Consider the following 57,671-nt stretch of genomic DNA (forward strand, 5'->3'; position numbering starts at 1 on the left):
CTGATGCGCGCAGGCCATACCGACATCACAAGCATCACCCAGAGCTACCTGCAAAATCTCGATCAGGGCGATGAACATGCCAACATCTGGAAAAGCCTGAAAGCCGTCGATCAGGCGGTTCTCTGCTGTATGCTGGAGCCGGACTATCAAGGTCCCTACACACCGGAAGCCAACCGTTTTATGGCGGAGCGCCTCGGTCTCGACCAGCTGGATACCGCTACCATCCAGAATGCCCTGAATCGCCTGAAGAAGAACAACATCATTGCCAGTGTCGGTCATGGTCGTTACGAACTCGAAGATCCGAATCTGGCAGACTGGATACGGTATCAGCAAGACTCAGAAAGCTGAGCGGATAAACCGGCAGGTATTAGGCTTAATGCACGCAAGCGTTGGGCACGCCTGCGGCGTGCCCAATCTACGGTACAGATACAAGAGACGGCGTTGAGGAAAAATTACACCAGTCGCTGGCGATTCATCGGCACACAGGCATTACGCTGAAAGCCGATGCCTTCGATCTCACACTCCATCACATCCCCGGCCCGCAGGAAGCGGTTGTAGTGGGAGCCATTGCCCGCCGGTGAGCCGGTAATCAGCACATCACCGGGGTAAAGTTTCACGCGCTGGCTCAGGTACGCCAGCAAACGCGGGATGCGGAAAATCATGTCGGCGCTGGTTTCGTCCTGCATCACCTGGCCGTTCAGACGCAGTGTCATACGCAGGTTGTGTGGATCAGGCACCAGACGCGCCGGAATCAGGTATGGCCCCATTGGTGAATAACCCGGTTGGCCTTTGCCCATCACCCAGTCGCTGCCAATGGCGCGTAAATCACCGCGGTGCACCAGCGCGCGGTTGGTGATGTCATTCACCAGTGTGTAACCGGCGACTGCGTCCATAGCGTTGGCTTCATCCAGTTGCCAGGCTTCGCGGCCAATCACAACCGCCAGTTCCAGCTCCCAATCCGGTTGCAGGGATTCTTCGGCGACAGCGATGTTGTCGAACGGCCCACAGATCGACGACCAGGGTTTCGAGAACACATAGGGTTCCCCCTGAGCACGGCGATCCATCATTTCATGGGCATACGCCAGCCGCTGCTCGGGGCTGAGGCTGTTTTCGTATTCGTCGCGGTGCTGGTCGAGTACCAGATCAATCACGTGCTGGCGATAGTTGGCACCGGAACAGAAGAACTGGCGCGGATCAACCGGCGCGTGCACCTGCAGCAAGGCCACATCCACCGGCGTCACCTGCAGGCAGGCATGACGCCAATGATGCAATTGCAGACAGTCAGCCACCGCCGCCAGCGCCGGTTCATTACAGAACCAGCTGTCGAGAATCTGCCGGACGCTGCCGGTATCGCGTAATTCATAACCCAGATGACGAGCCAACGGCACCAGAGCATCAACCGCCACTACCCGGTTGTTCATGATCAGCCCGGCAAACGGGCGTGAACCGGCGATGGAAAAGGTGCCAAGACCATAATCCGCCAGCAAATGTGTTGTATTCATGCGTGTCCCCTGCTGCAGCCAGTCAGCCGCACATCCGATAAAACAGTGAACGCACTCCCTCGCTAAGCCGGATGTCTGCACGGTTGTTATCGTTATACCGCGACGTTTAACATCTGGCTGGAATCCCCAATTACCCGCTCCCGCTAGTCAATCACCCAGTAGCTTACGGGCTGGGCCAACAAAGAGGAATGCCTGTTCAGTGAACAATCCTGTCCGGTGGCATTCCTCAATGCCTTGCACGTCTTGCCACATGTACAGGCTCGCAACCTTCTGGTGATCAATGACGGGATTCATTGGCAAGACGGTGTTGTCTGGCAAACCAATTACCAGACAAGATGATGAGTGTACCCGCCACCTGCCCACAAAACAGGACATTTACCCGGATTTACCGAGAGTCCCGGTTCGGTTCTTTCACGAGGATTAACCGCAGAGCATGGGCTGATCAGGGCAGATAATCACTCAGCCACGCGCCTTGAGTGCCACCATGACGGGTTTCATCGTCATAGTCGCGGTTCTGCTGGCGCATATCGGCGATACGCTGTTGCGCCCACTGATTGGCATCAGCGGCGAGGTCGCTGCAGGTAGCAGCGCTAAAGGAAGGTAGTTGCAGTTCGATATCACGGGCGGCTTCCAGCGCGATATCGCGGTGCAACTCTTCGTGTTGCAGCAGCTGTGGATACCAGGCATGCCAGATATCCAGCACATCGCTGTTGTTGCTGCGCAGTCGTGGCATGGTGAAGGTTACCGTCACGTTCACTTCGACCTGGGTAATCTGGCAATACGACCCCTGATCCCGCCACCAGAAACGCCAGTCGACCCTGGAACCAGTGTGGCCGTGATACACATGATCATCTTCGGTGATTGGCGAACGCCGGTTGATCTCGGCCAGCAAGTCATTCACCCCGGATGGCTCAACATCGTAATACACAAAGGATTCCGACACGGCAGGCTCCGCCTGGACAGTCGTTATACCGACCATCCCTGCCCACAGAGTCATCAGACCCGCTATCAAAATCCGCCCTGCCTGCATCACAACCGACACCTGTTTATTCACTGCCCTGACTGAACTGCTTTTACTGAACTGCTTTTACTGAATTGCATTGATTCAACGGCCGCCCAACATTGAACGACCAAAATTGAACGCCCAACATTGAACAGCAGCCGATGATTCACCGGCCTCAAAGGTATCACAGGCGGTTGATCAAATAAGCAGCGGAGTCAGGCAGGTCAGCTGAGGGAGCGTCAGGAAGGGTCAGCGCCAAAACAAAAAGGAGATCGATGATCTAATGCTGATCAGTTAAGGACTTCTAAACAGCCTGATCATTGATTTACGAATTTTCCCAGCGCAGCTGGCTGCCCAATGCCCATCTGGGCGAGCCGGGATTCACCGCAACGGCCGACCCAGCCGGGGCATGGATGCCCCGCAAGGCCCCGTTTTCACCGATAGACAGGGCACAGGGATGTGCCATCGGGCCGGGGTCGAAACGCCGTTGTCGGTGAAAACCGGAAACACGAGCCCAGTCGGGCTAAGCAGGGGGAGGCCTGCCCGACCGGGGGACAAGGTCCCCCAAGAGGGCAAGCGGCCTGGCCAATTAACAAGCCGAGCAGATCGTGACCATCCGATGCGGTAACGAAGTGTAGGAATGCCGACGGGTGCTTAACCGATTGGCATTAGATCCGAAGATCTCCCTTGTTGTAGGCACTGCCGCCGTTAACCAACCGCTCACGCACAGGACGTGGCGGCTTCAATCAGGGTCTGGATGTCGGCGTCGTGCTTGTAGCCCACCGCCAATGCGGCGCTGGCGTCCATTGGAGGCTGGGTGGCGAAGCCCGCTTCCAGTTCGGCGTTGGGTTCGAAGCTCACCAGTTGCAGGCGGTCGGCACCGTAACGTTCGGCAAGGCCTGCAATCAGTTCTTTCATGGTCAGGCGCAATACCGGCAGGGTGAAGTCGCGGCGCGGTTTGACCACCGCTTCGTCCATGCTGGCGGCGTGGATGAGGTTATCCACACAGCATGGCACCGACATAAACCAGGCGACGCCGTTTTCGGATACCGGGCAGGTGAAGGCTTCACCGGCTTTGAGTTTCCAGAAAATATCACTGAGGAAGGCCGACAACAGGCCGGACGGTTGTGGCGGACGGGCAACAATACCCGGCAGACGCACGATCCGGCCGTCGATCCAGCCGCGACGGCTGTAGTCTTGCAGCAGCACTTCGGTGGCCAGCTTCTGGGCGCCGTAGCTCAGATGCGGACGCAGCGGTGTGAAGTCGTCAATAAAGTCCGGCAGTGGTGCGCCGTACACCGCGATGGTGCTGGTGAAGACCAGACGTGACGGTTTGGCAAATCCGCGCAGGGTTTCGAACAGGTTGATGGTGGCGGTGAGGTTAACATCACGACCCAGTTCGAAGTTACGTTCGGCGGCACCACCGGGAATACTGGCGAGGTGAAACACCAGTTCCGGTTCGTCGGCCAGCGCGCTGGCCAGTACTTCCGGGTCGGCAATGCTGCCTTCAACACAACGCAGACGAGCATCGTCGGGCAGACCGGCACAACTCATGTCGGCGACGGTCAGGCTGCTGATGGCCTCGCCATTAATACGGGTGTCAGCGTCCAGCAGACGCTGCACCAGAACGCGGCCAACAAATCCGTTGCCGCCGGTTACCATTACCTTCATCGGTTTTACTCCATCGCCCTCGCTGCACAGCCCGCCTCTTCAAGCTGTCTGAGGGCGTTTAACGGGCGAGTGTCAGCAAGGCGGCCCCGTTAAAGGCCGCCTGGTGATCGGGCTTGTCTGATTGGTTTACGAAAACGTGTGAGCGAAGGCGTTCAGCCCTTGCTGCACACAAAGGTCTGATCGATCTTGCCGAACAGCGAGCTGCCATCGTCAGCGAACATTTCGAACTGCAGGCTTTCACCAAACTGCATGAACGGTGTGGAGGCTTCGCCGCTGTCGATCACTTCCACCGCGCGACGTTCGGCCAGACAGGCAGAACCAACGGTGCGATAGCCTTCGTTGGAGAAGGTGCCAGTGCCCAGCACCGCGCCGGCGCGCAGGTTGCGGTTGTAGGCCCAGTGGGCGATCAGCTCACCAAAGCTGAAATCCATCTCACGGCCGTTCGGGTTGCCGAACCATTCGTTGTTGCGTTTGACGTGCAGGTCGAGGTTGACACGGCCATTGCTGAAGCTGTCACCCAGTTCATCCACGGTGCAGGCTACCGGTGCGAAGGTGGTCGCCGGTTTGGCGTTGATCAGGCCAAAGCCCATTTGCAATTCGCGGAACAGGTGCGCACGCATGGATACGTCGTTGATCAGCATAAACAGCTTGATGTGCTGTTCGGCGTCGGCCTTGCTGACACCGGCTGGCACGTCATCGAGGATAACGGCGATTTCACCTTCGAAGTCGCACTGGTCATCGACGGTCGGAAACTCGTAATTGGCCACGGCGCTGCGGAAATCGTCACCCTGACGCTGCACCAGAATCGGGATGCCCGGGGTTTTCTTGACGCTGAGGTTGTAGGCCTTTTCCATGATCTTGCCGTGGTTCAGGAACGACGAGGCATCGACAAACTGGTAGGCACGCGGCAGCGGTGCCATCAGTTTGGCGGCATCAAATTCGTCGGCGCTGCTCCAGCCCGCCTCGTTGAGCGCGCTGTTCTGGGCTTCCAGTTGTGGTGCCAGGCTGTCCCAGTTCTCGATCAGTTGCTGCATGGTCGTGGCGGCATCGGCGGCAACCATGCGGGTCAGGGCACGGTTAACCAGCAGCAGGCGGCCGTTACGGCTGCCGTCGTTGAGAGTGGCAAGTTTCATAGGAGTCTCCGGTTTTTATTGTTGGGAGCGAGGCCCGGCCTCGTTCCAGATCAGTCCCACAGATGCGGCAGTTCAATCATTTCGATGAGGTTGCCGCTGTTATCGCGCAAGAAGGTGGTCGGAGTGCCCTGAATCACCTTGGTAAACACGATGTCGGCGTCCTGTTCACGCAGGTGCACCAGCATCTGTTCCATGTCCTGCACCCCGAAACACATGTGTTTGTTGCCGTGAGTCGTGAGGTCGGTATTCGGTAAACGACGCTCTTCCGGCAGCGGTTTGGCCTGATCCAGCTGGAACAGCTCGATCCGGAAACTGCCGCGCTGGATAAAGGCGACATGCGCCGGAATGATGTCCAGGTAAACCCGGAACTGCAGTTCAAACCCCAGAACCCGCTGATACCACGCCAGCGAGGCGTCCATATCCGGCACGCTGATACCGAAGTGGTCGGGTTTGATGTCGGGAATATTCTTGTTGCTCATGGTTTCCTCGTTTGTTCGTCTGAAGTCGGACGCTGGACGTCTGACGCTTTTCGTCGGATGTCGGACGTCTGAAGCTGGACGCTTTTTATCGGTTTCTCGTTCCCACGCTCCGCGTGGGAATGCAACGGCGATGGCTACCACGCAGGAGCGTGGGAGCCAGATCGCGTCCCGCCTCAGACCTCAGAGGCTACGCGCCCCGCCTCAGACCTCAGACCTCAGACCTCAGACCTCAGACCTCAGACCTCAGACCTCAGACCTCAGACCTCAGACCTCAGACCTCAGACCTCAGACATATCAGCTGAGAGGCCGTCCGCCGTCCACCGGGATCACCACACCGGTGGTGAAGGTCAGGTGGGTGGCGGCGGCGATCACGGCGTCGGCGACTTCTTCCGGCATGGCCAGGCGCTTCAGCGGTGTACGGCTGGCCTGTTCGTCGCGCCAGCTCTGGTCGAGCTGTTTGACGAAGTCGGTGTCGGCCAGTCCCGGTGATACCGACAGCACCCGGATTTCCGGGGCCAGTGCGCGTGCCAGGGATTTGGTCATGTTGTCGACCGCAGCTTTGGAGGCGCAGTAGATCACGTTGCTGCCCATCGCCGTCACCGCGGCAATGGAGGAAATATTCACCACCAGTCCGGCACCGCTGGCTTTTAACAGCGGTTTGAACGCCCGTACGGAAGCAAAGGGCCCGCGTACGTTGGTGGCCAGAATCTGGTCGATCAGGGCGTCATCCAGACCATCAAGGTCGTCGTGAGCGCAATAACGGGTGGTACCGGCGCAGTTGACCAGCAGGTCACAACGGCCGTAACGGCTGCTCACTTCAGCAGCCAGGGTTTTCATGGCGTCGCTATTGGTCACCGGAGCGGCCAGTGCCACATGGGGCTGACTGGCGGCGGGCATCTGGCTGACCAGTTGTTCGGCCGGTTGTTGTGAGCTGTTGTAGCCCACTACCACGGTCGCACCGGCTTCAGCCAGACGTTGGCAGATGGCGGCACCAATGCCACCACTGCCTCCGGTTACCACCGCGACCTTGCCGGCCAGCGGCTTCAGGGTTGCGGTGGTCATGATCACTTGGCTCCCAGACGACGAACGCGAATGTCCGCCTGTTCCTTGTGGCCCATCATGTGTTCAGCGTTGCACAGACGTGAGCAGTATTCGCCCACCATTACCGATGCTTCGTCGGTCAGAACGCGCTGGTAGGTGTGAGTCTTGATGAACTTGCCGACCCACAGACCACCGGTGTAACGGCCAGCACCCTGGGTTGGCAGGGTGTGGTTGGTGCCAATCACCTTGTCACCGTAAGCCACGTTGGTGCGTTCGCCGAGGAACAGACCGCCGTAGTTGGTCATACGCTCGAGGAACCAGTCAGGGTTTTTGGTCATCACCTGAACGTGTTCGGAACACAGACGCTCGGATTCCTGCAGCATCTCTTCGTCGGTTTCACACAGGATGATCTCGCCGTAATCGCGCCATGAAACGGCCGCTACATCGCGGGTTTCCAGACGGGCCAGTACGGTTTCGATGGCGGCTGGCAGTTCTTCAGCAATTTTCTTGCTGGTAGTCAGGCAGTAAGCCGGAGAGGTTGGGCCGTGTTCGGCCTGACCCAGCAGGTCAACCGCGACCAGTTCAGCGTCAACGGTGTCATCACAGATCACCATGGTTTCGGTTGGGCCTGCGAACAGGTCGATACCCACACGGCCGAACAGCTGACGCTTGGCTTCGGCAACAAAGGCGTTACCTGGGCCTACGATCATGTCAACGCCCGGGATGGACTCAGTACCAATTGCCATGGCGGCAACGGCCTGAACACCACCGAAGCAGTAGATTTCATCGGCACCGGCCATGTGCATGGCGGCCACGATTTCAGGGCATGGAGCACCGTTGAATGGTGGCGCACAGGCGATCACACGTTTCACACCGGCAACCTTGGCGGTCAGCACTGACATGTGGGCAGAGGCGATCAGCGGGTATTTGCCGCCAGGAATGTAGCAACCCACGGAGTTAACCGGGATGTTCTTGTGGCCCAGCACAACGCCTGGCAGGGTTTCGATTTCAACGTCCTGCATGGTGCTTTTCTGGATCTGCGCAAAGCGACGGATCTGCGCCTGGGCGAACTTGATGTCTTCGATGGTGCTGGCTGGCACCTGGGCGATGGCTTCCTGGATCTGGGAAGCGCTCAGACGGAAAGACTCCGGGGACCACTTGTCGAACTTCTCGGAGTATTCGCGTACGGCAGCGTCACCACGGGCTTCGATGTCGGCCAGAATGCCTTCCACGATGCCACGCACCTGAGTGTTCATTTCCGCTTTGGTCTCTGCCGCAGCGCCTTTCTTGATGTACTGGATCATGAGTGCTCCTCACTGGACTAACGGTTGTTTCGTTTTGTTCGCCAGACGTCGAAGGTCGGACGTCTGCGCGGTTGTATTTCGGGTCGGGCGTCTGAAGCCGGACGCTTTTGGGGTCGGACGTCTGAAGCCAGACGTCGGACGCTTTTTTCATCTCGTTCCCACGCTCCCGCGTGGGAATGTCAGGGCCTTGCGGCTACCACGCAGGAGCGTGGGAGCCAGGTTTGTATTTCTCATCTCGTTCCCACGCTCCCGCGTGGGAATGTCGAGGCCTTGCGGCTACCACGCAGGAGCGTGGGAGCCAGATGCTTCCGACTTCCGACTTCAGACTTCCGACGTCAGGCCTCAGCCGTCTGGGTTTCCACCCCGATTCCCAGGCTGTTCACGACCCGGCTGACCATGTTGTAGGCGGCGATCAGGGCCACCAGCTCGACGGCCTGGCTGTCGCTGCCGAGTGCCGCACGCGCTGCCTGGACGCAGTCGTCGGTGGCCGTGGGCTTGTTGGTCATATCCAGCGCCAGATTCATCACGGCACGTTCGATCGGGTCGAACAGGTCGGCGTTGATCACTGCCTGTTCGAGGTTTTGCAGGGCTTCAAACTGGGCATGACTGCCACCGGCGCTGATAAACGGCTTGAGGTGGTGATGCAGTTCGTACGCGGTCTGGTTACGGGCCGACACCACCAGAATCGCCAGTTCGCGGTAACGCGGGGCCAGTTCCAGTTCGTTACGAACGGCTCCTAGGAAAGCCCCCCAACCACGCATCAACGGCAGGCTGTGCATCAGCATGCGGTCGATGTGCAGCAGGCGGCCGCCACGACGCTGGCGTACGCTCTGGATCAGATCAGTACCGGCAATATCAACGTCGGCGTGGTAAGGGATACGAGGCATGGTTGTCTCCTTACTGGGCCGCGGCGGCTTTGCGAGTGGCCACAACCGGAGCGGCGGCAGCAGGGTTATTCACCACCACCTGCGGGGTGCCAGCGCCCGGTTTGCGCACCTTGCCCTGCAGCAGGAAGTGACCCAGTGCAGGCAGCAGCACCATGGCGCCGACCATGTTCCACAGGAACATAAAGGCCAGCAGCACGCCCATATCGGCCTGGAACTTGATGATGGAGAACACCCAGGTAGACACACCGGCGGCCAGCGTCAGGCCAGTCATCAGTACTACCTTGCCGGTGAAGGCCAGTGCGTGCTGGTAAGCGTCGGAGAGGCTTTCACCTTGCTCCATCCGGCTCAGGGTCACGGACAGGATGTAGAGCGCGTAGTCGACACCGATACCCACACCCAGGGCGATTACCGGCAGGGTTGCCACTTTCACACCCATGCCCAGCATCACCATCAGGGCTTCGGCCAGAACCGAGGTCAGCATCAGTGGCAGGATCGCCACAATCACCGCACGCCATGAGCGGAAGGTGATGAAACACAGCAGAACCACCGCGCCGTACACCATAAACAGCATGTCGCGCCAGGCGTCTTTCACCACGATGTTGGTAGCGGCTTCGATACCGGCACTGCCCGCCGCCAGCTTGAACTGGATGTCAGCGGTGTTGTTGGCGGCAGCAAACTCTTCCACCTTGTTCACCACCGCAGTCAGGGTGTCGGCCTTGTGGTCCGCCAGGTACACATACAGGGTCAGCAGGTCACAGGCGTCGTTGTACAAACCGCGTGGCGCAGAAGCGGTCACGAAGTTGAGCATCGACTGGTTCTTGATCAGTTCAAACCACTTCGGATTGCCTTCGTTAAGGCCGGTCAGTACCTGACGGTTGAGCATGGCCAGCGAGTTGGTGGAGACCACACCGGGCAGCTGGCGCAGTTGCCATTCCAGCGCATCCACTCGACGCAGGGCTTCGTAGTTGGCGCAGCCACCGTTACCAGCGGTTTCCACCATCACGGCAAACACGTCACTGGAGGCACCGAAGTGTTCGGTCATAAAGGCGACGTCGCGGTTATAGGCGGAGTCCTGACGCAGTTCCGGTGCGCCCGGATCGAGATCACCAATCTTCAGCTGTTTGGAGCCCATGTAACCGGCACCAGCAATCACCACCGCCAGACCAATGGCCACCATGGCCGGGCCACGACGGGTAAACAGATCAAGGAAGTTCCACAGCGGTGCGCGGGCTTCGCTCTTTTCCTTGCGCAGGCTGCGTTTGGCGGCCTTGGCACTGACACCGGTGTACGACAGCAGGATCGGCAGCAGAATCAGGTTGGTGAAAATCAGTACACCCACACCCAGAGACGCCGCAATCGCCAGCTCCTGGATCACCCGGATATCAATCACCAGCAGCACCGCAAAGCCCACGGCATCCGCCAGCAACGCGGTCAGACCCGCCATAAACAGACGACGGAAGGTGTAGCGGGCGGCCACGTATTTATGCGCGCCGCGACCGATGTCCTGCATGATGCCGTTCATCTTCTGGGCGCCGTGGCTCATACCGATGGCAAACACCAGGAATGGCACCAGCATGGAGTACGGGTCGAGGTTGTAACCCAGTGCCGAAATCAGGCCGAGTTGCCATACCACCGCAATCAGGGAGCTGGTCACCACCAGCTTGGTGCTGATCACACAGCGGGTGTACAGGTAAACAATGGTGGTGACGATCAGGATCGAGATCACAAAGAAGGTCAGCACTTCGTACAGACCGTGGATCAGGTCACCCATGATCTTGGCAAAACCGGTAACGTGGATGCTCACCTGGCCTGCGGCTTCGTACTTGGCGCGGATATCTTCCAGCTGTTTGGACAGCACTTCGTAATCGAGGGTGGTGCCATCCGGCAGTTGCGACAGCAGCGGTACGTAGATAATGGTGGCTTTGCCATCCAGTGCCACCAGCTGGCCGATTTCACCAGAGCGCGCCACGTTGGCTTCGAGCTGGGCCAGACTGTCGGCGGAACCGTCGTAACCATCCGGAATCACCGGACCACCTTCCAGACCCTCTTCGGTCACGCCAATCCAGCGCACGTTTGGAGTCCACAGGGATTTCATACCGGCACGGTCAACACCTGGCAGCAGGAACACCTCGTCACTGATCTGACGCAGGGTATCCATGTAGGTGGCGTCGTACAGCGAGCCTTTCGGGTTCTCGACAGCAATACGCACAGCGTTACCCAGACCACGCAGTTCATCGCGGTGCTCGAGGAAGTTGGCGATATACGGATGGCTGGTCGGAATGGTTTTTTCGTAGTTGGCGTTGAGGCGCAACTGGCTGGCCTGCCAGCCCAGACCAATGGTCACCAGCACACAGATGACAATAATGGCCAGACGGTTGTTAAACAGCAGACGTTCCAGCAGGTTGCCGGAGTTGCGGTCGAACTGGTCGAGGCTGACCGGGGCAAGATCGAGGTTATTATCCGAGGTATGCATGATCAGTGTCCTGCAGCAGAAGCGGTCGCAGCGCCCTTGAGAGCCGCCGAATTAATACGAGACAGCCCTTGCAGGCTACCGAGCAGCAAGCCGCCATCGGCCAGTCGTACCATTGAAGAAGGTGCCATCACCGGCTGATTACCGAGGTTCTGAAGGTCGTACTGACCGGCATTGGCACTCAGCAACTGACCGGCCTGGTTCACCAGCAGCAATTCACCCTGGCTGCCCACTTCACTGGCAATAATCGAGGCTTCAGACGGCACACTCAGGGTTTCCCAGTTGGTACCGTTATCGGTGGACTCAAAGGCGTTACCACGCAGACCCGCGACCACTACCCGACCGGCCGCCGCACTGACGGTAAAAAAGCTACCGTCATAGGGAGTGGACAGGCGTTCGAACTGCAGTGGTTGTTGCTGATCCGCACGGAACAGCAGACCTTCTTCACCGGCCAGCCACAGCTGGTGATCGGCGCTGGCAATGCTGTACAGGTGACGCTCACCGGGGTTATCAATCTGGCTGTTCAAAGGCTTCCAGCTGATGCCACCATCGGTAGTGGCGAAAATCAGGCCGTATGCGCCTACCACCAGACCGTTCTGGCGATCACTGAAATAAATATCGAGGAAAGGTTTGTCGGGGCCGTCTTCAACCAGACGCTGGGCGTTGCCCACCGCGCGCAGCAGGCGTTGGTCGGAAGAACCGTCGGCGCGAGAACGCACATCATCCAGTACCAGCCTGGCGGCACGGCTGCCATCGAGCTGGACTTCCCAGTGTTGGCCGCCATCACGGGTTGCCAGCACCATGCCGTAGTGACCTGCAGCCCAGCCGAACTGGTCATCGACAAAACTCACCGACGTCAGGCTGACGCTGACCGGCACCTGAGCCTGTTTCCAGCTCTGGCCCTGGTCGTCCGACAGCATGATCAGACCACGCTCGCCAACCGCTACCAAACGTTTGCCTGCTGCCGCAACATCCAGCACGGCGGCGTGCTGGCCTTGTGCACTGGCCAGCGCCGGACGCTGGTCGGCTTCGGCCAGACCCGCTTTGGGTGGCTCAGCCACCGTTGCCACCGCGATACCGGCGGCCAGCAGCAGACCACATACCAGCAGACTGCGTTTGTTATTGAGAGCCTTCGCCACCATAACCACCTCCCTGTTCGCTCAGTAACCGACGGTAAAACGCTGGCGACTGTGACGCGGCTGTTCCAGCTCATCGAGCATGGCCACGGCAAAATCTTCCATCGAAATACGGCTCTGGCCGTCTTCGCCCACCAGCAGGTCTTCAAGGCCCAGACGGAACTGGCCGGTACGTTCGCCCGGCAAAATCAGCATGGATGGCGACAGGAATACCCACTCGAGATCGGCCACACCTTTCAGAACATTGAGGAAACGACGACCAGCTTCGGCCTCCGGACGCACATGGGCGGGAAAACCTTCGGTTTCCAGCAGTGGCACACCGGATGCCGTCATCAGGGTGCCAGCACCACCGGTACACAACAGACGAGGAATGGACGCTGCCCGCGCCAGAGTGACAAAACGCTCGGCACCAACATCGGTGAAGTGCACAGCGGTCAGCATGGCGTCGTGGCCAGCCAGCAGCGGCAGCAGGTCTTCACTGTTATCGAGATCGGCAGTCACCCATTGCACACCAGCAATGGCGGCCTGTTGATCGGCCTGACGACTGAAGGCAGTCACCTGATGGCCACGGGCGGCGGCTTCGCGCAGCAGGCGCGAGCCAACACGGCCAGTGGCTCCAAAGAGGGCAAGTTTCATAGGCATTCTCGTTGTTGTTATTGGATAGCCGCGGTTCGAACGGGCCGCGTGCGCTGGGTAATTCAAAAAACCCGGTCGCCCTCTGGATCGGGGCAGACCGGGGAAAGGTCCGGTTCCCAAAACCGGACCACCTATCCCGATCGAGCATCAGGCATAAATTCGGTCAGAACTGGGTACCGCCATCGACGTTCAACGCCTGGCCAGTGATAAAGCCGGCTTCTTCGGAAGTCAGGAATGCCAGCACACCCACGAGGTCTTCCGGCACTTCGGTACGTTTGATCAGCTGCAGGTCTTTCACCGCATCAAACAGCGCCTGTGGCAGGTGCTTGCGGGAGCTTTCGGTGGCGGTCAGGCCTGGGTGGATAGCGTTAACGGTGATACCGCTGTTGCCAAATTCGGCGGCCAGCGCGCGCACCAGGCCAATACCGGCCATCTTGGTGGTGATGTAGGCCGCAAAGCCCGGACGTGGGTCGCCAGTGGTAGAAGAGCCAATCTGCACGATGCGACCGTAACCACGCTCTTTCATCACCGGGCTCAGGGTCTGTGCCAGCACCAGAGCGGACTCAACGTTGATGGCTTCAAAACGGCGGAATTCTTCGAGGGTCAGTTCAGCGAACGGCACCAGCGGCATATAAGCGGCGTTGTTCACCAGAATGTCGCAGTGACCGAAGTGGTTCAGCACACCTTCCGCAAAACGGCGCACCGCATTGGCATCGGCCAGATCAACGGCGTCGGCGTAAACACGCACACCGGTGTGGGTCAGGGATTCGATGGTTTCTTCGGGGATACGGATGTCGGTCAGCGCCAGATCACAACCGGCTTCGGCCAGACGGCGGGCAAAATGGGAACCCAGAGCACCGGCAGCACCAGTAATCAGGGCCACACGGCCAGCATGGGTTTTTGGATAGACTTTGCCTGTGGATTGGCTCATGAAAACTGCGCTCCTGTTATTCTTGTTATCCGCAACGATCCGGCAGGCCGGATGTGCTATTGGCGGTGGCAAGGCTGGTTGCCGGTTCCGCTCATCATGGAAAACAAGGTATCACCGAGCTAAAGCATCAAAAAAATCACTTGTTTTGATTTGATGTATCGAAATGGTCAATAGGTTGGACTGGCGGAGGTATCCGCCGGGTGAATCACCAAGAACGCTCTGAATAACCCGGTGCCCGCTCCCGAGGCGTTGAATGTATTTGGTGAAATCCTGATCTCGAATACTTTCCACTGAAGACGGAAAGACTCTAAGGACACTCTGCACAGCTCTGCGAGTGCTGCAGCGCGTGTGAGCAAGGCGGAGAACGCAGCGAAATGACAAACCTGTCCGGCCGAGTCCTTTCAAGTCGGGCAGCGCAGAGTCCCTAACGCAGCTATGTGAGACGTTAAACATCCAGAAGCCCAGGGACACCGGATATAGATGTCCCCTTCAGTGTTTCTGAAGCTCTGCGAGTACCTGAAAGCACGGATTTTGTATTTTTATTGCAGTGCCCTGATCAATATTATCGACCAGCGCAAAATGAACCATTTGCTGGTTATTGCTCGAAAAATACTTTCACTGCCTCAGGCAGCGTGGAATAAGAAAGACGCCAGATCTGACCATGGCCCGGCCAGACGCTCAGGATAAACCACATACCGTTCCCATGCAGGTAGCATGGGAACGGTATAACAGCAGCGTCACCAGTCTTATCGACTGGAATCCGCCACACTACTGGTCAGATGCAGATGATCCGCAGGCTTACCCGCCAGATCACTCACACCCGCCAGCCACTGATTCACCTGCATCGGATTTTTCTCCAGCCACATGCTCACCGCACGTTCAACCGGAATAAAACCGTTCAGCACCTGGTCCATGATGCTTTGCTCCATATCGACGGTGAAGGTCAGGTTGGACAGGAACTGACCGAGGTTCGGGCAGTCATCCATCAGCTTTTCACGGGTAGTGGTGTTCACCACAGCACGGCCATAGTTCGGACCGAAATAATCGTCAGCACCGGCCAGGTATTCAATCTTGAAGGTGGTGTTCATCGGGTGTGGTTCCCACGCCAGGAAGGCGATCCACTCACCGCGTTTCACACGACCTTTTACCTGCGCCAGCATCAGGCGTTCAGAGGTTTCGATCAGCTTGAAGTTTTTCAGGCCGAAGTCGTTACGGGTAATCATTTTCTGCACCAGCGCGTTACCGTCGTTGCCTTTTTCCAAGCCGTAGATACGGCTTTCAAAACGGTCGGCATGAGCAGCAATGTCGGCCACACTGCGAATGCCTTGCTGGTAAACATAATCCGGTACGGCGAGGGTGTAGCGGGCACCTTCGAGGTTGGTCTTGATAAATTTGACCGAACCTTTCTCCAGATAAGGGCCAACAGCACCGGAGTTGGATGGCATCCAGGTACCCAGGAACGCATCCAGCTTGTTATCCGCCAGTTGCTGGTAAATCGTATCAACGGTGTATTCAGACACATTCACCTGATAACCCAGCTTGGTCAGCAACTGTTCAGCAACAGCCGTGGTAACTCGAACATCAGTCCAGTCAACATAACCGAGACGTACCGTTTTACAAGATTGCCCATCAGCAAAGGCAATTCGTGGGGACACAATCAGAAATGAGCACAACGCCAACAGGGACAGGAATCGCATTGCTCTAGACCTCGTCATAACAGGAATAGGGTGAGGCAAACGGATGGGGAAGCCATCTGCCTCTGTCTACCAGCCACAACAGCACTGGAAGACGCGGGGAGTCGTAAACAATCCGGGGATGGAATTGCGGTCCGGCGACAACATTTCTGTACGAACCTTGATCCTTCTCAAGACTTTCCAGACTTGCAGTCTATTAGTGAAGTGGTTAACGAAATTAGCTGGGAGCGACACGAGCAGACCGAAAAACGCGCAGTGCGTTGACAATGTTGTCACCCTGTTAAAAAGCCTGCCGCCGACTTCCCGTCGTCTGGCGGCAGGGCTCTGACAGGGTGCAGAGCCATAGGCAGGGTTTTGAATCAGGACGGAGAATCGACAGCAATCACACCTTCGGCGACCAGCAGGTTCAGAATGGCCGAGGCTTTTTCGGCGGCGGTTTCCTTCACCAGCACCTGGCCCCCCTTGGACGCCGACTTAACAGTTGCCGCTTTGAAACGCTCGGCAGCCGTTGTGGCCTTGCGAGCAGCCGCAATACGTTTTGGACGTTTGCGAGCCGGGCTGAATTCGAGATCGTTGGCCGCCGGATCCGCTACCGAAGCAACGGCTACCGCTTGCAGCTGACCACGCTGGGCCGGACCAAACGCACTCTGACGAGCCTCTGCCGCCGCCGGGTCAACGGTGGCAACAAACGGGGTACGCACTTTCAGCAAACGGCGTTGACCACGCGGTAACGCCTGCAGCACTTCGTAGGTGCCATCAGAACCACGACTGATCGACACCACGGCAGGCACCAGCGGCCAGCCCAGCGCATTGGCGACCCGGTAAGGAGTCATGCCGGATGCTTCGCCGGTTTCGGCGCGAGTACCACACAACACCAGATCCGGGCTGTCGTTACGCAGGGCCTGAACCAGTGCCGGAACCACGTCAGCACTGGACGGTTGTTTCAGCACATCAATGGCTTTGACACCCATACCCAGGTATTCACGCAGGGCCGGTGATTCACTACCGGCATGCAGCAGACCAACGCTGAAACCGGGCATTCCCAGCGCCAGTTCAAGGGCGCGGGAGTCCTGATCAGCACGGCGTTCACGGCCGGATTTCGGGTGCTGGCCAACGGACACCAGCACACGAACCTTGAGGGATTTATCAAGCGACATGGTGACGTCCTCCTTCACTCGCAGCTGGCTGGCGCAGGGCTTTTACCTGCTCAATCAGGGCCGCCAGAATTTCCTGGCTGTCGCCAATAACACTGAGATCCGCGCGTTTGACCATGTCACAACCGGCGTCGGTGTTAATGGCAATCACCTTCTCACAGGCACCAATACCTTGCAGGTGCTGTACCGCACCGGAGATACCCACCGCTACGTACACACGAGCCGTTACCCAGGTACCGGTCGCACCCACCTGACGGAAACGTGGCATAAAGCCATCGTCCACCGCCACACGGCTGGCACCTTCGGTAGCACCGAGGACACGCGCCGCTTCGTGGAATTGCTCCCAGTCGTGGATACCATTACCTGCCGACAGGATAAATCCGGCTTCGGCCATGGCGATCTGGTTCGGGTCTACCGCAACGGCACCGGCATCCTGGATACGGGCCAGTACACCCGGCAGTTCCGGCAGCGCCATTGGCAGTACTTCATGACGGCTGTCATCCACCGGCATGGCACATTCGGCCAGCAGCGCCACCACTTTCGGCAGGCTGCGGGTCACATCGTTACGTTCACTACCAGCACGGCAGGTCACGCGGCCATCACGAATCTGCCAGGCATGCATGGCCGGACGTTCTTCGAGACGGGTCGCCAGACGCAGGGCGCGGTCGTTACCACTGAGATGGGTATCCGGGAACAACCAGTGTTGTGGCAACAGCTGACGGTGCACCGCCAGCATGGCCGCCAGTTCCTGCTCTGGGCAGTAACCGTTCCAGTCGTCACCGCTGAAATGCAGCAGACGGTCAACACCCGCCAGCGCCAGGCCGTTGGAATCGTCAGCAAGGTTTTCGCTGAGATCACCAAACACCAGCGCCACCACGGCACAGGCCGGGTTGGCAGCCGCCAGCTGACGAGCCTGACCCAGTACGTCGCGGTCATGGCTGGTCAGACGACCACCGGCGAGGTCTGGCACCACCACAATCCAGGATTCCGGATTGCTGATCTGCACCAGTGGCAGACGGGTATCCACCGCTTCACCGCGCTGGCCAGCGGCCACTACAGTGCCACTGCCACCCAGACGGTCGATGCGTTTGATACCGTTCGGGCCAATAAAGCCGATATTGTGCGGATTCTTGCGAATCAGGCCGCTCGGGCCACGCACAACAGCGTTGTTGCCAGCGCCCTCGGCGACCAGCATTTGCTGGTGCAGAGGGTGCAGGCGGTTACGCAGAATCCAGTTCTTGCGAGGGTCTTTACGGATAATGGAGCTCATCACGCCACCTCCCGTGCAGTAGCCGGTTCTGCCACGTCGACCAGTTGGGCAGCAACCATTTCAGCGATGTCCTGAACTTCCGGACGTGGTTCAACAACACCTTCGAGCATCGCGGTACATTGCTGGCAACCCACGGCGACCACTTCCGCGCCAGTGGCACGAATGTCGTCCATACGCATGTCAGCGATACGGCGTTCACCCGGAATGTCGGTGATTGGCGCACCACCACCACCACCGCAGCAGCGGGAGCGGAAACCGGAGCGTTCCATTTCGGCCAGCTGGATGCCCATGGCGTTCAGCACGGCACGTGGCGCATCGTATTCACCGTTGTAACGGCCCAGGTAACATGGATCGTGATAGGTCACGGTGCCACCGGTACGGGCGTTCAGTTGCAGACGTCCCTGCTCCACCAGCTCGTTGATAAAACGGGTGTGGTGCAGTACTTCATACGAGCCACCCAGATCCGGGTATTCGTTTTTCAGTACGTGGAACGCATGCGGGTCAGTGGTCACAATGCGTTTGAAACGGTATTTCTTCAGGACTTCGATGTTGCGACGAGCCAGGCTCTGGAAGGTGGCGTCATCACCCAGACGACGGGCGAGGTCACCACAGTCACGCTCTTCATCACCCAGTACTGCGAAGTTGACCTTGGCAGTCTTCATGATTTTCACGAAGGCGCGCAGGATGCGCTGGCTACGCATGTCGAAGGCACCGTCAGATACCCAGAACAGCACGTCGGCTTCTTTTACATCGGCCATCACCGGCAGGTTCTGGTCAGCAGCCCAGTAGGTGCGGCTGGCTGGATCATTACCGTGCGGGTTGTCGGTGGCGATCAGGTTTTGCAGGGTTTCGGAGCCCTTGCCTGGCGTGGTGCCTTTTTCCAGCGTCAGGAAACGACGCATATCAACGATGGCATCCACGTGTTCGATCATCATCGGACACTCTTCCACACAAGCGCGGCAGGTCGTACAGGCCCACAGGGTTTCCTGACTGACCAGACCTTCGGTAATCACCTCAATGGCGGAACCTTTGGCCTTGCCTACTTCCTTGCCAGGGTATGGAGAACCGGCGTAGTTGGCATCAGTGCCACCAGCCAGACCCACCACCATATCCTGAATCAGTTTTTTCGGGTTCAGCGGCTGACCAGCCGCAAACGCCGGACACATGGCTTCACAGCGACCACACTGCACACAGGCATCAAAGCCCAGCAGCTGGTTCCAGGTGAAGTCAGCCGGTTTGGCCACACCCAGGGTTTTATCCCCGGCAGTATCCAGATCCAGCAATTTCAGACCGGTAGAACGGCCGCCACCAAAACGCTCAGGGCGACGGTGGAAAGCCAGATGCAGGGCACCGGCGAACGCGTGTTTCATCGGACCCGCCCAGCCCATACCCAGCAGCATTTCACCAAGACCGGCAACAATGCCCGCCAGCAGTACAAACGCCAGGATACCGGAGCCAAAACCGTCCGGCAGAATACCGGCAGCAGGCAGGGTGACGATAAAGAAGGTGGCAGCAAAGACCAGCAGGCTCTTTGGCAGACGCATCCACGGGCCTTTTGACAGGCGTGACGGTGGATTCAGACGACGACGGAATACCAGAACGGCACCAGCAAACATCACCACCGTGGTGAGCAGCAAGGCACGCGCCAGCCAGACGTTATCAACGCCAAAACCATGCACCAGCAGGATCAGCGCCATCGAGGCCACGAAACCACCAGCGGTGGCAACGTGGGTATTGGACATCGCCTTGTCACGGTCAACCACATGGTGGAGGTCAACCAGGTAACGGCGCGGCATGGCCATCAGACCGGCAATCAGGTCGACCGGTGCTGGTCGACCTGCTCGCCAGAGGGAGATCCGGCGCACTGCGCCAGCTCCCAGTACAATCAGGAACCCGGCTAACAGCCAGGGCAGCGCGGCATTCAGCATGACTCTCCCCCCGCAGACGGATTACAGGTGCATACACAGACGCAGAGCGTCGTAGATAGCAGCATGGGTGTTACGTTGGGACACACAGTCACCCAGACGCCACAGGATCATGCCCTTGCCATCTTTGGTGTCTTCGCTCAGCACAGGTTGCGGTTTGATATCGAACAGGGTTTCGTTATCAATCTGACCCTTGTTGCGGGATTCCGCTTTCAGTTCGTAGTACAGCGCTTCGTTTGGACGAATGCCGTTTTCCACCACGATCTGGTCAACCACACGTTCTTCCTGCTGACCGGTGTATTCGTTTTCCAGAACCGCTACCAGTTTGTCGCCTTCGCGGTAAACCTTATGCAGCGCCAGGTCGGAAGTCATGATCACTTCTTTCTGGTACAGGCTGCGGTAGTAGGTCGGGAAGGTAGTACCACCGATACCCACACCCGGCTTGATGTCTTCCGTCACCAGTTCTACCAGAGAGCCTTTGGAGGCCAGGTAGTCAGCGGCAGACATACCGGAGAATTCACAGATACTGTCGAAAATCAGGACGCTCTTGCCCGGTTCAACCGTGCCGTTGAGGATATCCCAGGTAGACACAACCAGACCTTCCTTGGCGCCCCACTCAGGGTTCTGCTCCAGGAATGGAGTACCACCGGTAGCCAGGATACAAACATCCGGCTTCAGATCACGGATCATGGCAGCATTGGCACTGGTGCCCAGACGTACATCAACGCCCAGACGAGTCAGTTCCATTGCCAGCCAGCGGGTAATACCGGCCATCTGGTCGCGTTGTGGCGCCTTGGCAGCGATGGTGATCTGACCACCCAGCTCGTCAGCTTTTTCAACCAGAGTCACCTTGTGGCCACGTTCAGCAGCAACACGAGCGGCTTCCATACCACCTGGACCACCACCAATCACCACCACGTTGCGGATCACACCGGAGGTTTTTTCGATGATGTGTGGCAGACCCATGTATTCACGGGAAGTCGCGGCGTTCTGGATACACAGAACGTCCAGACCCATGTACTGACGGTCGATACAGTAGTTGGCACCCACACACTGACGAATCTGGTCAACCTGGTTCATCTTGATCTTGGCGATCAGATGCGGGTCGGCGATGTGGGCGCGGGTCATACCCACGAAATCCACGTAACCTTCTTCCAGAATACGTTTGGCCTGGTTAGGGTCCTTGATGTTCTGGGCGTGGATGACCGGCACGGTAACCACTTCCTTGATACCAGCCGCCAGATGCAGGAACGGCTCTGGTGGGTAACTCATGTTCGGAATAACGTTGGCCAGGGTGTTGTGAGTGTCACAACCGGAGCCAACCACGCCAAAGTAGTCCACCATACCGGTGTCGTTGTAGAACTTGGCGATCTGTTTCATATCGTCGTGGTTCAGACCATCCGGGTGGAATTCGTCACCGGTGATACGCATACCCACTACGAAGTCAGGACCAACAGCAGCACGAACGGCCTTCAGCACTTCCAGACCAAAACGCATGCGTTTTTCGAAGGTGCCGCCCCAGGCGTCGGTACGTTTGTTAACACGTGGAGACCAGAACTGGTCGATCATGTGCTGGTGCACAGCAGACAGTTCAACACCGTCCAGACCACCTTCTTTGGCACGAACAGCGGCCTTGGCGAAATCGCCAATCACACGCCAGATTTCTTCTTCCTCGATGGTTTTACAGGTAGCACGGTGTACCGGTTCACGGATGCCGGATGGCGACATCAGGTTTGGCCAGTTTTCACCGTCCCAACGGGAACGACGACCCATGTGGGTAATCTGGATCATGATCTTGCCGCCGTGCTTGTGCACAGCATTGGCCAGGTTCTGGAAGTGCGGAATGATGCGGTCAGTGGACAGGTTGACCGAACTCCACCAGCTTTGTGGGCTGTCGATGGCAACAACCGACGAACCACCACAAATACACAGACCACAGCCACCTTTGGCTTTTTCTTCGTAGTACTGAACGTAACGCTCGGTGGTCATACCACCGTCGGTGGCATACACCTCAGCGTGGGCGGTACTGACGATACGGTTACGAATGGTCAGCTTATTGATGTTCAGTGGCTGAAACAGGATATCAAACTGGGACATGGCTCTACCTGCAGGCTCAGGACGAGGGCCCGGCAAGGGGCCCGTCGGAGGTTGGCAATCAGGGTTTAATCAGGTTCTGGAATTCAACCGGCTATCAGCCCGGTTGCAGGAATTCCCACAGCTGCTGGCTGGCTTCGGTTACAGGACGCACTTCGAAAATGCCGACCTCACAACCTTCTTCAGAACCGCTCTGTACCTGTTCGGCGAGGGTACGAACCTCATAACCGAGGGACTTGGCGATCTGGTCCATGGCACCGGCAAACCAGCCAGTGAACATGTAATCAACCTTGCGGTTTACCTTGCCGTACTGGTACACAAACGCGGAGTTTTCCAGACGTACGCGGGCAGTACCGGCTTCCAGATCGAGGGATTCAGTGATGAACAGGCCCCAACCACGCTGGGACAGACGCTTCATGTAGTGCTCGAAAACGGCCTCGCCTTTCAGACCGTGACACTCGGCTTCTTTCTCACACCAGTAGTACGCAGACTTGTAACCGGCGCGGTACAGGATCTCGGCGTATTTGTCAGCGCCCAGTTCCTTCTCGATGCCCATATGGTTGTTCACAAAGAAATGACGCGGCACGTACAGCATTGGCAGTGCATCGGTAGTCCAGACGCCGGTTTCATCGTCAACCTGGATTGGCATTTCGGGGGCGTGATAACTCATGATCCTGATCTCACTCAAGTGTGTATGGAACCAGTCTATGGAGTTGCTGCATTCGGAAAGTAACTGGAAACGACGCGCGAGAAACTGAAAGCGCAGCCCTTGACCGGCACCGCTGGAAACTGTCGGAAGCGGACAATTTGCCCATTGGCAGGGGTTCAAAGCCTTGCAACCCATCCGGGAAATTCTGCCGCCTACCCCGCTGCAAGCCGCACAGGTATTGAATTTATCGATTTGCCCAATCCGACATTTAATTGATTTTTCAATTGAATTGATTTGAGCACAGAGGTATACCGGAAGCCTGTATTTCACTGCCGGATCCGTTACCCATGTCCACTCCGACTGCCTCTTCCTTGCCTGATCTCACCAGCGCACTGGCTGCCATTAATAACGGTGAGACCACCGCACTGGCGCTGATCAACCAGTATTTTGATCGTATCGATGCCCGTGAAGCGGATGTCGGTGCGTGGCAATTCCGCCTCAGTCGTGAGGAGTACCTGGCGCAGTACCAGCAACAGCGCGGTTTTTACGAAGCCAGCCTGTTAAAAGGTCTGCCTGTCGCCATCAAGGACATTATTGATACCGCCAGTATGCCGACGGAAATGGGGTCGCCGATTCACAAGGGCCGTATGCCCGCAGAAGACGCCACCTGTGTGGAATTGCTGAAACGCGCTGGCGCCATTGTACTTGGCAAAACCGTGACCACTGAATTTGCCTATTTCAAACCGGGCAAAACCCGTAATCCGGCGGATCTCAACCGCACGCCGGGTGGTTCTTCCAGTGGTTCTGCAGCGGCGGTAGCCGACGGTATGGTGCCGATGGCGCTGGGTTCACAAACCGCCGCATCGGTGATTCGTCCAGCCGCCTACTGCGGCACCCTTGGTTATGTGGGCAGTCGGGGCGAATATTCCCTGCGTGGTGGTCAGCCATTGGCGCAATCGCTGGATTCGCTTGGCCTGTTTGCGCGCCAGGTATCAGACCTGCAACTCATGCGTGCAGTGCTGCTGCGCTCGCCCGTGAGTGAGCTCACCAGCATCAAGCCGCGTCGTATTGTGGTGTGTCGTGGTGATCAGGTGGGTGAAACCGATCCCGCCATGGCAGCGGCCATCGAACGGGTGTGTGAGATCCTGCGTCAACAGGATATAGAAGTGGTAACACTGGATGACCAGCACCGCATCCAGCAACTGGTCACACATCATAGCCAGATCATGGCGTGGGAAGTGTGCCGCAACCTCGCCCGCGAATCCCGCTATACCGATCTGCTGAGCGCGCCACTGCAAGCCCTGATGGAAACCGGCCTCACCATGCCACGCGAGGAATACCTGCAGTCATTAGAAGCTGCTGATGCCAACCGCGACTGGTTGTGGCAAACCTGTGCCGAAGCCGATGCCATTCTGGCACCGGCCGCACCGGGTGTTGCACCACTGGGTCATGACAAGACCGGCGCTCCACACATGAGCCGTCCATGGCAAGCCATGGGGCTGCCGGTGATTACCCTGCCCGGCCAGACTGATGAAGCGGGTCTGCCGCTGGGTATCCAGCTGATTGGTCGGGCACGAGCCGACGACCGGTTACTGGCAGTAGCACGCTGGTTACAACCGCTTCTGTAACCTTGCTGTGACCAGACTGTAACCAGAATACCCACATTCAGAGCCAGACTATTTGCTCAGAATGTGGGTAACGCAGCGCGTTACCCGCTTTGCAGCCGGATCATCACCCGCCCCGCCAGGGGGATTTGCGCAGCAGCACAGCCGCCCCCTGCCGTTATCGGCGGCCAGATTCCCCCTCCGCCATGCGCTTTACCTGACTTACCAGCCTCACTTGCCAGGCAGTCGCATATTTACCCCATCGATATATCTTTTTGCGACAATAGCGCCTGCCAATTCTTTCCATTCGTCCCGATAAACGCTGCTTTATATATTGACAGACGTACTTCCGTTCAGCGAACCACGCCACAATTGTGATGGCAAACAGGGCTGGCGCAGGTGCACCACCACCGATATCCGATATATAAACCGGCTTTTACAGGCACCAGAACGTTACTCACCCGAGCGCCTTTTGCCGCCTGACGAAATACGCAAGTAACAGTATTTCCGGTATAAGTGTTACCGCTCTGGCCGCAATTGTCCTGTTTGGTAACACTCGCCGGATTTCATAAATCCGCTGTTACCGTTGTCACCACACCAGCCCGACACCAGCCAACAAAATCCTTATAAATCAAATAACTAACAGAGCCATCAAGAACACCTGAAAAACATCCATAACCTCAGGTTGGGGAAAGCGCCGACAAAAAATTGTTTGTTTCGGAAATTTCCAAATCACTACTATGAAAAGCAACAAAACCCGATATCCAAACCCGATTAACTCCCCCCAATAAGAGTGATGGCGACATGTTCTTCAACGGCATATATACCCCGGTAATTACCCCATTTGGCAGCGACGAGAAAATCGATTTCGACGCATATTCAAAACACGTTGGATATCTGCAGGAATCCGGTGTACATGGCCTGATGATCGGCGGCACCACCGGTGAATATTATGTGGAATCTCACGAAGAACGCGTTGAACTGCTGAAGGTTGCCCGCTCGGTTGTGGGTGCGGATATGCAGATCATTTTTGGTACCGGCTCCCTCGATCCGAATGCGTCTGTACGTCTGGCCGAAGCCGGTGCGCAGCACGGTGCTACTGCGCTGCTGGTTGGCACCCCGCCATATTCCCTGCCAACCCAGCAGGAACTGGCTGACACCGCCCTGACCATCGACAAGGCCGCTGACCTGCCAATCATGCTGTACAACTACCCGGCCCGTATGGGTGTGAACATGGAAACCGGTTTCTTCGACCGCGTGTTCAGCCACTCTTCCAACTTCAAGGGCATCAAGGAAAGTTCTGGCGACATCAACCGCCTGCACATGCTGGTGAACTCTTATCCAGAGCTGGAAGTTGCCTGCGGTATGGACGATCAGGCGCTGGAATTCTTCGCCTGGGGCGCGCAGAGCTGGGTATGTGCCGGTTCCAACTTCCTGCCACGTCAGCACGTTGCTCTCTACGAAGCCTGTGTAAAAGCCAACGACTTCAACAAGGCCCGTCGCATCATGGCCGCCATGATGCCGCTGATGCAGGTTCTGGAGCAGGGTGGCAAGTTCATCCAGAGCGTGAAATACGGCGTTGAGCTGAACGGTGGCCCGGTGGTGAACGTACGTCGCCCACTGCAAGGCCTGAGCGAGTCCGACAAGGAGCAGGTAGCGGCCGTAATCAGCCAGCTGCAAGCCAACATCGACCAGATTCTGGCCGCCCCGTCTGTTTAAACCACAGCACCGCTAACTGGAGACGACATCATGTCTGAACTGTTAACCCTGGATGACTACAAAACCCTGGCAGCCAAAATCCGTCTGCCGGAGCTGGCGTTTATCAACGGCGAATTCTGTGCCGCGGCCAGTGGCAAAACCTTCGCCACCACCAACCCGGCTACCGGTGAAGTGCTGGCCAATATCGCCGCTTGTGGTCCGGAAGATGTGGATCGTGCCGTTGTTGCTGCTCGTGACGCGTTCGAAGATGGCCGCTGGAGCAAGCTGCATCCGGAAAAACGCAAGGAAGTGCTGCTGAAGCTGTGCCAGCTGATTGAAGCCAACCGTCACGAACTGGCAGTGATGGAAAGCCTGGATTCCGGCAAGCCAATTGCCGACTGTGAAAACATCGACATCCCGGAATTTATCCACACCCTGTCCTGGCACGCGGAAACCATCGACAAGATTTATGACCAGACCGCACCGGTTGGTGAAGGTGCCATGGCCATGATCGTGCGTGAGCCTATTGGTGTGGTGGGTGCGGTGCTGCCGTGGAACTTCCCGCTGCTGATGCTGGCCTGGAAAATCTCCCCATGTCTGGCCGCCGGTTGCAGCATGGTGCTGAAACCTGCCGCTCAAACCACGCTGACCGCCCTGCGCATTGCCGAACTGGCCGCGGAAGCCGGTCTGCCAGCCGGTGTTCTGAACATGGTCACCGGTAGCGGTTCCCAGGTAGGCGAGCCAATCGGCCGCCACATGGATATCGACATGGTGACCTTCACCGGTTCTACCGCCACTGGCCGTCGTTTCCTGAATTACTCCGCTGAATCCAACCTCAAGAAAGTGGTACTGGAACTGGGTGGCAAGAACCCGTGCATCGTGCTGGATGACGCCGAAGACATCGAACGTGTTGCCCAACAGGTATGTGCCGCCGCGTTCTGGAACATGGGCGAAAACTGCTCCGCCGGTTCCCGTCTGATTGTGCAATCCGGCATCAAGCAACAGCTGCTGGAACGTGTGTGCCACTACGCCAAGGACTGGACTGTCGGTGATCCACTCGACCCGCAGAACGCTCTGGGCGCCATGATCGACAAGGGTCACTTCGCCAAGGTTGCCAGCTACCTCGACCTCGCCGCCGAGAAAGGTTACCAGGTGCTGACCGGTGGCAAGACCATCGACGGAATCTTCATCCAGCCAACCATCGTTGATGGCGTCAGCAATGAAGACACCATTGCCCGTGAAGAAATCTTTGGCCCGATCCTGTCGGTGATCACCGTCGACAGCTTCGAAGAAGCCATCAAGGTGGCCAACGATACCGAATACGGTCTGGCCGCTTCCGTGTTCACCTCCAACGCTCGCAAGTCCCTGATCGCTGCCCGCGCCATCCGCGCCGGTACCGTGACCGTGAACTGCTTCGGCGAAGGGGATGTGACCACGCCATTCGGTGGTTACAAACAATCCGGTTTTGGTGGTCGCGACAAGTCGATCCACGCCCACGACCAGTACACCGAACTCAAGACCATCTGGGTCGACCTTAATCAGCCAGCCTGATCCGGGTTTACCCCGCACCGTTCTGATCGGCGCGTCTGATCAACGGTGCGCTTGCAGGGTTCTTTTCCAACGGTTCTTTTCCAACGGTTGAACGAACGACACCGGTCCAGAGCTGGCGTCGTTCAAGCAGGGCTAACACGATGAATAACAAGACCATTCAGGCACGCCGTCTGCCCCGGGACCCAGGTCCCGCTGCCTGGAACAGCATTCTGCCCTCCCGCCCGAGCTACGCTCAGCAGGAAGGCGACATCGACCTCGATTGGGCCATTATTGGTGGTGGTTTTGCCGGTATGGCCGCTGCCCGCGAATTACACAAGCTGGTGAATGGCGAGTCCATTGGCATCATCGAAGCCTGTGGTCTGGCCGATGGTCCATCCGGCCGCAACAGCGGTTTTATGATCGACCTGCCGCACGAACTGAACGCCAAAAGCTATACCGGCTCCGGCGACCAGAACGCCGATCAGATCCATCTGAATCGTCTGGCGATTGAATACGCCTGCTCCATGGCTGACGAGTTCGGCTTTGCCAAAGGCACCGTGGCACGCACTGGTCGTGTTACCGCTGCCGCCACCGAGCATGGTCGCAAACACGTGATGGATTACCTCAAGCACCTGCAGCGTATCGGTGAACCCGGCACCCTGATGAGTGCAGACGACATGCGTGACTACACCGGTTCGGCGTTTTACCACACCGGTCTGTTCATGCCTGGCACTGTGATGATCCAGCCAGCGGCGTTTATCCGTCAGGCCGCCGATGGCCTGGCCAGTCTTGGCGTAAAAATCTTCGAAAACTCACCGGTGGTCGCCATTACCCCTGGTAATCCGCACGTACTGCAAACCCGCAAGGGCAAGGTGCGCGCCCGTAACCTGATTCTGGCCGTGAACGGTCATATCCAGTCGTTTGGATACTTCCCGTCCCGTCTGCTGCACGTATTCACCTACGCCTCCATGACTCGCAAGCTCACCAACGATGAAATCCGTCGTCTCGGTGGCACCGATGACTGGGGTGTGCTGCCTGCTGATCCGCTCGGCACCACCGTTCGCAAGGTCTCTGACTTTATGGGCTGTGGTCACCGCATCGTGATCCGCAACCACGCCAGCCTCAACCAGAGTCTGGAAGCCGGCCCGGCCAACATGGCACGCGCCCGCAAGCTGCAGCAAATCTCGTTCGATAACCGTTTCCCCATGCTCAAGGGTGTGGAAATGGAGCATCTGTGGGGCGGACGCCTGTGCCTGAGCATGAACTCGGTACACGCATTCGGAGAACTGGAGCAACGGGTATGGTCAGCCTGTTGCCAGAACGGCCTCGGCACCGTCAAAGGTACTCTGGCCGGCATCATGGCCGCACGACTGGCCACCGGCAGTCGTTCGGTCGACCTTGAGAAATTCCAGCAGCAGGCAGCACCGACCCGGTTAATGCCTGAGCCATTCCTGTCAATTGGCGCCAATGCGGTCATGCGATTCAAGGAATGGCAAGCCGGAATCGAGTTGTAAGGTGGATGATCCGGCCCGGAAACCCGTTATCGACAGCAGAGTATTACGCCATATGTATTGGCCATTCCGCGCGAATGGGTTTATACCCAATACGATGGTAGCAAGAATGCAACAACCATAACCTGTGGTTATCAACAGAAACCACCATATGTTATTGGATGTGTATTGCCCTGCAAACGTATACTCGGGGAGCCGCCAGCCGGAGCATCTGAATCGGATAATAAAAACGAAATCAGGACGACCTGATGTTGAATTGAACAGAAAACCAGTCTGTAGCAATCCAGCAAAACCAACAACGAACAGGTGATTACATGAGCATTGTTTCAAACAAATATACCGGCAAGGCAGCACTCCTGGCACTGATTACCATTACCGGCATGGGCCTTTCCGGTCAGGTATTGGCGAGCACTGACAAGCACAAGATCACTCTGGCACTGGAATCCGGTGACCGCACATCCGCTTCCGGTCAGTCGGTACAAATGCTGGCAGAGCTGGTGAAAAAGAATTCCAACGGTCGCATCGATATCAATATTTTCTACCAGGGCGAACTGGGTGGTCAGCAGGAAATGTTTGACCAGCTGGTACGCGGTAATATCGATATGATGCTGACCTGGCCACAGACTTCTTATGACGAACGTCTGGCCGTTAACTATATCCCTTACCTGACCCTCGGCTGGGAAGATGCCCTGAAAGCCTACTCGGATAACGGCTGGCTGAAGAATATTCTGGCTGAAGTATATGACGATATGCACCTGCACTATTTCGGTCCATATCCGGAAGGTTTCGGCGGTATTGCCACCAAAGGCAAATACGCCACCAACTTCGAAGCGGCCCAGGGTATCAACGTTCGTTCCCAGCCAGTATTCCCACTGCCACAAACCATGACCGCGATGGGCTTCCAGGCCACTCCGGTTGACTGGTCTGAAGTGTATACCGCGATCCAGACCGGTGTGGTGGATGGTGATTCCAGTAACGTTATCTACTACGACTACGAATACTTCCGCGACCAGATCCAGTACTACGTTCACAGCAAGCACAACTTCTCTTCCTACGCCCTGCTGATGAGCGGCGACACCTGGGAGAAGCTCGACAAGGAAGACCAGGACATCATCAGCAAGGCGGCTGAACAGGTCATCGAGAAGAAGTTTGGTGATGCCCGTGCTGAAGACGAGAAATGGATCGCCGCTGCCAAGGCCGCTGGTATCCAGTACATCGAGCCAACTCCTGCGGAAATGCAGGCCTGGGTAAAACGCGTCCGTGAACAGGTATGGCCAGAAGCTGAAAAGATGCTGGGCAAGGGCCTGATGGACAAGCTGCGCGCCAACGCCTCCAATCCGGAATAATTGCCAGGCAGCCCTGCTGCCGGCTTCAGGGATATCCGGCTACGGCCGGATATCATCAAATTCAAAAACAGGAGCCAAAGACATGTCAGTTCTTATGTCTTTCATATCCATACTGGACCGAATCATCAATTTCCTGGTTCGCCCGTTTGTTATTTTTGCCAGCCTTGCCATCGCCGTTATGGTCAGCTGGGGTGTATTCAGCCGCGCCGTGCTGGAAAAACCGGTATTCGGTGTTGAAGAGCTGATCCTGTTGTCAGCGGTTTGGCTGTATATGCTGGGTGCCACCCTCGCATCGCGGGAACGCTCACACCTGTCGGCAGACTTTGTAGCGGTATTATCGAAAAACCAGAAAGTCATTATCGGATTCCGCCTGCTGGCAACTGTGATATCACTGGTCATGGCCGTATTTTTTGTTACCTGGGCCCACAGTCTGCTGAGTTGGGGTCTGGCCAAGGGCCAGAGCACTACCGTGCTGCATATTCCGCTGTATTACTCCCAGGGCAGCCTTTTTGTTGGCAGTCTGTTACTCGTTTTTTATCTGATTCGCGACACCCTGCAGGACTTTTCAGACCTGCTGCGTGAATTCCACAACCATTAATAACTCTATACTGAAGGTCTGGTTATGGGAGCTTTATTAGCTATTGCAGCGGTGGTATTACTGATGATGATCGGTGTACCCGTTGTATTCTCGTTTGCTGCAATGACACTGATTCTGTCATTGATATATGACGTTGATATTTCCTCGTTGATGACCACCGGTTTCTGGTCCGTCAACTCCCTGATTTTGCTGGCCCTGCCATTATTCGTAATGACAGGTTATCTGATGCAGTCGGGCGGTATGGCAGCGCGTCTGGTGGCGGTGGTTGAATCCATTGTTGGCCGTTCCAAATCCGGCATGGGTGCTTCCATGGTGGTGGCCTGTGGTGTGTTTGGTGCGATTTCCGGTACGGCTTCTGCAGCGGTTGCCTCCATCGGCACTGTGATGATTGGCCCAATGGAGCGCCATGGTTACCCACGAGAATACACCAGCGCCCTGTTGGGAATTTCCTCCCTGCTGGGTCTGCTGATTCCACCAAGTATCACCATGATTCTGTACGCCGTGGTGACTCGTCAGTCGGTTGCTGCCTGTTTCCTCGCCACCATTGGCCCAGGCATCCTGCTGATCATCATGCTGTGTTTCCTTAACTGGCTGAAAATGCGTCATCACCGTGACGACGTTGAAGAACATCTGAGCTTCAGCCAGCGTATGGCCGATATCCGCACCAACAGCTGGAAAGCCCTGCCGGCCCTGATGCTGCCACTGATCATTCTGGGTGGTATCTACGGTGGTGTGTTTACCCCAACGGAAGCCGCGGCAATTGCGGTGGTGTATGCCATCCCGGTTGGTCTGTTTGTGTACCGTGAGCTGGACCTGAAGAAGATTTGCCGCGCCATGCTGGAAGCCGCTGCCACCACCGGTGTGATCATGATCATCCTGCTGTTCTCGTTTGTGGCCAGCCGAATCTTCACCCTGGAACGTGTACCGCAAGAACTCACCGACATGCTGCTGGAAATGTTCCACAACAAGTTTGTGATTCTGCTGATCGTCAACATCTTCCTGATCCTGCTCGGCATGATCATGGATGACGTCAGTATCGTGGCGATTATCAGCCCACTGCTGCTGCCGGTGATGGTGAATATCGGTGTTGACCCGGTGCATTTTGCCGCCATCGTTGGCACCAGCGTGGTGATCGGCTGTAACAGCCCACCAATGGCTCCAATTCTGTTTATGTCGTGCCGTATTGGCCAGGTTGGTATCACCAAGGTAATTGGTCCATCCATGTTTTTCATGGTGTTCGCAGCCTTGCCGGTGATGCTGGTAACGACCTACTGGGCGCCTCTGGCCCTGTATCTGCCACGCATGTTTGGCTACATCAACTAAGGACTGGTGGCTGGCTGGTCGCCCCCTACCAGCCACTTTTTCCACTCCCGCGTTAACCCTTGAGAAGCAGGTAAGCCCCCATGATGACCCGTCCTCCTGTCCAGTCTCTCAGCCCTGAATCCATCTGTTTTCCTGTGCCAGGCAGCCAGCCTTCGGCCCCTCTGCAATTGCGTCAGAAGGCCGTGTTTGTGCTGCTGGAAAATTTTTCGATGCTGTCGTTCACTGGCGCCGCCGACGTACTCGTCACGGCCAACCTGCTGCGCTCAAGTGCTATTTTTGATGTCGAGACCTGCAGCCTGCACGCAGGTAAGGTCCGCAGTGATCTTGGCGTCGACGTGGCGGTGGATACCACCCTCGCCCGTCTCGACCTCAACAACATCGGCCTGCTGATTATCTGCGGTGGCCTGCGTGCCCAGTTAAAAAGCAACGCCGCCCTGACCAGCCTGATCAAGAAGTGCCATGCCAATTCCGTGCGTATTGGAGGCCTCTGGAATGGCTCCTACTTCCTCGCCGATGCCGGTTTGCTGCAAGGCCTGGAGTGCACCATTCACCCCGACAGCCGTGGCCTGTTCAAGGAGCGTTTTCCGGGCGTCAGCCTGTCGGCACGCACCTATCTGATTCACGACCGGGTATTCACCTGCGCCAGCCCGGACTCGGCGATTCACGCCATGCTGGATACCCTCGAAGGTATGCACAGCCGTCAGCTCAAGCGTCAGGTAAACGAAATCCTGCTGGCCAACCTCGACCAGCCCGGCACCCTGCCACTGGCGCACAAACTCGAAAAACTGCCGGACAGCCTGATCGAAGTGATCACCCTGATGGAAAACAACATCGAGGAAGTGCTGGGTCTGGCCGAGATCAGCGCCTACACCGGCATGTCGCGCCGTCAGATCGAACGCCTGTTCAATCGTTACCTCGACATCAGCCCGGCCAAATATTATCTGGGCCTGCGCCTCGAACGCGCACGTCAGCTGGTACTCAAGACCCGTTACACCATGAGCGAGATTTCAGTCGCCACCGGTTTTGCCTGTACCACCCATTTCAGCCGCAGTTTCAAAACCTATTTTGACGTGTCGCCCAGCTACCTGCGTTGGCAATGGCGCGACAGCGATAACCTCGCTCAATAAACGTTCTGCACCCCGAACCGGATTATCTGCTTCACTGCAGTAATCCGGACTCCACACCTTTTCGTTAACCCCGACTCCGGTAACGGCCACGCCTCTGGTGAACATTTTGCATGCCAACCAGACAATAACCGTTAATATCAGGCTTTTTCGCAGTACCGGAGCACTCGTCATGGCACGACACGTGGAACCCGACAAGATATTCCTGAAAATGCCGTCACTGCGCGCCATCAAGGCGTTCACGGTGGCCGCCAAATACCAGAACTTCACCCGCGCTGCCGAAGCCCTGTGTGTCACCCAGGCGGCGATCAGCCGTCAGATCCGCGAACTGGAAACCCACCTCGGCGTGGCCCTGTTCAAACGCGAAGGACGCACCGTCGAACTGACCGAAGCCGGCAGTATTTTTTATGATGCCGCCTATCTGTCGTTTGTGAACATCGCCCAGTCGGCTGAACGTATCCAGAATATCGGCAGCAAAAAACGTCTGCTGACCATTTGCTGCACCCCGGCGTTTTCGTCCTTCTGGCTGACCCATCGCCTGCCCGGCTTTTTTGAGCAAAACCCGGATATTGATATCAACCTGATATCCACCGAAAACTTCCTGCAGCTCGAACCCGGCACGTATCCGGATGTATTTATCTACAAATCCGCCGACCCACGTGACGGTTATCACTCAGTGCCGTTATTCCACGATCTGGTATATCCGGTCTGCACTCCCCGTTATCTGGAAGAACATCCGGACATCGCCAACAATATTGAAAGGCTGTTCCACACCACCCGCCTGAATCTCAGCCCGTATGGCCGCGCCCAGGTTGCAGAACATCTCGACTGGCAGGTGTGGTTTTCATTTTTTGATATCAGCAGCCAGGACAAGGTCCATAACCCGCATATCTTTAATGCCAACGATTACAACACCCTGATGCGTATGGTACTCAACCACCAGGGCGTCGGCCTCGGCTGGCACCACCTCGTGGCACCACTCATCGCCACCGGCGAACTGGTCGTACCCGTACAGGAACGGGTCGAACTGAAAGAAAAACGTCACTTCATGACCCACCTGAACAGCAAAAGCAACGACGACACCTTCCAACGCTTCCGCGACTGGTTCCTGGCAGAAATCAGCCATGAAGTAACCCGCATACAGGAATAGATCGGGCCGGGCGCGATTTTTTGTGGGCATAAATGCCCACACTACAACAGAGCATCCATTCACACCGATTTCACCCAGCGCAGCTGGCCACCCAATGCCCATCTGGGCGAGCCGGGATTCACCGCAACGGCCGACCCGGCCGGGGCATGGATGCCCCGCCAGGCCAGTTGGTACAGGGATGTACCATCTGGTCGGGGTCGAAACGCCGTTGTCGGTGAAAACCGGAGTCACGAGCCCAGTCGGGCAAAAGCAGGGGGAGGCCCGCCCGGCCGGGGGACAAGGTCCCCCAAGAGGGCAAGCAACGTAGCAAGTTAACAAGCAGCGTAGCCGCAAAGCGCCAGACGCCAGACGCCAGACGCCAGACGCCAGACGCCAGACGCCAGATCCGATCGCGGCCCGGCCAGACGCCAGAGCATATTCGCTGCCAACAAGGCAAAAAAAAAGCTCACCCGAAGGTGAGCAAAAGCCGTGGATGAGACGGGCACCGATGAAGGTACAGAACAGAAATCAGAAACTCTGACGCATACTGACCAGCACAACGTGGGCATCGCCATCGCTGCCGTAATCAACCTGCTCATATTCGAAACGTACGTGACGGGATTCGCTCAGGTGGTAAATCGCCTGGGTGAAGAAGTTACCGTCCAGCTGACGAGCGCTGTCGTCTTCCGCTTCACCCTTGGCCACACCAGCGTGCAGGTCGAGGTTATCAACGCTGTACTGAACAGAACCGGTCAGGCTGTAACGCTTGCTGTCGACACCGGTATCGTTGTCAGACACACGGTAGGCCAGACCAAAGCCCAGTTGTTTGGAAGCCTGGTACTTGCCACCCAGAGTCCATACGTATGGTTCGGTAACGTCGACACCGGCCAGACGGGCAGCGTCGCTCTGCTTGGCAACGCTCTGGGCGTAAGCAGCGTTGATGGTGGCCGCGCCGAAGCTGCTGGCGGCACCCAGGGTGTAACCGGTGATACCACTGTCGTTCACCAGATCACCAGCGTCAGTCTTGCGGTTATCTTCAGCGATGTGCAGGGCTACGGTGCCGGTGAACGGGCTGTCGGCATATGGGCCGCTGCCGTAGGTGTAGGACATGGTGCTGTCGTTACGGAAACCGTACGCCATGGAACCTGGCAGCTGGTCGACCACGTAGTAGTAAGAGGCCAGACCATGGGCTTCACCCTGGTTGGTGTTCCAGGCGCTGTAACCAAACAGCGGCGACCACTGGGCACCAAATTTGAATTCATGGTCGCCCTTGCTCAGAGCAAGCCAGCCCTGACGGGTAGCCAGTGCATCACCACCGTTGTCGAGCACGTTGGCGGCAAATTCGAGGTTGTAGCTGCCGGTCCAGCCACTTTCGTGAGCTTCCTTGCCACGCACGCCGATGCGGGAGGTCACGTTGTTGCTCATGGCAACGGTCTGGTCGTTGGAGTTACCAGTCGGGGAATAACCACCCTGGAAAATATCCGCACCACCAACAGCACCACTTTCAGAGTACTGTTCCAGGCCCATATCCACAAAGCCGTAGATTTCTGCGTTTGGAACGGCCAACGCCGGCTGTGAACATACAGCTGCAACCGCAACTGCCAGCGAAAGTTTTTTATAATGCATATTACTCTCCGATGAATTCCCGTTTTCTGGCTCGTCAAACATCTGCATGAACCGGAACATATCCGCGCTCATATGTTGATCAGATTAGTAACAGGACCCCATCGTCATTCCACATGCTGCGACACAATATTGCATAACGACGACAGCTATTGTCGCCGCTGGCTACATCCGTCTGTCGACGACAAATACAAGGGAACTTCTGATTCATATATTCATTATACGATTGGCCGGAATTAAGGACACTCTGAATAACTCTGCACAGCTCTGCGCGAGTGCTGCAGCGTGTGTGAGCAAGGCGACGAACGCAGCGAAATGACGAGTCCTTTTCAAGTTCGTCAACACCGCTCAAATGCGCTGCAGCCCGCGCCCTTCGGGGCTTTCGGGATGGTGATGACTCTGTGTCGCCGGTTTTTGACGTAGCCCGCTATGCCATCAAACCGGCTTCGTGATTCATCACCATCCCGATAAGCCAGAGCGGGCACCGAGTTATTCAGAGGGTCCCTAGCACTTCGGCACTATATCGGCGATAAAAAACGGTTATCCGTCACAACAATCGAAATATAAAACGACAGGGATATATCGACATTTCTGACATTCGGAAATACCCCAGCGCCGAATCCGGCGCATAACCCGAAAACCCGTACCCTCAACAAGAAGAGCCAGAATCAACAGCAGAACCAGAATCAACAGCAGAACCAGAATCAACAGAAAGAGCCAGAATCAACAGGAGGCGCCTGAATCAACAGAAAGCATCAGCAGCAGCCAACGGCAGGAGCCTGACATAGCCAGCGCATAGACAGACGAACTTTTTTTATTCGCCACTGTAAGAAAACCCCAACGGGGCCGACTAATCATCCAGATGAACTACTATTTCGATCTTTGACGAGGATACCCCATGCCACTCAGTGCACCATGCCAGCCGATCAACTTCGATAGCCACGACGTCTACGGAAACCGCGTGCGACTGCAGGACTTTGTTGGCAAGAAAGTGTTACTGGCATTCTTCAGGGATGCCGCCTGTCCGTTTTGCAACCTGCGCCTGTACGAACTGACCCGCCAGTACGAACAACTGCAAGCCAATAATCTGCACATCATCGCGGTATTCAGCTCGCCCTCGGAAGATGTTCGGCGCTTCGTCGCTCGCCACCCTCGCCCGTTTACCTTGCTGAGCGACCCGAACCTGTATCTTTATGAGCGCTATGGCATCCAGCACTCCGGTTGGGCACTGGTGAAAGCCATCCTGTTTCGCATGCCCCGTATCATTGGCGGCATGATGAAAGGCGGCCATGGCGATATGAAAAACCCCTACGTCAAACTGGTGCCAGCGGACTTCCTGATTTCTGAACAGGGCGAAATTGTGCACACCTGGTATGGGCGCGACACCAGTGATCACATTCCGATGAAAAACATAGAGGCGTTCTCACGTGATGAGTGGCCCCATGCTGCCACATCTCGCAAGACCCGCCTGGCCTGAGCCAGCCCCGGCCCTATCACCAGCGCAGCGTGCGGAACCAGCAGGCGGTACGACAGCAGCGGCATCATCGAGATCGCGGAGCTTGTCTTCGGCAGTAGCCACATAACCGGATAACACCGGTTATGTTGCCAAGCGCCAGAATCAGGCTTGCAGACGGTCGCCGCAGAATGGGCAGAAGTTCACCTGAATCACGCTGTGGTAAGTCAGCTCACCTTCATATTCGGCATCGCCCAGTTCCACTTCTTCAGCATCAGCGAAATGCAGGTTGTGCAGCTGCCACTGGTCGGTTGGCTGGTCCTGAACCGCAACACAGTGCACCAGACGATCACAGTCCGGATAGGTGTTGGCAGCACACTGGTGCTCGGAGTCGTATTCACAATCGGTGTTTTCACCCAGTTCGATCAGGTTCATAAGTGCTCCACTCGCAAAGAGGTTTCAGGAAACAAAACAGCCGCGACGGTAATCCGCCACACCGGTAACTGCAAGCATCGGGCATCTGTCAGATCGCGCCTGACAGCTTCCGATGATCCCCATCAGGGTAACGGCTTGAACGGGGTTGGCCGGTAACTGCCGTAGATACTCAGGCGTTCGCGGCCAGCCACGGCATTACCACGGCAGTGGAATCCGCGCACGTCGGCCAGCACCAGGGTATTTTCCGGCACCGGATACGGTTTGAGTTCGGCACCGAACAGTTCTCGGATATCCTCTTCACTGATCCGGAAAGCACCACCGAGGTTGTTTCTGGCGGCGTGCAGGCTGCGCTGGTATTCCCACTGGCGACGCTGGCGGGTCATCCGATGGGTGCCAGCGGCATAACAGAACGGGCCGTCATCCAGGGTCACGTCTGACAGTGAAAACCACATTTTGATGCTGGAGTGGAAAGTGTCCTTGTGGGCCAGACGCTGGTTGTCCGGGTTATCACCTTCATCACCATGACGCAGGCGATACAAGCGAAAACGGTTGTCGAAACGATTGCCCGCACCAAGGCTGACGAGGCTGCGCAAGCGGGGTTCGTTGAGCCAGTGGGCAAAAATGCCCTGCTCCGGCATGTCATAAAAACGATTGAGACTGCCGCCGTCAAAACGGTCAAAACCGCCCTTGAACTGGCGTTTCGGGCCAAAACCGCGATCACCGTGATTGAGCACCGGATACTCGTTATCCACCTGCTCCATCAAGGCCAGCGATTGCTGTTTGAGTTGCTGGTAGATGTCGTCGGGCAGGAAGTTGTGGATCACCACAATGCCGTCTTTCTTGAGGGTTTGCAGATGCGCGCTGGACAGATTCAGCCCCAGTAAACGTCGACGCCCCGCGAGCATTCGGTCTGCCAGCCAGATGCGGCCCAGATGCAGGCCAAGACGATTGAGCCGGTAGTTTCCCACCACTGGATCCGCAAAGGATTTACGCCCACTGAAGATTTGCCACATACAAGAATCGAACTCCCGGTTGTCGGCGCCATTATGCCGGGTTCTGGCGCGTTGTTCTGCAAACAACCAGCAAAGTTTGAATGCACCAGAAACACCAACGCCGCGACAGAATCTGCAGCGGCGCTGGTGGTGAAACGGGTGTCAGGTAATAACCTGGCGGTATTCCGGCTCAGTTGTGTCCGGCAAATACCACAGTGCGGTTGCCGGTCAGGAACACCCGGTGTTCGGAGTGTAACTTGACGGCTTTGGCGAGGGTCAGACGTTCAATATCACGGCCCTTGTTGGCCAGTTTTTCCGGGGTAAAGCTGTGATCCACGGCTTCCACACCCTGACTGATAATCGGGCCTTCATCGAGATCTTCACTGACGTAGTGCGCGGTGGCCCCCACCAGCTTGACGCCTTTTTCCCAGGCCTGGTGATACGGGCGTGCACCCTTGAAACCGGGCAACAGGGAGTGGTGAATGTTGATGGCTTTACCATGCAGCTTGCTGCACATGTCTTCCGACAACACCTGCATGTAACGGGCGAGCACCACCAGTTCAGCACCGGTCTGTTCGATCAGATGCCATACCTGGGCTTCCTGACGGGCTTTGGTCTCGGCGCTGATCGGCAGGTGGTAATACGGAATACCATGCCAGGCCGCCAGACCTTGCAGGTCCGGGTGGTTGGAAACAATCGCGGCGATATCAATGTTGAGATGGCCGGTCTGGTATCGGTGCAACAGATCCTGCAGGCAGTGATCGTATTTGGACACCATGATCAGGCAACGGGTCGGACGACGGGAGTCGCGAATCTGCCAGGTCATGTCATAACGGCTGGCGGCTTCGGCAAATTCATTGCGCACCACTTCGATGTCGATGTCGTCCATCGGGCGGAATTCGGCGCGGATATAAAACTGCTTACCTTCGGTATCGTCGAAGGTCTGTAATTCGGTAACGTAACAACGGCGCTGAAACAGGAAGCCGGTTACCAGTTCGACGCTGCCCAGAACACTCGGGCAAGTGCCGGTCAGAACATAGAGGCGATCCTCAGTAGCGGTCGCCGGGGCATTGCTCGGGGTCATGATGATTATCCTTCCACAGTAGGGGGGTTGTCGTTCGCCCGCTCCATCTGAGCCCCCTCGGAACGGGCGAACGAACGCTGTGTGCGGTGTGATCAGCGGGCCGAAGCCCTGCGGATCACTTCACCGCAAATCCATACTCCTGGGCTGCATCCTGAATCCAGGCAGCCAGGTAATCCGCGAAACTGCGACGAATCACCAGTTCCCACTCCTGCTGGCCAGCGCGACGGATCACACACTGGGCCTTGGCGAAGGTAGTACCAACTACTTTGCCAACCGGGAAGTTGCGGTCGTGGACGTCGTAGTGGCAGCTCTTGCGCAGTACGTTAACGGCATCAGCGCCGCTCAGTACCAGCAGGGTCTGGCCACCGGATACGTTCACCAGTGAATAATGACCTGTCAGACGCTTGCGCAGGTTGGACTCGATGGCGAATGCCTGTTCACCCGGAACGGTGATCAGCCATTCGTCTGGCGCCAGCCAGCGCACTACCAGGTTACCCTTGGCGTTGCTCTTCAGAGTACCTGGCAGTTCAACGCCCAGTACCTCGGCGGCACCTTTTACGAAATCCGCGTTGGCAACGTTGCCACGCAGGATGAAGTGGCCCAGCAGGGCCAGTTCACGCGCAACCACACCGACGTTCTTGCCGCTGGAGCTTACCTGCCAGCGGAAACGGCTGAGTGGGCTTTCAGCGTTGCTCATGTCGGCAGGACGCTGATCCATCAGAGCGTATACAGGTTCGGCAGACGCCACAGTGCCTGCAGCGGACGCTTTTTTAGGTTCCAGTACTTCAGACATTCTGGCGGTCTCCTTTAGGATCGTAGAACACAGGGCTGCAGATTTCGGCTTCAATTACGGAACCGTCAGCCTGTGGGTAGTACACAGTTTCACCCATGCGGTCGAGGCCACCACGGATCAGACCCATGGCAATGCTGCGACCCAGCGTAGCGCTGTAGTAGCTGGAGGTGATGTGACCCAGCATGGTCATCGGAATTGGCTGGTTCGGGTTGGCAACCGCCTGGGAGCCTTCCGGAATCACCACATCCGGTTTCTTGGCCATCAGACCAACCAGCTGTTTACGATTCGGTTTAACTGCATCTTCACGAGCCATACCGCGCTTGCCGATGAAGCTGAACGGTTTGGTTGGAGCCACAGCCCAGCCCATGCCCAGATCGTACGGGGTCAGGGTGCTGTCAGTGTCCTGACCAACGATGATGAAGCCTTTTTCAGCACGCAGAACGTGCATGGTTTCGGTGCCGTACGGAGTAATGTCGTACTGCTTGCCGACTTCCATCAGCTTCTTCCATACCTGCAGACCGTGGTTGGCAGATACGTTGATCTCGTAGGAGAGTTCACCGGTAAAGGAAATACGGAACACACGAGCTGGCACACCGGCTACCGTACCTGGACGCCAGTCCATGAACTTGAAGGTGTCCTTGTCCAGATCGATGTCGTCAGTCAGTTGAGCCAGCAGCTTACGGCTGTTAGGACCAGAAATGGTCATGGTGGCCCAGTGGTCAGTCACAGAGGTCATGTAGACTTCCAGTTCTGGCCATTCAGTCTGGTGGTACAGTTCCAGCCATTCCAGAACCCGTGCCGCACCGCCAGTGGTGGTGGTCATCAGGAAGTGGTTTTCGGCCAGACAGGAAGTCACACCGTCGTCGAACACCATGCCGTCTTCTTTACACATCAGACCATAACGGCACTTGCCCACACCCAGTTTGGCCCAGGCGTTGGTGTACACACGCGCCAGGAACTCACGAGCGTCTTTACCCTGGATGTCGATCTTGCCGAGGGTAGAAGCGTCGAGGATACCTACGCTGTTACGGACAGCCAGCACTTCACGGTTCAGGGACTGCTGCATGGTTTCACCGGATTTCGGGAAATACCATGGACGCTTCCACTGGCCCACGTCTTCGAACAGGGCACCGTTTTCTTCGTGCCATGGCTGCATGGCGCTGTAACGTTTGGCGTCGAACAGCTCACCACAGTTACGACCGGCGATAGCACCGAACGTAATCGGGGTGTAGTTCGGACGGAACACGGTAGTACCGGTTTCAGCGATGCTCTTGCCCAGAACCTGAGCCGTAATCGCCATACCGTTGATGTTACCCAGCTTGCCCTGGTCAGTACCAAAGCCCATCGCGGTGTAACGTTTTACGTGTTCGATGGATTCAAAACCTTCGCGAGTCGCCAGTTCGATACCAGCGGAAGTCACGTCGTTCTGCAGGTCTACGAACTGTTTTGGCGCCTGGCTGATTGGCTTCAGGTGCGGTACCAGGAACAGCGGCATAGCCGGGCTGCGACGGATACGGGCCACCTTGTATTCAGGGCGTTTGCCAACCGGGCCGTAACCACTGCGTTCAGCCGCTACGTAACCACAGTTCATACCTTCGGTCAGGCAGTCCAGCAGGTCGTAGTGACCACGGATACCACCCGCAATCAGTTGTTTCTGCTGAGTCTCACCCGGTACAAAACCGATGATGTTGTCGTCCCATACCGGACGGCTGCCAGTGTGGCAAGACAGATGCACAACCGGGCTCCAGCCACCGGAACTGGCAATGGTATCGCAGCTCAGGGTTTCGCTCTTGCCAGTCAGTTTCTTGCCATCAGCGGTCAGGCCGGAGATACGCGCGGCTTTGACACGAGTGCCACCGTCAACGTCGTATACAGCAGAACCGAAAATCACACGGATACCCTTGTCGATCACCTGTTTCACCAGGTCACCGTCAGCCTTGGCACGGCTGTCCACCACTGCCACAACCTTGCGGCCAGTGCTGGCCCATGACAGGGCAGTCAGGTAAGCGTCGTCGTTGCTGGTCATCAGCACCAGTTCGTTACCTGGTACTACGCCGAAACGTTCGATGTAGGTGGTCACGGCAGATGCCAGCATCACACCTGGTACGTCGTTATGAGCGAATACCAGTGGACGTTCCTGGGCACCAGTCGCCAGTACAACCCAGTGAGCACGTACGCGGTGCATACGCTGACGGGTCATACCTACCGGCGCGCGGTCACCGATGTGATCAGCACGACGTTCGTGAATGGTCACGAAGTTGTGGTCGTGGTAACCGTTAACGGTGCTGCGTGGCAGCATCACAACGTCAGGGTTGGCAGACAGTTCGTCAACCACAGTACGTACCCAGTCAATCGCCGGTTTGCCGTTGATCAGCTCGCGGGAAGACAGCAGGGAGCCACCGAACATTTCCTGTTCGTCAGCAATGATCACACGTGCACCAGTAGCGGCAGCAGCGCGAGCAGCAGCCAGACCGGTAGGACCAGCACCCACAATCATCACGTCGCAGTGATGGTTCAGGGTGTCGTACTGGTCAGGGTCCTTCATGGTAGAAGAACGGCCCAGACCAGCGGCCTTACGAATGTATTTTTCGTAGGTTGGCCACATGGTTTGTGGCCACATGAAGGTCTTGTAGTAGAAGCCCGGTGGCATCATTTTGCCGCCGATCTTGCCTACGTAAGACATCACGTCGAAGTCCACATTTGGCCAGCCGTTGGTGGCAGAAGACACCAGACCTTCATACAGCGCTTGCTGGGTAGCACGCACGTTCGGGATCTGGGTAGCTTCGGAAGCACCAATCTGCATTACTGCGTTCGGCTCTTCAGCACCCGCGGCCACGATGCCACGTGGACGGCTGTACTTGAAGGAACGGCCGATAATGTCAACGCCGTTGGCCAGCAGGGCAGACGCCAGGGTGTCACCTTCGTAGCCCTGATACTGTTTGCCGTTGTACTGGAAACTCAGAGGTTTGCGACGGTCAATCAGACCACCGCTGGACAGACGATTGGTTTGGCTCATGACGCAGCCCCTTCAGTTTCAGGTTTGGTACCGACCAGGTAGACCTTTTCAATCTCGTAAGTCACGGTGTTGCGAATCACGTTGAAGTGCTTGCGACAACCGGTGGAGTGCACCCACAGTTCACGGTGCTGGCCACGAGTGTTCTGACGGAAGAACATGAAGTGACCCCACTCTTCGTCGGAGCAGGCTTCCGGATCCAGAGGGCGGGCAATGTGTGCCTGGCCCTTGCAACGGAACTCTTCTTCCTCACGGTATTCACCGCAGTGAGGACAAAAAATATGCAACATTTGGACAGCTCCTCCGGATTAGTGCGCTACAGCCGCAGCGCCGTGTTCGTCAATCAGGGCACCGCTGTGGAAGCGGAACATGCTGAACGGTTCGGCCAGTGGAGCCGCTTTGCCCAGCGCCAGGGTTTCAGCAAATACGTGGCCTGAACCTGGAGTTGCCTTGAAGCCACCAGTACCCCAACCGCAGTTGAAGAACAGGTTACGAACAGGAGTAGCCGTAATGATCGGGCAGGCGTCAGGGCATGTATCCACGATACCGCCCCATTGACGGTTCATACGGACACGGCTGACCGCCGGGAACATTTCCACAATCGCCTGAATCGTGTGTTCGATGATGGAGTAGGAACCGCGCTGGCCGTAACCAACCCAGCTGTCGATACCCGCACCGATTACCAGGTCGCCCTTGTCGGACTGGCTCATGTAACCGTGTACGTGGTTGGACATTACTACGGTATCGAGAACCGGTTTGATCGGTTCGGAAACCAGCGCTTGCAGTGGGTGCGACTCAACAGGCAGTTCAAAACCGGCCATTTTGGCCAGAACGCCGGAGTTACCAGCAGCCACACAACCTACGCGGTCAGCCTTGATAACGCCGTGCTGACGGGTCTTCACGCCAGTAATCGCGCCGTTTTCAATGACCATATCAACCACTTCACACTGCTGGATCAGATCCACACCCAGTGCGGCGGCAGCACGGGCATAACCCCAGGCTACGGCGTCGTGACGAGCGTTACCGGCACGACGCTGAACAGAAGCGCCCAGAACCGGGAAACGGGTATTACGGGAACAATCCAGCAGCGGAATTTCACGCTGCAGCTGCTCGGCATCAATCATCTCGTTGTCGATGCCATTGAGGCGGTTGGCCGACACCAGACGTTCGTTGTCGCGGATATCCTGCAGGGTGTGACACAGGTGATACACGCCACGCTGGGAGAACATCACGTTGTAGTTCAGGTCCTGAGACAGGCCTTCCCACAGTTTCAGAGCGTGTTCGTACAGACGTGCGGATTCATCCCACAGGTAGTTGGAACGCACGATGGTGGTGTTACGAGCGGTGTTACCGCCGCCCAGCCAACCTTTTTCCAGCACCGCCACGTTGGTGATGCCGTGGTTCTTGGCCAGGTAATAAGCGGTAGCCAGACCGTGACCGCCGCCGCCCACAATAATGATGTCGTACTTTTTCTTCGGGGTCGGGTTGTGCCACAACCTTGGCCAGTTTTCATGGTTGCTGAGAGAGTGCTTCAGCAAACCGAGCGCAGAATACTTTTCCATACGCGTGCCTCAAAAATGACTGTCTTTTCTGCCTGGGCCGCAACCCCGTTATTTGCTAACGGTTGCGAGGGGGGGCCGTAGGTGTATTTAGCCGCGTTCCTTGATGTCGCAGTTTGCAAAACACGACGTCCCGTTGCCTTTTTGGGCAAGGCGTGAAAATTCCTTCAATTGCACACCTGACTGTCCACTCTCGCTTCCCTCCCCAAATCGCCCCATTTGCCTGTGACCACCAGCCACCTGCACTGGATGCGCCAAACATCGCGATTGGTGCACTTTTGATGACAGTTCATTTCAGCCGGGCAGCCGTAAGAATGAGCCGGATCAAGCCTGCGCGTAATGGGCCGCCTTATGCTCGGAAAAGTCAGGAAACAGACGTTCTCATGCCGTTTCCGTCTGATGCACAGAGTCGGCCCAGCAGTGTGAGGCCGTGATTGAAGGAGTAAGTATGAAAGCCGGTGGTGTTGCCCTGATTCCTGCCCTGGTGGCAGCTGCAATCACGTTATTGATCTGGTTTGTTATTCCGGTGCCGGTCGGGGTTACCCCAAACGCCTGGCATCTGCTGGCACTGTTTGTTGGCACCATTGCCGCGATTATTGGCAAGGCCATGCCGATTGGCGCCGTCGCGCTGCTGTCGATAGGCTTGGTGGCGCTCACCGGTGTCACCAACGACAAACCGGCGCTCGCCATTGCCGATGCCCTCAGCGGCTTTTCCAACTCGCTGATCTGGCTGATTGGTATCGCCATCATGATTTCCCGAGGCCTGGCCAAAACCGGCCTGGGTAATCGTATCGGTTATCACTTTATTGCCTGGTTCGGCAAAAAGACCCTTGGAGTTGGTTACGCGCTGGCCCTGTCGGAACTGGTACTGGCACCGGTAACACCAAGCAATACCGCCCGTGGCGGCGGTATCATCCACCCCATCATGAAATCCATTGCCAGCAGTTTTGGCTCCTCGCCGGAACAAGGCACCGAACGCAAGATTGGCCACTACCTGTCGCTGGTGAACTACCACAGCAACCCGATCACCTCGGCCATGTTTATCACCGCCACCGCCCCTAACCCGCTTGTCGTCAAACTGATTGCCGACACCACCGGTGCCCAGATCAGCCTGAGCTGGAGCACCTGGGCGCTGGCGGCGCTGTTACCGGGCCTGATCTGTATGCTGCTGATGCCACTGGTGATCTACGCCGTCTACCCGCCTGAAATCAAAAGCACACCCAATGCCCGCCACTTCGCCCATGAACAACTGACCGCCATGGGGCCCATGAGCTATGGCGAAAAGGTCATGATCGGCGTATTCGGTCTGTTACTGCTGCTGTGGGCCGGCATCCCCGCCCTGCTGCTGGGCGCTGGCTGGGCCTTCGACACCACCGCTGTTGCCTTCCTCGGCCTGTCGATCCTGCTGGTCACCGGTGTCCTCAGCTGGGACGACGTCCTCAAGGAAAAATCCGCCTGGGACACCATCATGTGGTTCTCCGCGCTGGTGATGATGGCCACCTTCCTCAACAAACTCGGGCTGGTGCAATGGTTCTCGGGCCTGGTGGAAACCAACATCGCCGGTTTTGGCCTGATCTGGCAAGTATCCGTGCTGGTACTGGTTGGCGTGTACTTCTACGCCCACTACTTCTTCGCCAGCACCACCGCCCACATCACCGCCATGTTCGCCGCCTTCTTCGCCGCCGGACTGGCACTGGGCGCACCACCCATGTTCCTCGCCCTGCTGCTGGCCGGCGCGTCATCACTGATGATGTCCCTCACCCACTACGCCACCGGCACCTCACCGATTATCTTCGGCTCCGGTTATGTCTCCATGGAGAACTGGTGGGTCGCCGGGTTTGTGATGAGCATCGTCAACCTCGCCGTCTGGGCCGTCGTCGGTGGAATCTGGTGGAGCATGCTCGGGTATTGGTAAGCGGCCGGAGGGTGTCGGGCGTCGGGCGTCGGGCGTCGGGCGTCGGGCGTCGGGCGTCGGGCGTCGGGCGTCGGGCGTCGGGCGTCGGGCGTCGGGCGTCTGACGTCTGACGTCTGACGTCTGACGTCTGACGAACAGCATCCACCAGCACACCGACTTCGCCCACCGAAGGTGGCTACAAAATGCCCATCTGGGCGAGCCGGAATTCACCGCAACGGCCGACCCGGCCGGGGCATGGATGCCCCGCAAGGCCCGTTGGCACATGGACGTGCCATCGGGCCGGGGTCGAAACGCCGTTGTCGGTGAAAACCGGAGACATGAGCCCAGCCGGGCAAAAGCAGGGGGAGGCCCGCCCGGCCGGGGGACAAGGTCCCCCAAGAGGGCATGCAGCCAGGCCAATTAACAAGCCGAGTAGACGCCAGAAGTCGGACGTCGGACGTCGGGCGTCGGGCGTCGGGCGTCGGGCGTCGGGCGTCGGGCGTCGGGCGTCGGGCGTCGGGCGTCGGGCGTCGGGCGTCGGGCGTCGGGCGTCGGGCGTCGGGCGTCGGGCGTCGGGCGTCGGGCCAACAGTATCCATCAACAACGATTTCACCCAGCGCAGCTGGCTGCAGAATGCCCATCTGGGCGAGCCGGGATTCACCGCAACGGCCGACCCGGCCGGGGCATGGATGCCCCGCTAGCTCAGTTGGCACAGGGATGTGCCATCTGAGCGGGGTCGAAAAGCCGTTGTCGGTGAAAACCGGGTAAACGAGCCCAGTCGGGCTAAGCAGGGGGACGGCCGCCCGGCCGGGGGACAAGGTCCCCCAGGCAGGGCAATCAGCCAGGCCAATTAACAAGCCGAGTAGACGCCAGAAGTCGGGCGTCGGGCGTCGGGCGTCGGGCGTCGGGCGTCGGGCGTCGGGCGTCGGGCGTCGGGCCAACAGTATCCATCAACAACGATTTCACCCAGCGCAGCTGGCTGCAGAATGCCCATCTGGGCGAGCCGGGATTCACCGCAACGGCCGACCCGGCCGGGGCATGGATGCCCCGCCAGACCCGTTGGCACAGGGACGTGCCATCGGGTCGGGGTCGAACAGCCGTTGTCGGTGAATAACGGAGACACGAGCCCAGTCGGGCAAAAGCAGGGGGAGGCCCGCCCGGCCGGGGGACAAGGTCCCCCAAGAGGGCACACGGCCAGGCCAATTAACAAGCCGAGTAGACGCGATCTTCTGTGGGCATCAATGCCCAGACTACTGCCCCGCTTGCGGCGCTGCGGTTAACGTCATTCCCTCTGCCACCGTTCTGGCGGTGCGCTGGAACGTTGAACGCAGCCGTAACGCCATCCCTTCCACCAGCACCCGCTGGTTCTCCGGCATTCCGGCATCTTCCAGCGCCTGTAACAACTGGCTGCTGGCGCGGCTGAGATGGGGGCTTTCCTCGCCCCGGCTGGCGGCGAGATAACTGCTGGCGACCGCGTGTAACCATTGTTGATAACTCTGGCGGGCGTCGGTGGTTTCGGCATTACTGATCAGTCGTCGCAGTCGCAAGGCAACATGGCCAAGATTAAGGCCGGTCAGGCCAAGGTCGGTGATGTAACGATCGGCACTGGTGCGGTCGGATGCCGACAGCTTCAGCAAACGATCACCCATCCGGCCGTTGAACCAGTCTTCGTTGTGATCGGGTTCGGCAAGGCTGCGGAGGTCGCGGGCGGTGGCTTCGAGCCAGCGCCGTTGCATGGTCTGATTGGCGGGTGCGGTGATGATCTGGAACACCCAGTACAACACCCCAACGCCCACCATTACGCCCAGCGCAATGCTGAGGGCGGTGCCGACATCAAACGACATACCGTTGCCGGGGCGCACAATAATGGTCAGCGGAATCAGGAATCCCAGTCCCCACGGCAAGGTTGGGCGATTGGCCAGCAGCAACAGGCCGGGGAAATAAAACGCCCCCATCACCAGCACCAGAATTTCGGCATCACCACTGGATTGCGCCAGCAGGGCCAACACTACCAGCCCAGCAAGTGCCGCCGCCGCGGTGCCCTGCACCAGACGTTTCACCAGCACCGATACGGTGGCCAGCGGCAGGTGTGAAAACATGATGGAAAACACCACCGGCATCATCATCAGCATTTGTGCCGCCGGACTGGCGGTCGCGATCCACAGGGTGGTGCCAATGGCGAACATCAGCATGGTACGACTGGCATTGATCAGGGCTGGCAACCAGTCGCGCGTGGTCTGGATCGAGCTGGCCTTGAGCAGGGTGTCATCGGGCTGTTCCAGCGCCTGCCAGGCTTTCAGTGCCACCTGAAGGTCGGATAACAGCTCCACCATCATGTTGGCCATGCGGCTTTGCAGGGCGGAGTTGAACGACTGCTGACGGCTCTGCTCCTGCAGGCGGCGGCGTAACTCCTGCACCAGTTCCAGCGCTTCCGGGTAATCACGGGTAGTGGCGGCGGCTTGCAGCACCGCGCCGGTTTCGCGCATGGCCTGCTGATACCAGGGTTCAACCTGTAACGGGTAATAACGCTGAAAGCGCCCGAGAATCTGCACGGTGGCCATCAGCGACATCACCCGGTTGGCGAGCAGGCTGGCAGCCCGGGCGCGGCCCGGCCCCTGCGGTCCTTCAAACGCGACCGCACTGGTGTCGTCACTCATGGCCATCAGGCTGTCGAGAATACGGTCGGCGGCCTGATGACGCTGTTGGTGGGCACTGTCGGGGCTGGTTTCCAGCGCCATGTAACTGAGGGTTTCGTTCAACAGGGTACGACCATGCGCACGCAGGCCATCCTTGACACTTACCGGCCACAACAGCTGGCTGACCAGCACCGCACACAGTGAACCTAACACCAGTTCGGCCACCCGCGAGGTGGCGATGGCAAATACACTGGCGCTGCTGGTGGTACTGGCATCCGCCATGGTTAACATCACCACCAGCGCTGCTGACATACCAGCCATGGCAAAGCCATAGGTGTGATTGGGGCTGCGGACGGTTGACGCCAGTGCCGAGTTCAGACCAATCCACAGGCCAATACAGCAGAGTGCCAGTTCCGGATACGGCATCAGGAACGCCAGTACCAGAATCCCCACCAGCGAGCCGACCAGCGTGCCGCCTACCTGGTACATGCCTTTCTGGATCACCAGTCCGGTTTCCGGCCGTACCTGCAGGAACACCGCCGAGACCACCGCCCAGTACGGGCGATCAAGCCCCAGAGCCATCGCCAGCAACAGGGCCAGCGCCATCGAAATCACACCCTTGATGGCAAAAATCACTGCCTGACGGCGAGGTAACAGCAGGGTTTCCAGCAGCAGTTTCATAAACAGGCCTTACTGCGCAGCGGCAGCGTCAGACGGAGTTGCCACCGCTTGCAGGTGCACCGATGCACTCATGCCGGAACTCAGGTGCAGGTCGGCCGGAATGGCATCAAGACGGATGTCTACCGGAATGCGCTGGGCCAAGCGTACCCAGTTGAAGGTTTGTTGTACCTGCGGCAGCAGCTGGCCATCAGCGGTGGTGTTGGCGTTGGCGATACCACGGCCAATACCGATCACGGTGCCGGTCAGGGGTTGTGGATAACCCATCAGGGTAATGGTCGCCTGCTGGCCTTCGTGAATCTGCGCCAGTTTGGTTTCTTCAAAATAGCCAGTGACATAAAACGAGTTGGCCTTGACCAGCGACAGCACCGACTTGCCCTGGGATACCCAGCTGCCAGCGTTCAGACCCGGATTGATCAGGGTGCCATCGGCCGGTGCGGTTACACGGGTACGTTCAAGGTCGATACGATCGGCGGCCAGACGGGCACGCGCCAGAGTCAGGGCGGCACGGGCCGAATCGGTATGAATACGGAAAGTTTCGAGGTCTTCCTGACTGATGGCGTTGGTGCCATTCAGCTGCTGACGACGGCGAAACTGATGTTCGGCCAGTTCCAGTGCCGCTTTGGCCTCTTCCACCGTGGCTTCATCTTCCGCAATGGCCGCCTTGTAACGCTGGTCATCCATGGTGAACAACAGATCACCGGCTTTGACTTCACGGTTGTTGGCAGCATCCAGATGGGTGATCCAGCCCGACACATCGGGTGCCAGGGTAATGACTTCGGCCCGTACCCGGCCGTCGCGGGTCCAGGGTGAATACAGATAATGATTCCAGACCTGATACCCCACCAGCAGCGCGGCGGCGGCCACCAGCAAGGTGAATCCTGCGCGTAGAACGGTTTTCATATTGTCAGGCTCCCCATATCCAGACGACTAATCCCAGGTAACACACCAGCAGCGACAGATCGAACCAGGCGGGTTTCCACAACCAGCGCCGCAGGTTCAGACGCTGCATCAGCCATTGGGTAAGCCATAACATCAACAGGGCGAGTGGGACAAACACAACCAGTGGGCTGAACAGCACACCAAAAAGCGGTATTTCATGAAGCATGCAGCTGCTCCTCGTGCGGGCCATCCGCGAACCCTTGAGCAGGTATTCCGGATGTCTTCAGTAGAACATGCGGCAGCGGTTACGTTCTACGAGCAAACTGCATCAGACTGTTCCGAACCTATTTGTAAAATAGAATTGCGCGGGGAGTCAGACTTATCCGCTCAAGCAAATTACCGTCCAGAAAGTTTTTCGGAGAGTCCGCAATCAGGGAAGGGTAAAAGCAACAACCATTCAAACATGATCATTTGCTTTCAGAAATCAACATGACAAAGCAACCACAAAGCATAAGTAAACATAGCGCAGCTCGACCATTCAGAAACCAATTTAACCAACCATCTCCAGAACAAACTCCCCAAAAAAACCTGCCATTAAAAATTCACAAAACCCAAACTCGCGTTATGGAATCCGAAACTGAAATAGCCATCAGAAAAATCGTACATGACCATTGCCATCATCAAAAATATCGACGCAACCAGAATAGCTTTCAACAATCCAGCGTCAGCATCTATACAAAATTTCTCAGTGCTTGCCAGATTATTGATGAACTCCCAATAACAATAAAATCAGCACCCCTGTAAAAGCGCCATGCTAAAACCTGCAGCCAATTACGACTTGGCACTCTCAGAAAAACTCAATTCACTCAAGAAGTTTTGCGCTTGCGGAGAATTCGAGTACAAATAGAAATATCCACATCCGGTAACCAGAACTGCATACTCGAAATACAAAACACTTTTGTACCTGACTTCAATGAAATCATTGACAAGAACTTCTGTTTTTCTCTCCACCCACGGAAAGAAAATCATGTACTCCGAGAACAAAAATGCACCCTCAACTTTTTCTATAGATAAAACAATACTTCTGGGGCCCATAAGAACACTCAAAAAAAGAGGAAAAGCAACTAGTGACGCAGCACCCCAAGCACCCAGCTCAAAAAAATAAACACCAATAAAAAGCTGCAACAGCATCACAAAAAAATTCAAAAAACCACGACTTTTCAACACATATACAAATTGCCCCATAATCACACCTAAAAATACTCACGAAACCTTATAAAATATTAGAGACGCCACTTTCAAAAACACACCCACACGTACAACAACCGCAATATGCATCATTAAAAATCAGCAAATATCAGAGTAACATCCACAGCAACTTTGTTATTCGATATTTTTTCGCCAATAAAAAACGGATTATACATATCGCGCTCAAAATCCTCTGACAGATCAAACAACAATACTCGAATTCCAGGACCAGTGCTGTGGCTTGATGCTGGTTTTGAGCAGGCCATCACTCGATACGATTAAGCTCACCATACCGTCCGACGTGAAATCCGCTTGTTTTTGCAGGTTATTCGGGGCTCAGTGGCTGAATATCGTGCTGATACAACAGCCCCCCAATAGGAATATACCGGACCGGAAAAATCCTGTGCGATCAGTTTTGCCTGAGTGCTCTCAAGATCGCGTTTTAACTACCAGGAATTCTCTGAGTGTTACCGTAGCGCTGCAATCCTCTTCAAAATCCTGAAATTTTCCCATAAAAAAACCAGCCATCCGGTTTCCCGGAGGCTGGTTTTGTATTCGGTTGCGAATCAGGAGCTGATCAGCACTCGATCACGTTTACCGCAAGGCCACCACGTGAGGTTTCCTTGTATTTGTCGAGCATGTCGCGACCGGTATCACGCATGGTCTGGATCACCTTGTCGAGAGAAACAAAGTGCTCACCGTTACCACGCAGCGCCAGTGCCGCGGCGTTGATGGCTTTCAGTGACGCCATGGCGTTACGTTCGATACACGGAACCTGAACCAGACCACCAATCGGATCACAGGTCAGGCCGAGGTTGTGTTCCATACCGATTTCAGCGGCGTTCTCAACTTGCTCTGGAGTACCGCCGGTGGCTTCCGCCAGACCAGCCGCCGCCATGGCACAGGCAGAACCCACTTCACCCTGACAGCCTACTTCAGCACCGGAGATCGAGGCGTTTTCCTTGAACAGGATGCCTACGGCTGCGGCGGTCAGCAGGAATTTGATTACGCCCTCTTCGTCTGCGTTCGGGCAGAAGTTGAAGTAGTAATGCAGTACCGCAGGAATGATACCGGCAGCACCGTTGGTTGGTGCGGTAACCATACGACCACCGGCCGCGTTTTCCTCGTTCACCGCCAGGGCGTAGAGGTTAACCCAGTCCATGGCACCCAGAGACGGGGTGATCATGTCCATGCGGGTACGGTTTTTCAGGTCGCGGTACATGGAAGCCGCACGACGGCGAACTTTCAGGCCACCCGGCAGGATACCCTCGTTGCGAATACCGGCTTTGACGCAGTCTTGCATCACTTGCCAGATTTTCAGGATACCGGCACGGATTTCAGCTTCCGTACGCCAGGCTTTTTCGTTTTCCATCATCACTTCAGCAATCGACATGCCGTTGGCCTTGCAGATTGCCAGCAGTTCAGCGCCAGTACGGAAACGGAACGGCAGCTGGGTAGAGTCTTCGACAATACGGTCAGCACCGGTGGCGGTTTCATCCACCACGAAGCCACCGCCTACTGAGTAGTAGGTGGATTCTTTCAGCAGTTTGCCGTTGGCATCCCACACGTGAAAACGCATACCGTTGCTGTGGAACGGCAGGGTTTCAATGCGGTGATAAATCAGGTCGTTTTCGCTATAGGCGATGGTGTGTACTGGCAGGCCGTCAGCCTGACAGGCGTCCAGCAAACGCAGGGAGCCTTCTTCGGAGATAGCATCGGCGCGTGGGCGAACGATTTCCGGGTCAACCAGTTCCGGGCTGTGACCTTCCAGACCGAGCAATACTGCCGGGCCGGTGCCGTGGCCTTTACCAGTGGCGCCCAGGGAGCCGAACAACTGACACTGCAGACGAGCAACATTGCTGAGAATGCCCTCTTCGTGCAAGGCCAGCGCAAACATACGAGCCGCTTTCATCGGCCCGACGGTATGGGAACTGGAAGGACCAATACCGATTTTGAGCATATCAAACAGACTGATAGCCATGATTTCCGGACCTCAAAGGATAAGCTCCGGGGCGCTGCCCCGGAGCGGGGAAGCTTACTCGGCGTAGGCCGGGAACTTCTTGCACAGGCCTTCGACCTGTTCTTTAACCATAGCAATGATTCCGGCTTCATCCTTGGTGCCCAGTACGGACAGGATGTCAGAAATCCAGTTAGCCAGGTCGCGGCATTCGGCTTCTTTCAGACCACGGGTAGTCACCACCGGAGTACCAATACGCAGACCAGAGGTCACGAATGGAGACTGTGGATCGTTTGGAACCGCGTTCTTGTTAACGGTGATAGAGGCAGCGCCCAGAGCAGCGTCAGCCGCCTTGCCAGTCAGACCCTGTTTGATCAGGCTCAGCAGGAACAGGTGGTTGTCGGTACCGCCGGAAACCACGTCGAAACCACGCTCAACGAATACGTCGGCCATGGCTTTGGCGTTTTTCACAACCTGCTGCTGGTAAGCAGCAAATTCTGGTTGCAGGGCTTCCTTGAACGCAACCGCCTTGGCAGCGATTACGTGCATCAGAGGGCCACCCTGGCCACCCGGGAATACTGCAGAGTTCAGTTTCTTCTCCAGGTCGGCGTTAGCACGAGCCAGGATCAGACCACCGCGTGGGCCACGCAGGGTTTTGTGAGTAGTGGTGGTCACCACGTCGGCGTACTGCATCGGGTTTGGATAAACACCAGCAGCCACCAGACCGGCTACGTGAGCCATGTCGACGAACAGGTAAGCGCCAACAGAGTCAGCGATTTCACGCATACGAGCCCAGTCAACCACGCGGGAGTAGGCAGAGAAACCACCAATCACCATTTTTGGCTTGTGCTCGGCAGCCAGAGCGGCCATCTGTTCGTAATCGATCTCGCCTTCAGCGGTCAGACCGTACTGAACAGCCTTGTACATCTTGCCGGAGAAAGAAACGCTGGCACCGTGGGTCAGGTGACCACCGTGCGCCAGGCTCATGCCCAAAACGGTATCGCCCGGCTCACACAGAGCCATGTAAACAGCGGCGTTCGCCTGGGAACCGGAGTGCGGTTGAACGTTGGCGTAATCCGCGCCGAACAGTTCTTTGGCACGGTCGATGGCCAGCTGCTCAACCACGTCTACGTATTCACAGCCGCCGTAATAACGCTTGCCTGGGTAACCTTCAGCGTACTTGTTGGTGAGCTGGGAGCCCTGGGCTTCCATCACGCGTGGGCTGGTGTAGTTCTCGGAGGCGATCAGTTCGATGTGATCTTCCTGACGCGCCACTTCTTTCTGCATGGCTGCCCAGAGATCCGGATCAAAGCCTTCGATGCGATCTTGCTTGTTGAACATGAGTCGTACCCCTGAATTCATTATGGCCGTGCTTGCAGCCACGGATTGCACTGTGTCAGGGGCATACTAACGACGGGGGCATAGGCCGATATGTCCACTTACGGCCAGCGAATGACAAAAAGCGACGATGCCGAAAATGACGGCCAAATGGTTATTTACTCGCCACAACAGAACAGTCGCTAGACCAAGGTTTGTACGACCAACCTGCTCCACCGAGACCCTTGAGAAGAAAATTCCGGCTTGCCAGCGCGTCCATGGTTGACCAAGGACCTGGTACCCGCTCTGGCTTGTCGGGATGGTGATGAATCACGAAGCCTGTTTGATGGTATAGCGAGCTACGTCGAAAACCGGCAACACCGTTCAAACATTCCGTAGCCAGCCCCTTTCAGGATGGTGAGAAACAATCACACCAGGCTGCAAAAATATACACCCCGGTATTGCGAGTACCGTTTTTTATCAAAAAAATCAGAAATACCACAATTGACATAAATGTACGGAACAGTACCATTCGTGACATCTCATAACACAAGGAATGGTTTGATGATTTTAGCCACCCCCACCTCGTTTAAAATCCTTTCGACTGAACAATGTTCATCTATTGATAACAAGCCCCGTCTTGCTGGCGTTGGTTTCTTGTGGCGCTGGAGCATGATCACAGCCACCGAGCCAATATCGGATTTCATCTGAATACCAATACTCATATTCATCCAGACAGCCGTTATCATACCGACCATGGCGTGACATTCTGGAAGTAAACAAGACTACAGCAGCCGGATGCTATCCGGCCGATTTTCAAGGTGAACACTCATGAAAAACAGTTATTTTCTGCCTTTTTTGGCCGGCATGGTATTAGCCCTGCCAGGATGTGGCGAAACCATTACCACCAATATTGAAATCAGCCAGAACGGAGAACCGTATCTGATACCGGTACAAGAGTTTGATGGCACAGTGACCTGGCCAGAGATTACCGAGAACGAGGTAACGGCAACACTGGAATATCTGGATGGGAAAATATACTGGGATCAGCGCTCTCCTGAACGACAGGCAGCTGTTACGGAATTAAAAGACTGGGTTGAATATAACGACGGGGTTATAAATGGAGAGCAACACCCCTATATTGTGGTAATCCCCATTACATCTTCCCATGAAATTCGTCCGAAAAAAACTGGAGGACGTTCTGGCTGGAGGCTAATGCAATTGGAGCGCTGCGTAGAAAACTATTATATAGGCGATACGAGAAT

The 57,671-nt window shown here is 56.9% G+C and carries 46 protein-coding genes (2 of these 46 running past the window's edge); 13 read left to right on the plus strand and 33 right to left on the minus strand.

Annotation, left to right across the window (positions count from 1 at the left end; all coding sequences use genetic code 11):
• Positions 1 to 348, plus strand: partial view of an ATP-binding protein gene (locus OUO13_RS18975; protein WP_283175479.1) — the 3' portion only. The gene continues 513 nt to the left of window position 1, outside the view; 348 of the gene's 861 nt are visible here — the last part of the coding sequence; its start codon lies beyond the left edge, outside the window; the stop codon is at positions 346 to 348.
• Between the two features lie 104 nt (positions 349 to 452).
• Here OUO13_RS18975 and OUO13_RS18980 read toward each other — a convergent pair whose 3' ends face one another.
• The 18 genes from OUO13_RS18980 to OUO13_RS19065 all read right to left on the minus strand — a co-directional run bounded on the left by OUO13_RS18980 (position 453) and on the right by OUO13_RS19065 (position 23,000).
• Positions 453 to 1,502 carry a fumarylacetoacetate hydrolase family protein gene (locus tag OUO13_RS18980; RefSeq protein WP_283175480.1) on the minus strand — a complete coding sequence of 350 codons (1,050 nt, stop codon included), beginning with the start codon at positions 1,500 to 1,502 and terminating at the stop codon, positions 453 to 455.
• 442 nt (positions 1,503 to 1,944) lie between these two features.
• Positions 1,945 to 2,445, minus strand: coding sequence for a DUF922 domain-containing Zn-dependent protease (locus OUO13_RS18985; protein ID WP_283175481.1), 501 nt, complete (start codon positions 2,443 to 2,445; stop codon positions 1,945 to 1,947).
• A gap of 780 nt (positions 2,446 to 3,225) precedes the next feature.
• Positions 3,226 to 4,176, minus strand: a complete 951-nt coding sequence (locus OUO13_RS18990) for an NAD-dependent epimerase/dehydratase family protein (RefSeq protein ID WP_283175482.1) — start codon at positions 4,174 to 4,176, stop codon at positions 3,226 to 3,228.
• 152 nt (positions 4,177 to 4,328) lie between these two features.
• Positions 4,329 to 5,309 (minus strand): fumarylacetoacetate hydrolase family protein, encoded by a 981-nt coding sequence (locus tag OUO13_RS18995; protein ID WP_283175483.1) that lies wholly within the window; start codon positions 5,307 to 5,309, stop codon positions 4,329 to 4,331.
• Between the two features lie 50 nt (positions 5,310 to 5,359).
• The gene (locus OUO13_RS19000; protein WP_283175484.1) at positions 5,360 to 5,788 is read right to left on the minus strand and encodes a VOC family protein; all 429 of its coding nucleotides are present in this window, start codon (positions 5,786 to 5,788) and stop codon (positions 5,360 to 5,362) included.
• A 294-nt stretch (positions 5,789 to 6,082) separates the two neighbouring features.
• Positions 6,083 to 6,850 carry an SDR family NAD(P)-dependent oxidoreductase gene (locus OUO13_RS19005; protein ID WP_283175485.1) on the minus strand — a complete coding sequence of 256 codons (768 nt, stop codon included), beginning with the start codon at positions 6,848 to 6,850 and terminating at the stop codon, positions 6,083 to 6,085.
• 2 nt (positions 6,851 to 6,852) lie between these two features.
• Positions 6,853 to 8,133, minus strand: a complete 1,281-nt coding sequence (hisD, locus tag OUO13_RS19010) for a histidinol dehydrogenase (RefSeq protein WP_283175486.1) — start codon at positions 8,131 to 8,133, stop codon at positions 6,853 to 6,855.
• Positions 8,134 to 8,468: 335 nt separating this feature from the next.
• Positions 8,469 to 9,020, minus strand: coding sequence for a carboxymuconolactone decarboxylase family protein (locus tag OUO13_RS19015; RefSeq protein ID WP_283175487.1), 552 nt, complete (start codon positions 9,018 to 9,020; stop codon positions 8,469 to 8,471).
• A gap of 10 nt (positions 9,021 to 9,030) precedes the next feature.
• A complete protein-coding gene (locus OUO13_RS19020; RefSeq protein ID WP_283175488.1) occupies positions 9,031 to 11,493 on the minus strand; it encodes an efflux RND transporter permease subunit in 2,463 nt (820 codons plus the stop codon).
• Between the two features lie 2 nt (positions 11,494 to 11,495).
• Positions 11,496 to 12,632, minus strand: a complete 1,137-nt coding sequence (locus OUO13_RS19025; protein ID WP_283175489.1) for a WD40/YVTN/BNR-like repeat-containing protein — start codon at positions 12,630 to 12,632, stop codon at positions 11,496 to 11,498.
• 18 nt (positions 12,633 to 12,650) lie between these two features.
• Positions 12,651 to 13,262 (minus strand): NAD(P)-dependent oxidoreductase, encoded by a 612-nt coding sequence (locus OUO13_RS19030; RefSeq protein ID WP_283175490.1) that lies wholly within the window; start codon positions 13,260 to 13,262, stop codon positions 12,651 to 12,653.
• Between the two features lie 163 nt (positions 13,263 to 13,425).
• Positions 13,426 to 14,193: an SDR family NAD(P)-dependent oxidoreductase gene (locus tag OUO13_RS19035; protein WP_283175491.1), complete on the minus strand. Its 768-nt coding sequence runs from the start codon at positions 14,191 to 14,193 to the stop codon at positions 13,426 to 13,428.
• A 746-nt stretch (positions 14,194 to 14,939) separates the two neighbouring features.
• The gene (choX, locus tag OUO13_RS19040; RefSeq protein ID WP_283175492.1) at positions 14,940 to 15,890 is read right to left on the minus strand and encodes a choline ABC transporter substrate-binding protein; all 951 of its coding nucleotides are present in this window, start codon (positions 15,888 to 15,890) and stop codon (positions 14,940 to 14,942) included.
• A gap of 356 nt (positions 15,891 to 16,246) precedes the next feature.
• On the minus strand, positions 16,247 to 17,044 hold the full coding sequence (locus tag OUO13_RS19045; protein ID WP_283175493.1) for an electron transfer flavoprotein subunit beta: 798 nt from the start codon (positions 17,042 to 17,044) through the stop codon (positions 16,247 to 16,249).
• Positions 17,034 to 18,311: an electron transfer flavoprotein subunit alpha gene (gene etfA, locus OUO13_RS19050; RefSeq protein ID WP_283175494.1), complete on the minus strand. Its 1,278-nt coding sequence runs from the start codon at positions 18,309 to 18,311 to the stop codon at positions 17,034 to 17,036. Before etfA ends, OUO13_RS19045 begins: the two co-directional genes overlap by 11 nt.
• Positions 18,311 to 20,239 (minus strand): (Fe-S)-binding protein, encoded by a 1,929-nt coding sequence (locus OUO13_RS19055; RefSeq protein WP_283175495.1) that lies wholly within the window; start codon positions 20,237 to 20,239, stop codon positions 18,311 to 18,313. Before OUO13_RS19055 ends, etfA begins: the two co-directional genes overlap by 1 nt.
• A 21-nt stretch (positions 20,240 to 20,260) precedes the next feature.
• The gene (dgcA, locus tag OUO13_RS19060; RefSeq protein ID WP_283175496.1) at positions 20,261 to 22,333 is read right to left on the minus strand and encodes a dimethylglycine demethylation protein DgcA; all 2,073 of its coding nucleotides are present in this window, start codon (positions 22,331 to 22,333) and stop codon (positions 20,261 to 20,263) included.
• A gap of 94 nt (positions 22,334 to 22,427) precedes the next feature.
• On the minus strand, positions 22,428 to 23,000 hold the full coding sequence (locus OUO13_RS19065) for a DUF5943 domain-containing protein (protein WP_283175497.1): 573 nt from the start codon (positions 22,998 to 23,000) through the stop codon (positions 22,428 to 22,430).
• A gap of 326 nt (positions 23,001 to 23,326) precedes the next feature.
• On the opposite strand from OUO13_RS19065, the gene OUO13_RS19070 reads away from it, so the two are divergent.
• From OUO13_RS19070 to OUO13_RS19110, 9 genes are all read left to right on the plus strand, one after another.
• A complete protein-coding gene (locus tag OUO13_RS19070) occupies positions 23,327 to 24,607 on the plus strand; it encodes an amidase (protein ID WP_283175498.1) in 1,281 nt (426 codons plus the stop codon).
• Positions 24,608 to 25,387: 780 nt separating this feature from the next.
• Positions 25,388 to 26,302, plus strand: coding sequence for a dihydrodipicolinate synthase family protein (locus OUO13_RS19075; protein WP_283175499.1), 915 nt, complete (start codon positions 25,388 to 25,390; stop codon positions 26,300 to 26,302).
• Between the two features lie 30 nt (positions 26,303 to 26,332).
• The gene (locus OUO13_RS19080) at positions 26,333 to 27,832 is read left to right on the plus strand and encodes an aldehyde dehydrogenase (RefSeq protein WP_283175500.1); all 1,500 of its coding nucleotides are present in this window, start codon (positions 26,333 to 26,335) and stop codon (positions 27,830 to 27,832) included.
• A gap of 140 nt (positions 27,833 to 27,972) precedes the next feature.
• Positions 27,973 to 29,325, plus strand: a complete 1,353-nt coding sequence (locus tag OUO13_RS19085; RefSeq protein ID WP_283175501.1) for an NAD(P)/FAD-dependent oxidoreductase — start codon at positions 27,973 to 27,975, stop codon at positions 29,323 to 29,325.
• Between the two features lie 311 nt (positions 29,326 to 29,636).
• Positions 29,637 to 30,668 (plus strand): TRAP transporter substrate-binding protein DctP, encoded by a 1,032-nt coding sequence (dctP, locus tag OUO13_RS19090; RefSeq protein WP_283175502.1) that lies wholly within the window; start codon positions 29,637 to 29,639, stop codon positions 30,666 to 30,668.
• Between the two features lie 82 nt (positions 30,669 to 30,750).
• A complete protein-coding gene (locus OUO13_RS19095; protein ID WP_283175503.1) occupies positions 30,751 to 31,266 on the plus strand; it encodes a TRAP transporter small permease in 516 nt (171 codons plus the stop codon).
• Between the two features lie 24 nt (positions 31,267 to 31,290).
• Entirely contained in the window at positions 31,291 to 32,589 is a 1,299-nt protein-coding gene (locus tag OUO13_RS19100) for a TRAP transporter large permease (protein ID WP_283175504.1), read from the plus strand.
• Positions 32,590 to 32,669: 80 nt separating this feature from the next.
• Entirely contained in the window at positions 32,670 to 33,716 is a 1,047-nt protein-coding gene (locus OUO13_RS19105) for a GlxA family transcriptional regulator (RefSeq protein ID WP_283175505.1), read from the plus strand.
• Positions 33,717 to 33,885: 169 nt separating this feature from the next.
• On the plus strand, positions 33,886 to 34,863 hold the full coding sequence (locus tag OUO13_RS19110; RefSeq protein WP_283175506.1) for a LysR family transcriptional regulator: 978 nt from the start codon (positions 33,886 to 33,888) through the stop codon (positions 34,861 to 34,863).
• Positions 34,864 to 35,370: 507 nt separating this feature from the next.
• Here the strand turns inward: OUO13_RS19110 and OUO13_RS19115 are convergent.
• Complete coding sequence (locus OUO13_RS19115; protein WP_283175507.1) at positions 35,371 to 36,468, minus strand: porin; 1,098 nt, start codon at positions 36,466 to 36,468, stop codon at positions 35,371 to 35,373.
• A gap of 895 nt (positions 36,469 to 37,363) precedes the next feature.
• On the opposite strand from OUO13_RS19115, the gene OUO13_RS19120 reads away from it, so the two are divergent.
• On the plus strand, positions 37,364 to 37,942 hold the full coding sequence (locus OUO13_RS19120) for a peroxiredoxin family protein (protein ID WP_283175508.1): 579 nt from the start codon (positions 37,364 to 37,366) through the stop codon (positions 37,940 to 37,942).
• 141 nt (positions 37,943 to 38,083) lie between these two features.
• On the opposite strand, the gene OUO13_RS19125 is transcribed toward OUO13_RS19120, so the two are convergent.
• From OUO13_RS19125 to OUO13_RS19155, 7 genes are all read right to left on the minus strand, one after another.
• Positions 38,084 to 38,353, minus strand: coding sequence for a hypothetical protein (locus OUO13_RS19125; RefSeq protein WP_283175509.1), 270 nt, complete (start codon positions 38,351 to 38,353; stop codon positions 38,084 to 38,086).
• A 122-nt stretch (positions 38,354 to 38,475) separates the two neighbouring features.
• Positions 38,476 to 39,366: a phytanoyl-CoA dioxygenase family protein gene (locus OUO13_RS19130; RefSeq protein WP_283175510.1), complete on the minus strand. Its 891-nt coding sequence runs from the start codon at positions 39,364 to 39,366 to the stop codon at positions 38,476 to 38,478.
• Positions 39,367 to 39,535: 169 nt separating this feature from the next.
• Entirely contained in the window at positions 39,536 to 40,429 is an 894-nt protein-coding gene (purU, locus tag OUO13_RS19135; RefSeq protein ID WP_283175511.1) for a formyltetrahydrofolate deformylase, read from the minus strand.
• Positions 40,430 to 40,544: 115 nt separating this feature from the next.
• Entirely contained in the window at positions 40,545 to 41,222 is a 678-nt protein-coding gene (locus OUO13_RS19140; RefSeq protein WP_283175512.1) for a sarcosine oxidase subunit gamma, read from the minus strand.
• Positions 41,215 to 44,238, minus strand: a complete 3,024-nt coding sequence (locus tag OUO13_RS19145; RefSeq protein WP_283175513.1) for a sarcosine oxidase subunit alpha — start codon at positions 44,236 to 44,238, stop codon at positions 41,215 to 41,217. Before OUO13_RS19145 ends, OUO13_RS19140 begins: the two co-directional genes overlap by 8 nt.
• Positions 44,235 to 44,525 carry a sarcosine oxidase subunit delta gene (locus OUO13_RS19150; protein ID WP_283175514.1) on the minus strand — a complete coding sequence of 97 codons (291 nt, stop codon included), beginning with the start codon at positions 44,523 to 44,525 and terminating at the stop codon, positions 44,235 to 44,237. The genes OUO13_RS19145 and OUO13_RS19150 overlap by 4 nt, the downstream gene beginning before the upstream one ends.
• Before the next feature lie 18 nt (positions 44,526 to 44,543).
• On the minus strand, positions 44,544 to 45,797 hold the full coding sequence (locus OUO13_RS19155) for a sarcosine oxidase subunit beta family protein (RefSeq protein WP_283175515.1): 1,254 nt from the start codon (positions 45,795 to 45,797) through the stop codon (positions 44,544 to 44,546).
• Between the two features lie 427 nt (positions 45,798 to 46,224).
• On the opposite strand from OUO13_RS19155, the gene OUO13_RS19160 reads away from it, so the two are divergent.
• Positions 46,225 to 47,709: an anion permease gene (locus OUO13_RS19160; RefSeq protein ID WP_283175516.1), complete on the plus strand. Its 1,485-nt coding sequence runs from the start codon at positions 46,225 to 46,227 to the stop codon at positions 47,707 to 47,709.
• Between the two features lie 1,229 nt (positions 47,710 to 48,938).
• On the opposite strand, the gene OUO13_RS19165 is transcribed toward OUO13_RS19160, so the two are convergent.
• The 7 genes from OUO13_RS19165 to OUO13_RS19195 all read right to left on the minus strand — a co-directional run bounded on the left by OUO13_RS19165 (position 48,939) and on the right by OUO13_RS19195 (position 57,131).
• Complete coding sequence (locus tag OUO13_RS19165; RefSeq protein ID WP_283175517.1) at positions 48,939 to 51,005, minus strand: FUSC family protein; 2,067 nt, start codon at positions 51,003 to 51,005, stop codon at positions 48,939 to 48,941.
• A gap of 9 nt (positions 51,006 to 51,014) precedes the next feature.
• Positions 51,015 to 51,905: an efflux RND transporter periplasmic adaptor subunit gene (locus OUO13_RS19170; protein WP_283175518.1), complete on the minus strand. Its 891-nt coding sequence runs from the start codon at positions 51,903 to 51,905 to the stop codon at positions 51,015 to 51,017.
• Between the two features lie 4 nt (positions 51,906 to 51,909).
• Positions 51,910 to 52,110: a DUF1656 domain-containing protein gene (locus tag OUO13_RS19175; RefSeq protein ID WP_283175519.1), complete on the minus strand. Its 201-nt coding sequence runs from the start codon at positions 52,108 to 52,110 to the stop codon at positions 51,910 to 51,912.
• Between the two features lie 605 nt (positions 52,111 to 52,715).
• Positions 52,716 to 53,129 carry a hypothetical protein gene (locus OUO13_RS19180; protein WP_283175520.1) on the minus strand — a complete coding sequence of 138 codons (414 nt, stop codon included), beginning with the start codon at positions 53,127 to 53,129 and terminating at the stop codon, positions 52,716 to 52,718.
• 580 nt (positions 53,130 to 53,709) lie between these two features.
• Positions 53,710 to 55,113: an L-serine ammonia-lyase gene (locus OUO13_RS19185; RefSeq protein WP_283175521.1), complete on the minus strand. Its 1,404-nt coding sequence runs from the start codon at positions 55,111 to 55,113 to the stop codon at positions 53,710 to 53,712.
• Positions 55,114 to 55,167: 54 nt separating this feature from the next.
• Positions 55,168 to 56,430, minus strand: coding sequence for a serine hydroxymethyltransferase (glyA, locus tag OUO13_RS19190; RefSeq protein ID WP_283175522.1), 1,263 nt, complete (start codon positions 56,428 to 56,430; stop codon positions 55,168 to 55,170).
• A 518-nt stretch (positions 56,431 to 56,948) separates the two neighbouring features.
• Positions 56,949 to 57,131, minus strand: coding sequence for a hypothetical protein (locus OUO13_RS19195; RefSeq protein WP_283175523.1), 183 nt, complete (start codon positions 57,129 to 57,131; stop codon positions 56,949 to 56,951).
• A 106-nt stretch (positions 57,132 to 57,237) separates the two neighbouring features.
• Between OUO13_RS19195 and OUO13_RS19200 the strand changes: the two genes are divergently transcribed.
• Positions 57,238 to 57,671, plus strand: the 5' portion of a protein-coding gene (locus OUO13_RS19200; protein ID WP_283175524.1) for a hypothetical protein. Its footprint extends 265 nt past the window's final position; only the first 434 of its 699 coding nucleotides appear in the window; it begins with the start codon at positions 57,238 to 57,240; its stop codon lies beyond the right edge, outside the window.

This window comes from Parathalassolituus penaei (assembly GCF_026626885.1).
GTDB classification, from domain to species: Bacteria; Pseudomonadota; Gammaproteobacteria; order Pseudomonadales; family Oceanobacteraceae; genus Oceanobacter; species Oceanobacter penaei.

Bases quoted from the DNA above. Each gene is read 5' to 3' on its own strand.
- OUO13_RS19045 (WP_283175493.1), bottom strand. From the start codon at position 17,044: ATGTCGCTTGATAAATCCCTCAAGGTTCGTGTGCTGGTGTCCGTTGGC.
- OUO13_RS19005 (WP_283175485.1), bottom strand. From the start codon at position 6,850: ATGACCACCGCAACCCTGAAGCCGCTGGCCGGCAAGGTCGCGGTGGTA.
- OUO13_RS19020 (WP_283175488.1), bottom strand. From the start codon at position 11,493: ATGCATACCTCGGATAATAACCTCGATCTTGCCCCGGTCAGCCTCGAC.
- OUO13_RS19155 (WP_283175515.1), bottom strand. From the start codon at position 45,797: ATGGAAAAGTATTCTGCGCTCGGTTTGCTGAAGCACTCTCTCAGCAAC.
- OUO13_RS19125 (WP_283175509.1), bottom strand. From the start codon at position 38,353: ATGAACCTGATCGAACTGGGTGAAAACACCGATTGTGAATACGACTCC.
- etfA (WP_283175494.1), bottom strand. From the start codon at position 18,311: ATGAGCTCCATTATCCGTAAAGACCCTCGCAAGAACTGGATTCTGCGT.
- OUO13_RS19195 (WP_283175523.1), bottom strand. From the start codon at position 57,131: ATGAGTATTGGTATTCAGATGAAATCCGATATTGGCTCGGTGGCTGTG.
- OUO13_RS19035 (WP_283175491.1), bottom strand. From the start codon at position 14,193: ATGAGCCAATCCACAGGCAAAGTCTATCCAAAAACCCATGCTGGCCGT.
- OUO13_RS19115 (WP_283175507.1), bottom strand. From the start codon at position 36,468: ATGCATTATAAAAAACTTTCGCTGGCAGTTGCGGTTGCAGCTGTATGT.
- OUO13_RS19085 (WP_283175501.1), top strand. From the start codon at position 27,973: ATGAATAACAAGACCATTCAGGCACGCCGTCTGCCCCGGGACCCAGGT.
- OUO13_RS19025 (WP_283175489.1), bottom strand. From the start codon at position 12,632: ATGGTGGCGAAGGCTCTCAATAACAAACGCAGTCTGCTGGTATGTGGT.
- dctP (WP_283175502.1), top strand. From the start codon at position 29,637: ATGAGCATTGTTTCAAACAAATATACCGGCAAGGCAGCACTCCTGGCA.
- OUO13_RS19145 (WP_283175513.1), bottom strand. From the start codon at position 44,238: ATGAGCCAAACCAATCGTCTGTCCAGCGGTGGTCTGATTGACCGTCGC.
- OUO13_RS19105 (WP_283175505.1), top strand. From the start codon at position 32,670: ATGATGACCCGTCCTCCTGTCCAGTCTCTCAGCCCTGAATCCATCTGT.
- OUO13_RS19080 (WP_283175500.1), top strand. From the start codon at position 26,333: ATGTCTGAACTGTTAACCCTGGATGACTACAAAACCCTGGCAGCCAAA.
- OUO13_RS19120 (WP_283175508.1), top strand. From the start codon at position 37,364: ATGCCACTCAGTGCACCATGCCAGCCGATCAACTTCGATAGCCACGAC.
- OUO13_RS19095 (WP_283175503.1), top strand. From the start codon at position 30,751: ATGTCAGTTCTTATGTCTTTCATATCCATACTGGACCGAATCATCAAT.
- dgcA (WP_283175496.1), bottom strand. From the start codon at position 22,333: ATGTCCCAGTTTGATATCCTGTTTCAGCCACTGAACATCAATAAGCTG.
- hisD (WP_283175486.1), bottom strand. From the start codon at position 8,133: ATGATCCAGTACATCAAGAAAGGCGCTGCGGCAGAGACCAAAGCGGAA.
- OUO13_RS19150 (WP_283175514.1), bottom strand. From the start codon at position 44,525: ATGTTGCATATTTTTTGTCCTCACTGCGGTGAATACCGTGAGGAAGAA.
- OUO13_RS19130 (WP_283175510.1), bottom strand. From the start codon at position 39,366: ATGTGGCAAATCTTCAGTGGGCGTAAATCCTTTGCGGATCCAGTGGTG.
- OUO13_RS18990 (WP_283175482.1), bottom strand. From the start codon at position 4,176: ATGAAGGTAATGGTAACCGGCGGCAACGGATTTGTTGGCCGCGTTCTG.
- OUO13_RS19055 (WP_283175495.1), bottom strand. From the start codon at position 20,239: ATGCTGAATGCCGCGCTGCCCTGGCTGTTAGCCGGGTTCCTGATTGTA.
- OUO13_RS19015 (WP_283175487.1), bottom strand. From the start codon at position 9,020: ATGCCTCGTATCCCTTACCACGCCGACGTTGATATTGCCGGTACTGAT.
- OUO13_RS19065 (WP_283175497.1), bottom strand. From the start codon at position 23,000: ATGAGTTATCACGCCCCCGAAATGCCAATCCAGGTTGACGATGAAACC.
- OUO13_RS19000 (WP_283175484.1), bottom strand. From the start codon at position 5,788: ATGAGCAACAAGAATATTCCCGACATCAAACCCGACCACTTCGGTATC.
- OUO13_RS19165 (WP_283175517.1), bottom strand. From the start codon at position 51,005: ATGAAACTGCTGCTGGAAACCCTGCTGTTACCTCGCCGTCAGGCAGTG.
- OUO13_RS19030 (WP_283175490.1), bottom strand. From the start codon at position 13,262: ATGAAACTTGCCCTCTTTGGAGCCACTGGCCGTGTTGGCTCGCGCCTG.
- OUO13_RS19180 (WP_283175520.1), bottom strand. From the start codon at position 53,129: ATGGGGCAATTTGTATATGTGTTGAAAAGTCGTGGTTTTTTGAATTTT.
- OUO13_RS19100 (WP_283175504.1), top strand. From the start codon at position 31,291: ATGGGAGCTTTATTAGCTATTGCAGCGGTGGTATTACTGATGATGATC.
- OUO13_RS19075 (WP_283175499.1), top strand. From the start codon at position 25,388: ATGTTCTTCAACGGCATATATACCCCGGTAATTACCCCATTTGGCAGC.
- OUO13_RS19110 (WP_283175506.1), top strand. From the start codon at position 33,886: ATGGCACGACACGTGGAACCCGACAAGATATTCCTGAAAATGCCGTCA.
- OUO13_RS18980 (WP_283175480.1), bottom strand. From the start codon at position 1,502: ATGAATACAACACATTTGCTGGCGGATTATGGTCTTGGCACCTTTTCC.
- choX (WP_283175492.1), bottom strand. From the start codon at position 15,890: ATGCGATTCCTGTCCCTGTTGGCGTTGTGCTCATTTCTGATTGTGTCC.
- OUO13_RS19070 (WP_283175498.1), top strand. From the start codon at position 23,327: ATGTCCACTCCGACTGCCTCTTCCTTGCCTGATCTCACCAGCGCACTG.
- OUO13_RS18995 (WP_283175483.1), bottom strand. From the start codon at position 5,309: ATGAAACTTGCCACTCTCAACGACGGCAGCCGTAACGGCCGCCTGCTG.
- OUO13_RS19185 (WP_283175521.1), bottom strand. From the start codon at position 55,113: ATGGCTATCAGTCTGTTTGATATGCTCAAAATCGGTATTGGTCCTTCC.
- OUO13_RS19170 (WP_283175518.1), bottom strand. From the start codon at position 51,905: ATGAAAACCGTTCTACGCGCAGGATTCACCTTGCTGGTGGCCGCCGCC.
- OUO13_RS19175 (WP_283175519.1), bottom strand. From the start codon at position 52,110: ATGCTTCATGAAATACCGCTTTTTGGTGTGCTGTTCAGCCCACTGGTT.
- OUO13_RS19140 (WP_283175512.1), bottom strand. From the start codon at position 41,222: ATGTCTGAAGTACTGGAACCTAAAAAAGCGTCCGCTGCAGGCACTGTG.
- glyA (WP_283175522.1), bottom strand. From the start codon at position 56,430: ATGTTCAACAAGCAAGATCGCATCGAAGGCTTTGATCCGGATCTCTGG.
- purU (WP_283175511.1), bottom strand. From the start codon at position 40,429: ATGACCCCGAGCAATGCCCCGGCGACCGCTACTGAGGATCGCCTCTAT.